39 protein-coding genes and 2 pseudogenes are annotated in these 43,075 nt (G+C 66.1%); 16 read left to right on the top strand and 25 right to left on the bottom strand.

The features are described 5' to 3' along the window. Positions 1–67: 67 nt before the first annotated feature. Positions 68–1,084 carry an acetylxylan esterase gene (locus NQJ30_RS17130; RefSeq protein ID WP_255771325.1) on the bottom strand — a complete coding sequence of 339 codons (1,017 nt, stop codon included), beginning with the start codon at positions 1,082–1,084 and terminating at the stop codon, positions 68–70. A 241-nt stretch (positions 1,085–1,325) separates the two neighbouring features. Between NQJ30_RS17130 and NQJ30_RS17125 the strand changes: the two genes are divergently transcribed. Next, positions 1,326–2,720, top strand: coding sequence for an FAD-binding oxidoreductase (locus tag NQJ30_RS17125; protein WP_255771323.1), 1,395 nt, complete (start codon positions 1,326–1,328; stop codon positions 2,718–2,720). A 76-nt stretch (positions 2,721–2,796) separates the two neighbouring features. On the opposite strand, the gene NQJ30_RS17120 is transcribed toward NQJ30_RS17125, so the two are convergent. Continuing rightward, positions 2,797–3,171 carry a DUF3846 domain-containing protein gene (locus tag NQJ30_RS17120; RefSeq protein ID WP_308215279.1) on the bottom strand — a complete coding sequence of 125 codons (375 nt, stop codon included), beginning with the start codon at positions 3,169–3,171 and terminating at the stop codon, positions 2,797–2,799. Between the two features lie 168 nt (positions 3,172–3,339). Beyond that, positions 3,340–4,047 carry a FadR/GntR family transcriptional regulator gene (locus NQJ30_RS17115; protein ID WP_255771322.1) on the bottom strand — a complete coding sequence of 236 codons (708 nt, stop codon included), beginning with the start codon at positions 4,045–4,047 and terminating at the stop codon, positions 3,340–3,342. Positions 4,048–4,153: 106 nt separating this feature from the next. Between NQJ30_RS17115 and NQJ30_RS17110 the strand changes: the two are divergent. Then, a pseudogene (locus tag NQJ30_RS17110) lies at positions 4,154–5,501 on the top strand (alpha-hydroxy acid oxidase). A 14-nt stretch (positions 5,502–5,515) separates the two neighbouring features. Here NQJ30_RS17110 and NQJ30_RS17105 read toward each other — a convergent pair. After that, positions 5,516–6,061, bottom strand: coding sequence for an ArsR/SmtB family transcription factor (locus NQJ30_RS17105; RefSeq protein ID WP_255771321.1), 546 nt, complete (start codon positions 6,059–6,061; stop codon positions 5,516–5,518). Between the two features lie 92 nt (positions 6,062–6,153). Between NQJ30_RS17105 and NQJ30_RS17100 the strand changes: the two genes are divergently transcribed. Then, positions 6,154–7,395, top strand: a complete 1,242-nt coding sequence (locus NQJ30_RS17100; protein WP_255771319.1) for an NAD(P)/FAD-dependent oxidoreductase — start codon at positions 6,154–6,156, stop codon at positions 7,393–7,395. Positions 7,396–7,438: 43 nt separating this feature from the next. On the opposite strand, the gene NQJ30_RS17095 is transcribed toward NQJ30_RS17100, so the two are convergent. Further along, entirely contained in the window at positions 7,439–8,650 is a 1,212-nt protein-coding gene (locus tag NQJ30_RS17095) for an acetoin utilization protein AcuC (RefSeq protein ID WP_255771318.1), read from the bottom strand. A 103-nt stretch (positions 8,651–8,753) separates the two neighbouring features. On the opposite strand from NQJ30_RS17095, the gene NQJ30_RS17090 reads away from it, so the two are divergent. Then, positions 8,754–10,187, top strand: coding sequence for a TrkH family potassium uptake protein (locus NQJ30_RS17090; protein ID WP_255771317.1), 1,434 nt, complete (start codon positions 8,754–8,756; stop codon positions 10,185–10,187). Between the two features lie 40 nt (positions 10,188–10,227). Further along, positions 10,228–10,866 carry a potassium channel family protein gene (locus tag NQJ30_RS17085; RefSeq protein ID WP_190990742.1) on the top strand — a complete coding sequence of 213 codons (639 nt, stop codon included), beginning with the start codon at positions 10,228–10,230 and terminating at the stop codon, positions 10,864–10,866. 90 nt (positions 10,867–10,956) lie between these two features. On the opposite strand, the gene proC is transcribed toward NQJ30_RS17085, so the two are convergent. From proC to NQJ30_RS17050, 7 genes are all read right to left on the bottom strand, one after another. Continuing rightward, positions 10,957–11,790: a pyrroline-5-carboxylate reductase gene (gene proC, locus NQJ30_RS17080; protein WP_255771316.1), complete on the bottom strand. Its 834-nt coding sequence runs from the start codon at positions 11,788–11,790 to the stop codon at positions 10,957–10,959. A 263-nt stretch (positions 11,791–12,053) separates the two neighbouring features. Beyond that, positions 12,054–13,109 carry a sodium:calcium antiporter gene (locus NQJ30_RS17075; RefSeq protein ID WP_255771330.1) on the bottom strand — a complete coding sequence of 352 codons (1,056 nt, stop codon included), beginning with the start codon at positions 13,107–13,109 and terminating at the stop codon, positions 12,054–12,056. A 31-nt stretch (positions 13,110–13,140) separates the two neighbouring features. Beyond that, positions 13,141–14,145 (bottom strand): Ppx/GppA phosphatase family protein, encoded by a 1,005-nt coding sequence (locus tag NQJ30_RS17070; RefSeq protein ID WP_255771314.1) that lies wholly within the window; start codon positions 14,143–14,145, stop codon positions 13,141–13,143. A 51-nt stretch (positions 14,146–14,196) separates the two neighbouring features. Next, positions 14,197–14,649 carry an SseB family protein gene (locus NQJ30_RS17065; RefSeq protein ID WP_255771313.1) on the bottom strand — a complete coding sequence of 151 codons (453 nt, stop codon included), beginning with the start codon at positions 14,647–14,649 and terminating at the stop codon, positions 14,197–14,199. A 52-nt stretch (positions 14,650–14,701) separates the two neighbouring features. Next, the gene (topA, locus tag NQJ30_RS17060; protein WP_255771312.1) at positions 14,702–17,431 is read right to left on the bottom strand and encodes a type I DNA topoisomerase; all 2,730 of its coding nucleotides are present in this window, start codon (positions 17,429–17,431) and stop codon (positions 14,702–14,704) included. 159 nt (positions 17,432–17,590) lie between these two features. After that, positions 17,591–19,288 (bottom strand): DUF7059 domain-containing protein, encoded by a 1,698-nt coding sequence (locus tag NQJ30_RS17055; protein ID WP_255771311.1) that lies wholly within the window; start codon positions 19,286–19,288, stop codon positions 17,591–17,593. Positions 19,289–19,336: 48 nt separating this feature from the next. Beyond that, entirely contained in the window at positions 19,337–20,125 is a 789-nt protein-coding gene (locus NQJ30_RS17050) for a MerR family transcriptional regulator (protein ID WP_255771310.1), read from the bottom strand. 127 nt (positions 20,126–20,252) lie between these two features. Here NQJ30_RS17050 and NQJ30_RS17045 point away from each other — a divergent pair, with 127 nt between their 5' ends. Next, positions 20,253–20,690 carry a hypothetical protein gene (locus NQJ30_RS17045; RefSeq protein ID WP_255771308.1) on the top strand — a complete coding sequence of 146 codons (438 nt, stop codon included), beginning with the start codon at positions 20,253–20,255 and terminating at the stop codon, positions 20,688–20,690. A 72-nt stretch (positions 20,691–20,762) separates the two neighbouring features. Here NQJ30_RS17045 and trhO read toward each other — a convergent pair whose 3' ends face one another. Further along, the gene (gene trhO, locus NQJ30_RS17040; protein ID WP_255771307.1) at positions 20,763–21,656 is read right to left on the bottom strand and encodes an oxygen-dependent tRNA uridine(34) hydroxylase TrhO; all 894 of its coding nucleotides are present in this window, start codon (positions 21,654–21,656) and stop codon (positions 20,763–20,765) included. 163 nt (positions 21,657–21,819) lie between these two features. Between trhO and NQJ30_RS17035 the strand changes: the two genes are divergently transcribed. Both NQJ30_RS17035 and NQJ30_RS17030 read left to right on the top strand, forming a co-directional pair. Then, a complete protein-coding gene (locus NQJ30_RS17035) occupies positions 21,820–22,512 on the top strand; it encodes a GNAT family N-acetyltransferase (protein WP_255771305.1) in 693 nt (230 codons plus the stop codon). Positions 22,513–22,539: 27 nt separating this feature from the next. Continuing rightward, a complete protein-coding gene (locus NQJ30_RS17030) occupies positions 22,540–24,948 on the top strand; it encodes a DEAD/DEAH box helicase (RefSeq protein WP_255771304.1) in 2,409 nt (802 codons plus the stop codon). Between the two features lie 23 nt (positions 24,949–24,971). Here NQJ30_RS17030 and NQJ30_RS17025 read toward each other — a convergent pair whose 3' ends face one another. From NQJ30_RS17025 to NQJ30_RS16990, 8 genes are all read right to left on the bottom strand, one after another. Next, positions 24,972–25,331 (bottom strand): Rv3654c family TadE-like protein, encoded by a 360-nt coding sequence (locus NQJ30_RS17025; protein ID WP_255771303.1) that lies wholly within the window; start codon positions 25,329–25,331, stop codon positions 24,972–24,974. Next, positions 25,328–25,744, bottom strand: coding sequence for a TadE family type IV pilus minor pilin (locus NQJ30_RS17020; protein ID WP_255771302.1), 417 nt, complete (start codon positions 25,742–25,744; stop codon positions 25,328–25,330). The genes NQJ30_RS17025 and NQJ30_RS17020 overlap by 4 nt, the downstream gene beginning before the upstream one ends. A gap of 137 nt (positions 25,745–25,881) precedes the next feature. Further along, positions 25,882–26,277 carry a DUF4244 domain-containing protein gene (locus NQJ30_RS17015; RefSeq protein ID WP_255771299.1) on the bottom strand — a complete coding sequence of 132 codons (396 nt, stop codon included), beginning with the start codon at positions 26,275–26,277 and terminating at the stop codon, positions 25,882–25,884. A gap of 266 nt (positions 26,278–26,543) precedes the next feature. Then, complete coding sequence (locus tag NQJ30_RS17010; protein ID WP_255771298.1) at positions 26,544–27,167, bottom strand: type II secretion system F family protein; 624 nt, start codon at positions 27,165–27,167, stop codon at positions 26,544–26,546. Beyond that, a complete protein-coding gene (locus NQJ30_RS17005; protein WP_255771297.1) occupies positions 27,164–28,048 on the bottom strand; it encodes a hypothetical protein in 885 nt (294 codons plus the stop codon). Before NQJ30_RS17005 ends, NQJ30_RS17010 begins: the two co-directional genes overlap by 4 nt. Continuing rightward, on the bottom strand, positions 28,045–29,274 hold the full coding sequence (locus NQJ30_RS17000) for a TadA family conjugal transfer-associated ATPase (RefSeq protein ID WP_374113281.1): 1,230 nt from the start codon (positions 29,272–29,274) through the stop codon (positions 28,045–28,047). The genes NQJ30_RS17005 and NQJ30_RS17000 overlap by 4 nt, the downstream gene beginning before the upstream one ends. Positions 29,275–29,363: 89 nt before the next feature. Next, the gene (gene ssd, locus NQJ30_RS16995; protein ID WP_255771296.1) at positions 29,364–30,566 is read right to left on the bottom strand and encodes a septum site-determining protein Ssd; all 1,203 of its coding nucleotides are present in this window, start codon (positions 30,564–30,566) and stop codon (positions 29,364–29,366) included. Positions 30,567–30,668: 102 nt separating this feature from the next. Beyond that, the gene (locus NQJ30_RS16990; protein WP_255771295.1) at positions 30,669–30,884 is read right to left on the bottom strand and encodes an AsnC family protein; all 216 of its coding nucleotides are present in this window, start codon (positions 30,882–30,884) and stop codon (positions 30,669–30,671) included. A 201-nt stretch (positions 30,885–31,085) separates the two neighbouring features. Between NQJ30_RS16990 and NQJ30_RS16985 the strand changes: the two genes are divergently transcribed. Together NQJ30_RS16985 and NQJ30_RS16980 are read left to right on the top strand one after the other, a co-directional pair. Beyond that, positions 31,086–32,798, top strand: a complete 1,713-nt coding sequence (locus NQJ30_RS16985; RefSeq protein ID WP_255771294.1) for a bifunctional 3'-5' exonuclease/DNA polymerase — start codon at positions 31,086–31,088, stop codon at positions 32,796–32,798. A 122-nt stretch (positions 32,799–32,920) separates the two neighbouring features. Beyond that, complete coding sequence (locus tag NQJ30_RS16980) at positions 32,921–33,118, top strand: YegP family protein (RefSeq protein WP_255771293.1); 198 nt, start codon at positions 32,921–32,923, stop codon at positions 33,116–33,118. Between the two features lie 115 nt (positions 33,119–33,233). Here NQJ30_RS16980 and NQJ30_RS16975 read toward each other — a convergent pair whose 3' ends face one another. The 3 genes from NQJ30_RS16975 to NQJ30_RS16965 are packed head-to-tail and all read right to left on the bottom strand — an operon-like array spanning position 33,234 to position 36,096. Next, positions 33,234–33,911 carry an NUDIX hydrolase gene (locus tag NQJ30_RS16975; protein ID WP_255771292.1) on the bottom strand — a complete coding sequence of 226 codons (678 nt, stop codon included), beginning with the start codon at positions 33,909–33,911 and terminating at the stop codon, positions 33,234–33,236. Next, positions 33,908–34,744 (bottom strand): endonuclease III, encoded by an 837-nt coding sequence (nth, locus tag NQJ30_RS16970; protein ID WP_374113279.1) that lies wholly within the window; start codon positions 34,742–34,744, stop codon positions 33,908–33,910. Before nth ends, NQJ30_RS16975 begins: the two co-directional genes overlap by 4 nt. Before the next feature lie 8 nt (positions 34,745–34,752). Continuing rightward, a complete protein-coding gene (locus NQJ30_RS16965) occupies positions 34,753–36,096 on the bottom strand; it encodes a hypothetical protein (RefSeq protein WP_255771290.1) in 1,344 nt (447 codons plus the stop codon). Positions 36,097–36,503: 407 nt separating this feature from the next. Between NQJ30_RS16965 and acs the strand changes: the two genes are divergently transcribed. The 5 genes and pseudogenes from acs to aroQ all read left to right on the top strand — a co-directional run bounded on the left by acs (position 36,504) and on the right by aroQ (position 40,762). After that, on the top strand, positions 36,504–38,525 hold the full coding sequence (acs, locus tag NQJ30_RS16960) for an acetate--CoA ligase (protein ID WP_255771288.1): 2,022 nt from the start codon (positions 36,504–36,506) through the stop codon (positions 38,523–38,525). Between the two features lie 190 nt (positions 38,526–38,715). Then, entirely contained in the window at positions 38,716–39,498 is a 783-nt protein-coding gene (locus NQJ30_RS16955; RefSeq protein WP_255771287.1) for a DeoR/GlpR family DNA-binding transcription regulator, read from the top strand. 217 nt (positions 39,499–39,715) lie between these two features. After that, positions 39,716–39,940, top strand: a pseudogene (locus NQJ30_RS16950) (sugar ABC transporter substrate-binding protein); the annotation flags it as partial. Between the two features lie 40 nt (positions 39,941–39,980). Beyond that, positions 39,981–40,214 (top strand): hypothetical protein, encoded by a 234-nt coding sequence (locus NQJ30_RS16945; RefSeq protein ID WP_255771286.1) that lies wholly within the window; start codon positions 39,981–39,983, stop codon positions 40,212–40,214. A gap of 32 nt (positions 40,215–40,246) precedes the next feature. Further along, a complete protein-coding gene (aroQ, locus tag NQJ30_RS16940; RefSeq protein WP_374113280.1) occupies positions 40,247–40,762 on the top strand; it encodes a type II 3-dehydroquinate dehydratase in 516 nt (171 codons plus the stop codon). A gap of 62 nt (positions 40,763–40,824) precedes the next feature. Here the strand turns inward: aroQ and NQJ30_RS16935 are convergent, their stop codons facing one another. Beyond that, a complete protein-coding gene (locus tag NQJ30_RS16935) occupies positions 40,825–42,009 on the bottom strand; it encodes a MarP family serine protease (RefSeq protein ID WP_255771284.1) in 1,185 nt (394 codons plus the stop codon). A 253-nt stretch (positions 42,010–42,262) separates the two neighbouring features. Between NQJ30_RS16935 and NQJ30_RS16930 the strand changes: the two genes are divergently transcribed. Next, the gene (locus NQJ30_RS16930) at positions 42,263–42,940 is read left to right on the top strand and encodes a Crp/Fnr family transcriptional regulator (RefSeq protein WP_123254700.1); all 678 of its coding nucleotides are present in this window, start codon (positions 42,263–42,265) and stop codon (positions 42,938–42,940) included. The last annotated feature ends 135 nt before the right edge of the window (positions 42,941–43,075 follow it).

Below are 43,075 nucleotides of genomic sequence, written 5' to 3'. Positions count from 1 at the left end.
GGTGTCGGTTTGAAGCCTCATTACGACATCTGCTGTTACCTAGTTGGGCTGGGAGGGGAGTTTCGGGTCAGCCGAGGAGCTTGCGGAGGTACTGAAGCTGGCGGATCCAGTGGTGTTCCTGACCGCCTTCGTGGTTGTTGAACCGGTAGACCTCGATCTCCTTTGCGGCCCCGGCGCCGGCCGGACCGGCAGCCGTGCCGTAGGCGTTAAAGCTGCCGAAAACCGTGGACGGCGGGCAGACGTCGTCCATCAGCGCCACCGAGTAGAGGGCCGGAGCGGTGGCTGCCCGGGCGAGATTGACGCCGTCGAAATAATTCAGCACCGCGAGCATCGGCTCATAGCGGTCCCGGTGCCGGCCCAGGAACGCCGCGATTTCCGGGTATGGACCGCGTTGGGCGATGTCGATGGACCGCGGAAAATCCTGGAGGAACGGAACGTCCGGCAGGGTGGCGATAACGCCGTCGAGCCTTCCGGCCACCAGCCCGGCAACCGCTACGGCAATGCCGCCGCCCTGGCTGATGCCGTTCAGTACCACTCGCGAAGGATCCACTTCGGGATGGGACTGAGCCGCCTCCACGGCACGGAATGCGTCGACGTAGACGCGCCGGTAATAGTAGTCTTCGCGGCTGGCGGCGCCACGGGTCATGAGCCCTGCATAGGCTACGTCGCCGGCGGACGGATGCGGGTCCGGCGTGTCGCCCACAATCCCGCCGAAACCCTGGCCCCTGGTATCCATGATGAAGTGGGCATAGCCGGCCTGCGCCCACTTTGTATCCTGGTTGACCAGGCCGCGGCCGCCCGAATATCCGATGTACTGCACGACGACGGGTAGCCGGCTACCAGCGGCACGGTTCGCCGGGAGGTGCAGCCAGCCTTTGATCGGCGCACCGCCAAAGCCAGCGAAGGTGACGTCGAAGGTGTCGATCACGGTCAGGTGGTTTTGCACCTGCTCAAACGTGGCCCCGAGCGCATATGTTCGCGCCTCTTCGATAGTTGCGTCCCAGAAGTCCTGCAGGTCCGCGGGCGCTGCGACGCTCGAGGTGAAGGCGCGGAGCTGCTCAAGGGGCAGGTCGAAGAGGGGCATGGTTTGCCGTCCTGTCTCGTCTGGAATACCTCAGGAGATCCTATGTCATACAACCGCGTTGCGGCAGGGACGGCCGGGACACGCCGCCGTCGTTGCTGATGGGTGGCCACCTCTGTGCCCGGCGCAGTCAGCCCCGGATTTTCCAGCCATCCCGGCGTCCGGCCGCGCGGCTGCAGATTTCCCTTGTCAGGCCCTTGAACCTGTGGGACTCTGCTGGAAAAGCTAGAGGTCGGTGAGTCCAGTGACACAAGGCACGGAGATCGACAGGAGCGCTGTCGACGAACTGCAGGCTACCTTCCGGGGCGACATCGTCCGCCCTGATGATGCCGGCTACGACGATCACCGCAAGGTCTGGAACGGTTCGATAGACCGCCGGCCCGCTATCATCGCCCGCTGCACCGGTGTCGCAGACGTTCGCGCCGCTATCAAGCTGGCCAGGTCGCAGGGCCTACTCACCGCCGTCCGCGGCGGGGGCCATAGCTTTCCAGGGTTATCGGTGTGCGATGACGGCATGCTCATCGACCTCGGCCTGATGAAGGATATCCGGGTTGATCCGGAGGCGCGGACGGTGCGTGTCCAGGCCGGTGTCCTGCTTGGAGAACTGGATCGCGAGACGCAGGAGTTCGGGCTTGCTGTTCCTTCGGGAATCGTTACCCACACCGGCGTCGCGGGCCTTACGCTCGGCGGCGGCATCGGCTGGGTCATGCGCAAATATGGGCTCTCGATCGATCAACTGCTGTCAGCCGACGTAATCACCGCCGACGGCGAACTTGTCCGGGCGAGCGAGCGGGAGAACTCCGATCTTTTCTGGGGCCTGCGGGGCGGCGGCGGAAACTTCGGCATTGTCACGGACTTCGAGTTCCGGCTTAATCCCGTGGGTCCATACGCTGTTGCGGGGCCGGTCTTCTGGAAGATGGAGGATGCCCGGGACTTGCTGAAGTTCTATCGCGACTGGACCTCGGACTGCCCCGACGAGCTCATGACAATTGCGGTGCAGCGCAGGGCTCCGGCGCTCCCGTTCGTCCCGCCGGACCTGGTGGGCAAGCACGTCATCGGCGTCACCGCCTGCTACGCCGGACCGGTCGAGGATGGGGAGCGGGTATTGCGGCCGCTCAAGGAATTTGGATCGCCGGTACTCGATTTCTGCCAGCCGAAGCCATACCTGGAGCACCAGAAGATGTTCGACCCGTCCTTCCCGCACGGCTGGCACTACTACTTCCGCGCGTGCGACGTCGCAGGCCTCAGCGACGAGGTGATCGATGTTGTTGCCGAGTATGGCATGCGGATCGTCTCGCCAGTAACCAGCATCGCCCTGTGGCAGATGGGCGGGGCCGTGGGGCGGATCGACGACGACGCAACTGCTTTTAATGGGCGGAAGGCAGGTTTCACGTTCAACATCAATGGCAATAGCACCACCGCCGAGGGCTTCGATGCCGAGCGGGAGTGGGCCCGTGATTATTGGGCCGCCTTGGCACCCCACCACACCGGCGTGTACGTGAACTTCCTTATGGAAGAGGGCCAGGAGCGCGTCAGGCAGGCATACGGAGCCGCCAAGTACGAAAGACTAAAGGCCCTCAAACGCCAGTACGACCCCACGAATTTCTTCCGGCTCAACCAGAACATCAGGCCCGACTGATAACTGGCCAACGGACGCTGACCTCGGGTTCCGGAAGCAAAATCAAAGCTGAAGCGGTCGCATTCCGGACGCCGCTCTAGGCGGCCAGGGGCATCCCGAAAAGTTCCTCGGCCCGCCGGACAAGATGCTCCGGCACGTCCGTTTCACCGCGGTCTTCATCATTTCCCAGGAAGACGGCACATCCACGTCCGGCTCCCGCCAAGTCCAGCCCGCCATCATAGGTCAGCTGGGCTGCGCGCAAATTCAACGGCAGGTTTTGGATCAAGCTTTCCGCGTTGAGGTAGACATGCCAGTCACCGCGTGCAATTGATTCGATGTCGCCGCCAACCAGCTCCTGCAGGTTGCGCAGGGTCGCCTCGATCGGCTCGACGCGGACCGGTTCGCCGGTACAGGCCGGAATTATTAGTGCTTTAAAGAGGGTGTTCATTTTTCGTCCTGTGGTGTTAACCACGCCCGGCTTTCGGATGTTCCCGCCCGTTGCCTGGGGACACCAATTCGCCAAGCGGCGGGCTACTCGACGGCAGCCAGGACGGGGGGTCAGACCGCCGCACGCGCGAGGTGACACTTCGCGGCAGTGTTTTCCACCCACACTGCCGCGAAGTGTCATCTCGACGCCGGGTCAGGGCTTCGGAGCGTGCTGCACCCCGGCTTCGCGGTAGTAGCCCTCTATGTGCGCGGCGACAAGCTTCGCCGCGAGGCCGCCGTCGTCGTTTCTGATCGCGGCCAGGATCCCGCGATGCTCGGCCTGCAGGCGTGACGCGGTGACGCCCCAATCGGGGAGGTTGGCCGTCAGAGTTGCGGCGTACCCTTGGATGGATTCGCGCAGGGAGCCCATCATCGCGCTGACCACGGCGTTGCCGGCGGCGTCGGCCAGGGCGAGATGGAAACGGACGTCCAGGGCAAGGAAGTCACCCGTCGCCTCACTGCCGCGTCCGACGGCGTCCATTCCGTCCAGCAGCGTTTCGGCAAGTTCCAGCTCGGGCGCGTCAGCCCTGGCATGGGCGGCTGCCCAGGATTCCAGCAGCACCCGAGTCTCAACGATGTCCGCGACGGGGAGGTGCTGTGTAGCGACGTGGAGCCGCAGCGCCGAGCCGAGCGCCGCCGTCGGGTCGGAAATCACCACGGTGCCCGCCTCCGGTCCGGACCCGACGCCGGCCCGGACCACGCCCATCGCCTCCAGTATCCGGATGGCTTCCCGCACCGAAGTCCGGGAAACGCCGAGCTGCTCGGCCAGGGTTCGCTCCGCAGGCAGGCGCCCGCCCACCGTCAGTTCGCCGCCGGAGAGTTGCTTTTCGATCCATGTCAGGACAAGTTGGTGCGTACGCATAAGGCCATGGTAGTTGATGTGGTTGGACCACATGCCCTACAGTGTGGTTAGACCACAGCGGCACCCGCTCGTGTCCGCCCGGGCCGGCCCATCGACGGAGGAAGACATGACCCACACCATCCAGCCGAACAATCCCGAGACCACCCCGGCTCCGGACGCCACGGATATTCCGGCCACCGGCGCACCTGCCGCAACGCCGTCGTCGTCCGTCCCTCGCGCAACTCCTCCGGCCCTGAAGCGCCGCATCCCCAAGTATTCGGACCTCGCCCCGCTAATGCAGTTCAAAAAACCCGAGTTCAGCCGCGCCGCCAAGCTCAAGCGCGCCAGCACCATCTGGGAGCTTCGCGACCTGGCCAAGCGCCGCACCCCGCAGGCCCCGTTCGACTACACCGATGGCGCGGCGGAGGAGGAGATCACCCTCCGCCGTGCCCGCCAGGCGTTCTTGGACATCGAGTTCCGGCCCGGCATCCTCCGGAACGTATCCAGTATCGATTTGACCACCGACATCCTGGGTAAGCCCTCCCGGCTGCCCGTGGGCATCGCCCCCACCGGCTTCACCCGGATGATGCAGTCCGAGGGTGAATACGCCGGCTCGCAGGCAGCCGAGGCCGCCGGCATCCCGTACACCCTTTCCACCATGGGGACCGCCTCCAATCGAAGATGTGGCCGCCGCCGCGCCCAACGGCCGCAACTGGTTCCAGCTTTACCTGTGGACGGACCGCGACCGCTCGCTTGAACTGATCGAGCGCGCAGCTAAAGCCGGCAACGACACCCTCATGGTCACCGTGGACACCGCCGTCGCCGGTGCCCGACTCCGCGACGTCCGCAACGGCATGACCATCCCGCCGGCGCTGACCCTCAAGACCGTCCTGGACGCCTCCTACCGCCCGGCCTGGTGGTTCAACTTCCTCACGCACGAGCCCCTGACCTTCGCCTCGCTCTCGCGCTACACCGGAACCGTGGCCGACCTCATCAACTCGATGTTCGACCCCACCCTCACCTTCGAGGACCTCGACTGGCTGCGCGAAACGTGGAAGGGCAAGCTGGTGGTCAAGGGCATCCAGACCGTGGAGGACGCCCGCAAGGTGGTGGATCACGGCGCCGACGGCATTGTGCTGTCCAACCACGGCGGCCGCCAGCTTGACCGCGCGCCCATCCCGTTCCACCTGCTGCCGGAGGTTGCCGCGGCCCTGAAGGCGGACAACTCGGAGGCGGCCATCATCCTGGACACCGGCATCATGAGCGGCGCGGACATCGTGGCGGCACTGGCACTGGGCGCCGACTTCACCCTGATTGGGCGCGCGTATCTCTATGGGCTGATGGCAGGCGGACGCGCGGGCGTGGACCGGACGCTGCAGATCCTGGAAAAGGACATGGCCCGCACCATGGCGCTGCTCGGCGTCAGCAAAATCTCGGAGCTGACCCCGGACCACGTACGCCTGCTCGCGAGGTAAGAGTCCCCCGCAGGCTACTTCTTGCGGCCGAACTTCGGGAGGTTCGGCAGGTTGGCCAGCAGGTCCGCGGCCTTGGTGGCCGCGCGGCCAACCGTCCGGCCGATCTGCTGGGGAACCGTATCGTCGCTGAGCGGGACTGCGGTGCCGCCAGGGATGACGACGGCGGGGCTCAGTTCTGCGTCCTCGCGTGCCAGGACGGCGGCCACATCTGCGTTGTCGGGAACGTGGATGCCAGCGGCACCCTCGCTGCCGGCTTCCTCCGCGGGCACCTCAGGTGCCCGGGTTGCGGAGGCTGCGGGGCCGACGTCGAACGTTTCGAGCCAGCTGACGATGCCCTCCAGCGGTTTGGGGTTCAGGGCGTAATAGCGTTTTTGGCCCTGCGCCCGCATGCTGACCAGCTGCGCCTCGCGGAGGACTTTCAGGTGCTTGGAGATGGTGGGCTGGCTCGCAGAGAGCTCCTCCACGAGTTCCCCCACTGCTTTGTCCCCCGAGCGCAGGGAAACCAAAATGTCGCGCCGGGTTGCTTCCGCAATGACGGCAAATACGTCGTCTGTCACCATGCCTCCCACCCTAGCGACATATACGCCGCAAGGCATCAACTATTTCCTCCCCGGCACTGTCGCACCGACCTGAGGTGGAGTAGGTTGCACGGATGGAAGATACATATCAGGTGGTCGTGGTGGGTGCCGGGTTCGCGGGGCTGACAGCCGCCAGGGAACTGGGCCGCAAGGGCATTCGTGTTTTGCTGATCGATTCCAACAACTATCACCAGTTCCAACCGCTGCTTTACCAAGTGGCGACCTCACAAATCGGGGTATCGGCCATCGCCCGTCCGTTGCGGTCCGTTTTCCGCCGCATCAGGCCGGTGAGGGTGCTCACGGCGCATGTGGCGTCGGTCGATCCAGCCAACCGCACGGTCACCACCACCGACGGCGAGACCTTCCGGGCGCAGGTGCTGGTCATCGCGGTGGGGGCCACGCCGAACTATTTCAACACCCCCGGCGCCGAGGAACATGCCTTCCCCCTGTACTCGGTGGCCGACGCCACCCGTCTAAGCTCGCGCTTAACCAGCCTGCTTGATCAGACCGACCGGGAACCCACCGGTTCCGTGGACGTGGTGGTGGTGGGCGGCGGCCCCACGGGCGTTGAAACGGCCGGCGCCATGGCGGAAAACATCAAGTTCGTGGTCCCGAAATACTTTTCGCCGGAACTCGCGGCCCGCTGCCGTGTTCATCTGGTGGATATGGTGCCGACAGTGTTGAACGCCTTCTCGGAAAAGTCCCAGGACTACACGAGGAAGCGCCTGACGAAGATTGGCGTCCAGCTGCACCTGGGCGTGGGTGTGGCTGATGTCCGGGAGGACGGGGTGACGCTCGCGGACGGAACCACCATCCCCAGCCGGGTGGTGGTGTGGGCCGGCGGCCTGAAAGGGGGCGACATCATCACCAACTCCGGACTGGCGCAGGGCCGGGGAGGCCGGATTGATGTCCGTCCGGACCTGACGGCGCAGGATGCCGAGGGCGTTTACGTCCTGGGCGATGCGGCCAACATCACCGACTCCACGGGCGCTAAACTCCCGCAACTGGGTTCAGTTGCGCAGCAGGCAGGGAAATGGGCGGCCCGGAACATCCATGCCGACCTGACCGGAGGCACGCGGCAACCCTTCAAATACGTGGACAAGGGCTACATGGCGATGATCGGCCGGGGCGCGGCGGTGGCCGAGATCGGCCGGCAGCGCATCCAGCTGCAGGGGTCACTGGCGTTCGTGTCCTGGCTCCTGGTGCACCTTGCCCTGCTCTCGGGGTTCCAGCAGAAAGTGCGGGCACTGTTCTCCTGGCTCAACGGCTACATCGTCCACAGCCCCGCACAGGTGGTGATCGGCCGGCCGGACTGACGCAGGGCCGCTCCGCAAAAACCACGTCTCGTCGAAACCAGGCCTAGTCGAACCAGGGATCCAGTCCGTGGAACGGGAAGACGGCTTTGCGCGTGGCCATCACGGTCCGGTCCACGGCGTCGTTGGGGTCGAAGCCCACTTCCCAGGACCGCCACCAGAGTTCAACGTCATCGCCCATGAACTCGGGGGCGTTCCGCCCGAACTTGGCGAGCACATAGGCGCGCCAGTCATTCGGGACCTCGGTGCGCAGCGGGACGGGACGCCCGGCGGCGATGGCGATCAGGTGGCTCCAGGAGCGCGGCACAACGTCCGTGACGCTGTACCCGCCACCGCCCGTGGCGATCCAGCGTCCGCCGCAGTACCGGGCGGCAAGATTCCCGACGGCGGTGGCAGCCTCGCGCTGGCCGTCCACACTGATATTCAAATGTGCCAGGGGGTCGTGGCGGTGCGAATCGCAGCCGTGCTGGCTGACGATGACTTCGGGCTGGAAGGCGCCCATGAGCTGCGGCACCACGGCGTAAAAAGCACGCAGCCAGCCGGCGTCCCCCGTGCCGGAGGGCAGCGCGACGTTCACGGCGCTCCCCTCCGCGTGCGGACCGCCGGTCTCATTCGCAAAGCCTGTCCCCGGGAAGAGTGTCAGGCCGCTTTCGTGCAGCGAGATGGTGAGGACACGGGGGTCATCCCAGAAGATGCTCTCGGTTCCGTCCCCGTGGTGCGCGTCGACGTCGATGTACGCCACGCGGCCGATGCCGGCGTCGAGCAGCCTCTGGATGGCAACCGCGGCATCATTGTAGATGCAGAAGCCGCTGGCACGTTCGCGGGCCGCGTGGTGCATCCCGCCGCCGAAGTTCACGGCGTGGAGGGCGGACCCGTCCAGGATGGCGTTCGCTGCCAGAAGTGTTCCGCCCGCCAGCCTCGCGGCGGCCTCGTGCATTCCGGCGAAGGCCGGGTCGTCCTCGGTGCCAAGGCCGCGGGCTTCGTCGGGCTGCGCCGGGTCTTGGCTGACCCGGCGCACCGCCGCCACGAACTCGGGCGAATGGACGGTCTCCAGTTCAGCGTCCGTGGCCACGTCCGGGGCGGCGACGGAAACATGCGCCAGGTCGAGCAGGCCGAGACTCCCGGCGAGGCGGGCCGTCAGGTCCATCCGTTCAGGAGCCATCGGGTGGCCGGGGCCAAAGTCATAGGCAGTCATGGCAGAACTCCACACCACCATCGTCGGCGGTGCGGGCTGGCTGAGACCGGGCAGATATGTCATCAATCACAGGCTACCGGAGGTCGCAGCCCCGCCCACCCGGTCATTACGCAGTCATTAGTGGTTTACTACTGAGGGAAACAGTTTCTACCGAGGAATGCCACCCATGACCGAACGCCAGTCGAGGCCCAGGAACCCGCCCAGCTGGCACCCAGCGGACCCGGAGCGCGATGGCCTCTGGATTTTCACCCGCCTGCGCGACTTCGTTGACGACATCGCCAATACCTCGCCGGCACGGCTTGCGCTGACCGTGTTCGCCTCGGTCTGCCTCGTATTCACTTTCCTGCTTTCGCTGCCCGTCGCGTCCGCGACCGGGACGGGTACGCCCATCCACCAGGCATTGTTCACCGCGGTTTCGGCCGTGTGCGTCACTGGCCTGACAGTCGTTTCGACGGCGACGCACTGGTCCTTCTTTGGGCAACTGGTCATCATGGTGGGCATCTTCGTGGGCGGCTTGGGAACGTTGACGCTCGCTTCGCTGCTGGCTCTGATGGTCAGCAAGAAACTCGGGGTGCGCGGCAAACTGATCGCCCAGGAAGCCATGAACAACGCTGGGCGCCTCGGCGAGGTGGGTACCCTCCTGCGGATCGTCATTGCCACCTCGGTGGTCATTGAAGGCGCCTTGGCTCTGGCGATGATCCCGCGTTTTATCATCCTTGGGGAGCCTTTCTGGGAGTCGGTCTGGCACGGGGTCTTTTACTCGATTTCGTCCTTCAACAACGCCGGTTTCACCCCGCATTCGGACGGGATCGTGCCTTACGAGACCGATCTCTGGATCCTGATACCGCTGATGCTTGGCGTGTTCCTGGGCAGCCTGGGCTTCCCGGTGGTGATGGTGCTCCAGCAGAACGGGCTGAACTGGAAAAAGTGGAACCTGCACACCAAGCTGACCATCCAGGTGTCCTTCATCCTGCTGGCGGCCGGAGCCGTGCTGTGGGGCCTGATGGAGTGGGACAACGTGCGCACCATCGGGAACATGAACCTCGGCGACAAGATCACCCATTCGCTGTTCGCGTCAGTCATGACAAGGTCCGGCGGCTTTAACCTGGTGGAACAAAACCACATGGAATCCACCACCATGCTGCTCTCGGATGCCCTCATGTTTGCCGGTGGCGGCTCGGCCTCCACCGCCGGCGGCATCAAGGTGACCACCATCGCCGTCATGTTCCTCGCCATCGTGGCCGAGGCCCGCGGCGACGCCGACGTCAAGGTCTACGGCCGTACCATCCCCCAGGGCGCCATGCGCGTGGCCATCTCCGTGATCGTGGCCGGCGCGACCCTGGTTTCCGTTTCCGCGTTCCTGCTTCTGCAGATCAGCGGCGCATCCCTGGACCGGGTGCTGTTTGAAACGATCTCAGCCTTTGCCACCGTGGGACTGAGCACGAACCTCAGTGCCGAGCTGCCGCCGTCGGGCGTTTACGTCCTGACCGCGCTGATGTTCGCAGGCCGCGTTGGCACTGTTACCCTTGCGGCCGGACTGGCGCTGCGCCAGCGCAGCCAGCTTTACCACTACCCGGAAGAGAGGCCCATCATTGGCTAATTCCTCAGGCGTCCCCAACCGCCCCGCCCACAACGCACCGGTGCTGGTGATCGGGTTGGGCCGTTTCGGCTCGTCCACGGCCGAGCAACTCGTGAAGCAGGGCAGGGAAGTCCTCGCAATCGAACGCGACCGGACGCTGGTGCAGAAATGGGCGCCGCTCCTCACCCATGTGGTGGAAGCGGACGCCACGAACATCGAAGCCCTGCGCCAGCTCGGTGCACAGGAGTTCAGCTCAGCCGTGGTGGGAGTGGGAACGTCCATCGAGTCCTCGGTGCTGATCACGGTCAACCTGGTGGACCTGGGCATCGAACACCTCTGGGTCAAGGCCATCACGCCCTCGCACGGCAAGATCCTGACGCGCATCGGGGCGAACCACGTGATCTACCCCGAGGCCGATGCCGGCGTCCGGGCAGCGCACCTGGTCTCCGGCCGCATGCTGGACTTCATCGAGTTCGACGACGACTTTGCGATCGTGAAAATGTACCCGCCCCGCGAGACGGTGGGGTTCACCCTCGATGAGTCCCAGGTCCGGTCCAAGTACGGTGTAACGATCGTGGGCGTGAAGTCACCCGGCGAGGACTTCACCTACGCCCGTCCCGAAACCAAGGTATCGGCCCGCGACATGCTGATTGTCTCCGGACACGTGGACCTGCTGGAACGGTTCGCGGCGCGGCCATAGGGCCCTCAAGAAAACCTCCGCCGATTTTTTGTCCAGGTAGTCGCCTCGAGGACTCCCCCAGGCCGCATTATCTGGACAAAAACTCCGGGGTTAGGCCAGTTGCCGGGAAATCTCTGCTGCGCGATCGGCTGCGGCACGGGCTCCGGCCGCGATGATGGCCGGCATTCCACGTTCGTCGAAGGTGGCGATGGCGCGTTCCGTGGTGCCCTTGGGGCTGGTTACGCTGATGCGCAGGGCTGAAGGGTCCGCGCCCGGCTCCGCGAGCATGAAGCCCGCCCCCGCTACGGTCTCCCTGGCCAGGAGGGTCGCCAGGTCGTGTTCCAGGCCCAGCTCGACGCCGGCGGCCGCCATGGCCTCGGCCAGGTAGAACGCGTAGGCCGGGCCGGAGCCGCTGATGGCAGAGACGGCGTCCACCTGCTCCTCCGGCACCTCCACGACCGTGCCCGCCGCCTTGAAGATGTCCTTCGCCAGCTGCAGCTGCTCGGGCGAGCAATGGGTACCGGCCGATACCGAGACGACGCCGCGTCCCAGCTTGGCGGGTGTGTTTGGCATGGTCCGGATCACCGGCTGGCCGGCCGGCAGCGCAGCCTCAAGCTGGGCCAGTGACACGGCGGCGGCCACACTGACAACGATGGTTTTCGGTGACAGCGAACCGCTGATTTCATGCGCCAGACCGGCGATGCCGGCGGGCTTTACGCCAAGAATCACAACGCCGGCTCCCTTGGCCGCTTGCTTGTTGTTGTCCGGCTCCTCGTCACCGGCGATGGCCGTAATACCGTGATGGCGCTCAGCGAGTTCCGCAGCGCGTTCCGTGCGCCTGACAGTGGCCACGACGTCGGCGGGGTCGGTTCCGGCGGCAAGGAGACCGGCAAGGATGGCTTCGTTCATGGATCCACAGCCCAGAAAGGCGATTCGGTTGCTCATGGTCCCATCATTGCAGTTCGGCTGGATGGCCGCAGAACTAAACTAATCCGCTGTGACGGGAACCCGCCTTTTTCGACTCCCAGCGGACTCCCATGTTGGCCGCAGCTTGTTCACAAGTTGCCGCCCTATCGTAGTTATTACCTCATTGAGGGTGCGAGTGATGCGGCAAGCATGGGGATGTTTGCCCGAGGCGCCGGTGGTTTGCAGCAGGTTTCCCCCCATTTTCCTGCTGCGGACCCCGGCGCTTTCGCGTTTAACAGCCTTTAGCCCGCGGAGGCGACGGCGAAAAGGCCCCCGACGCCCAGCAGGTACAGGATCAGAACGATCAGGGAGTCGACCCCCATGCCCAGCACTTTCCGCCGGGGCCTGAAGATCAGTCCCAGCATGTATACCAGCGTCAGCAGGATGGCCAGTGCTGTGAGATAGATGTCGGTTGACTGGGCCTGCGGAAGAACCGGTTTTCCGGAGATCAGTACGGCAACCAGGAAGAGGACGGGCAGAAACGCGTTGCCGCCGAAGATGTCGCTGAAAGCGAGTTTGTAGTCCCCCTGCTTCACTGATGCCAAGCCGGTGGAGATCTCCGGCAAGGACGTTGCCAGCGCCAGGAACGTGGCGCCAAATAGGACCCCGGAGAGACCCATCTGGCCCGCGATCGCGTCGCCGCTGCGTTCAAGCGCCACGCCGGCAGCGAGGGTGACGGCGGCGGCAATAGTGAAGATCGTGACCGAGCGCGCGGTACTCGGCGGCTTTGCGTTCTTCGGGGACGTCCCCTTGCTGTGTCCGCGCGGTTTAGCCTGGCTACCCGGAGCATGTCCCTGCTCATGCCATGGCAAGGACTTCTGGGAGCGTTGGACCAGGAACAGGCCCAACACCCAGACCAGGACGATCAGCACTGCGGCTGGCGTTAGCCGGAATGCCACCAGCGACGCCGGCATTTGGCTGCCTGCGATCACGACGCCGAGTATCCCGATGACCGTAACCGCCTCGATGACCAGCGACAAAGATGCGGCCCGGTAGCTCAAGGGTTCGGGGCCCCTGGTACCGAACAGGTCCAGGACAACAAGCACCACCGTCTGGATCGCTATGCCACCCAGGATGTTACCCACAGCAACGCCAATATTTCCGGTGGCAGCCGCACTCACCGTAATGGCAATCTCCGGCAGGTTTGTGGCCACCGCCAAGAGAATCAGGCCACCAAGTGCCGATCCGAGGTGGAGCCTGTCGTCAAGGATGTCGGTTTGCCGCGACAGCTGAACTCCGGCCAGCCAGATGGCGGCCGCGGCAGCAGCAAAAATCAGCACCAACATCAGCAGCGGCATCGACTCCACTTTGGCTCCTCGTCCTAAAACCTTAGGCGGGTGTTGCCTCGACGGCATTTCGGCTTGCGCCGAGTTCAACTACGTGCGGTGCCGGATCCAATGGACCCGCGAAGACCAGCTGGTCCAGGCGCCGCAGGATCAGTCCCTCGCGCAGGGCCCACGGGCAGATCCTCAGTTTCTTGAACTTGAACATCTCCAGCGCGGCTTCAGCCACCAGGGCGCCGGCGAGCAATTGATGGGCGCGGGCCTCGGACACGCCCGGCAGGAAGAGGCGGTCCTCCACCTTCATGGCGGAAATCCGCTGGGCCCAGACGCCCAGGTCGGTGGCGTTGAGCTCGCGCTTCACATACGGGCCGGCGGCGCTTGGGGCTGCCCCGGCGATCCTGGCCAGCGACCGGAAAGTCTTTGAGGTGCCGGCCACAAGGTTCGCGCGCCCCAGCCCTTCAAACTGTTTCACCGCGGGCGCCAGTGTTGAGCGGATGTAGCGGCGCAGTTCCTTGACGCTCTTGGCCGACGGCGGATCCTCCGCCAGCCAGTCACGGGTCAGGCGGCTGGCACCTAGCGGAACGGAGGTGGCCATCTCCGGCAGCTCGTCCTGGCCAAAGGCCATTTCGAAGGATCCGCCACCAATATCCAGGTTCAGGACAGGCCCGGCGCCCCAGCCGTACCAGCGGCGGACCGCAAAAAAGGTCATGGACGCTTCTTCGCTGCCCGTCAGCTCCTGCAGGGTCACCGTGGTCTCGTACTTGACGCGCGCCAGCACGGCAGGGCCGTTGGTGGCTTCACGGATAGCCGAGGTACAAAACGCCAGCAGGTCATCGGCTTTGTGCCGGGCAGCGAATTCCCAGGCTTCCAGGACGAATTCGGTCAGCTCGTGCTGGCCCTCATCGGTGATGTTGCCGTCGGCGTCCAGGTATTGGACCAGGGACAGCGGGCGCTTGTGTGAGGCGAAAGCCACCGGCCGCGCGCCGGGGTGGGCATCCACCAGGAGGAGATGGACAGTATTGGACCCGATATCAAGGACGCCTAGCCGCATCCTGCCATTATTCCCCCGGGCGGCCCCGCACTCACAACCGGCCCAAAAATCTCAGTTGGTCGAAGGGTCCTCAGGTGAGCCCTCGGGCAGTTCATCGGCGCGCTTGAAATCGCGCTTGATGTTCGCCACGCCCTCCGGGTTGATCTCGAAACCGTAAGCGGCTCCGGGGTTGATCACCATGCCCAGTTCCTCGCCGATGTTGGCGATGATGGCCGCGCCCTGCGTCCCCAGCACGTTCGGGGCCGCCTCAAGGTACTGCTCGTCCACCCGGCTCGGGTGCGAAAATACCGCGAGGACAGGGTCGCCGTCGGCGTTTGCAAGAACCAGCGGCTCCACTTGGGAATCTTCGCCCTCGATGCCGTCGGTGCTGATGACGTACACCTCGCTGTTGAGGAACGACAGGATGACGTCCACCGGGCTGCCCTCAGGCTGGCCGCCCAGGGCGAGCTTCTCTTCGAGGTCGTTCAGCGGCGTAGGGTCGGCTGTGCCGGGCTGTTCAGTCATGTATCTACTCGACCACGTTGAGCCCGGCACCGCAATTCCACCAACCCGGCACCTATTTTTTGGCCGGGGCCTTCTTCTTGGCAGGTGCCTTGCGGGCCGTGGTGGTGCGCTTGACCGGCCCCTTGGCCCGCTTCTCGGCGAGGAGTTCCACGGCCTGTTCCCGGGTGAGTTCTTCCAGGGAGGTGGCGCGGGGAACGGTGATGTTGGTGATGCCGTCCGTGATGTACGGCCCGAAGCGGCCTTCCTTCACCACGATGTTCTTCTCCGAGACGGGGTCCGGACCGAATTCGGCCAGCGGCGGCACGGCGGCGCGGGCGCCACGCTGTTTCGGCTGGGAGTAGATCTCCAGCGCCTGCTCGAGCGTGATGGTAAAGATTTCCTCTTCGGTGCCGATCGAGCGGGAGTCCGTGCCCTTCTTCAGGTACGGTCCAAAGCGGCCGTTCTGAACCGTGATGAGGTTGCCTTCGGCGTCCTCCCCGAGCGCGCGGGGCAGGCTCATCAGCTGGAGTGCTTCGTCCAAGGTGACCGAGTCCACTGTCATGGACTTGAACAGCGAACCGGTGCGCGGTTTGGCCTTGACAGGCTTCTTCGGCGGCTTGGGTTTGCCGTTTTTGTAGTACTCCACCGGCTGGTTGGCGATCTGTTCCTCGGTCATCTCCGGGATGACTTCGGTGACGTAGGCGCCGTAGCGGCCGTTTTTGGCAACCACGGTGTGTCCGGTGTGCGGATCCGCACCCAGCACGCGTTCCTCCGGCGCGGCCGTCTCCATCAGTTCCACTGCCTTGGCGGCGGTCAGTTCGTCCGGAGCCAGCTCCTCGGGAACGTTCGCCCGGGAGTTCTCGACGATTTCGCCGGTCTTGGGGTCCACCGTGGCGGCGGAGCTTTCGAGATACGGGCCAAACTTGCCCACCCGCAGTGTGATCTCGTCCGTGATGGGAATCGAATTGATTTCCCGGGCGTCGATGTCGCCGAGGTTGTTCACGATGCTCAGCAGGCCCGGTTCGGTGTCCTCGCCGAAGTAGAAGTGCTTGAGCCAGGCCGGTCCCCGGGCTTGGCCGTTGGCGATCTTGTCGAGGTCCGCTTCCATGTCGGCCGTAAATTCGTAGTCAACATAGTCGGTGAAGTGCTGCTCCAGGAGGCGGATCACGGAGAAGGCGATCCAGCTGGGCACCAGCGCGGAGCCCTGTTTCCGGACGTAGCCGCGGTCCTGGATGGTGGAGATGGTGGAGGCATAGGTTGACGGACGGCCGATGCCCTTCTTCTCCAGCTCGGCGGTCAGCGACGCTTCGGTGAAGCGCGGCGGCGGGGAGGTCTCGTGGCCCACAGCCACAATCTCCGACGCCGTCAGGGCGTCGTCCTTCGCCACGTTCGGGAGCCTGCGGGCCTCGTCGGAGTCGTCGTCGCCGCGGCTCTCGTCCTTGCCTTCTTCGTACGCGGCCAGGAAGCCCGGGAAGGTGATAACGGTGCCGGAGGCGGAGAACTCAGCGTCCCGGCCGTCTGCGGCAACGGCACCCAGGCGGATGGTGGCCGTGGAGCCCTTGGCGTCGCCCATCTGTGAGGCGACGGTGCGCTTCCAGATCAGCTCGTACAGGCGGAACTCGTCGCCGGAGAGCTGGCTGGCCACCTGCGCCGGCGTGCGGAAAGAGTCACCGGCGGGACGGACAGCCTCGTGGGCCTCCTGCGCGTTGGCGGCCTTGTTGGAGTAGACGCGCGGTGAGGCGGGAACGTATTCCGGACCGTACAGCTCGGAAGCCTGGCGGCGGGCAGCCGTGACGGCCTCGTCGCTCAGGGCCGAGGAGTCGGTACGCATATAGGTGATGTAGCCGTTTTCATACAGGCGCTGTGCGATCTGCATGGTGCTCTTGGAGGAGAAGCGCAGCTTGCGGCCGGCCTCCTGCTGCAGCGTCGAGGTGGTGAACGGCGCGGCGGGACGGCGGGTATACGGCTTGGTGTCCACGGACCGGACACGGAAGTCCGCATCCTGGAGCCCGGTGGCCAACGACGTGGCGAGTTCCTCATTCAGGTGCACCGCATTGCGGGCGGTGAGGACGCCGTCGTCGTTAAAATCGCGGCCGCTGGCCACCTTGGCACCGTCAACCGCGGCGAGCTTTGCCTTGAAGGAGGCCGAACCGGCGGCGAACTGGCCGGTCAGGTCCCAGTACGAGGCGGCTTTGAAGGCCATGCGTTCGCGTTCGCGGTCCACCACCATGCGGGTGACCACGGACTGCACGCGGCCGGCGGACAGGCCGCGTGCCACCTTGCGCCACAGCACGGGGGAAATTTCGTAGCCGTAGAGGCGGTCCAGCACGCGGCGGGTTTCCTGCGCGTCCACCAGGGCCGTATCAACATCGCGCAGGTTGTCCATGGCACGGTGGATGGCTTCCTTGGTGATTTCGCCGAACGTCATCCGGTACACCGGAACCTTGGGCTTGAGCACTTCCAGCAGGTGCCACGCGATGGCCTCGCCCTCGCGGTCCCCATCGGTTGCGAGATAGAGGGCGTCGGCATCTTTCAGCGCGGCCTTCAGTTCGGTGACCTTTTTCCGCTTATCCGCGGACACGACGTAGTAGGGCTTGAAGTCGTTGTCGATGTCGACGGCGAACTTGCCCACCGAGGTTTTCTTCAGTTCCGCGGGAAGCTCGGACGGCTGCGGCAGGTCCCGGATGTGCCCGATGGAGGCCTCGACAATGAAGCCCTCGCCGAGGTACTTGGCGATGGTCTTGCTCTTGGCCGGAGACTCTACGATCACGAGTTTCTTGCCGGTTTTGGCCTTGCTTGGCACGGTGCTCCTACAGAAAAAGGTTGCTCGGGCAGATGAGCCCATATTCGCCTAGTTCACCATATTTTGGCCAAGGATGCGCATTTATGTGGAAAACGTCAGGGTCTGCGGGACGCTTTCCGGGCCCCGGATTCCCGTTTTCCACAGCCGCCGGGGCAGCGTTTATTCGGCCGGAATCAGGAACCCGTCACGGAGCAGATTTCCCACTTCGGCGAGTAGCCCCGCGCGGAATGCGCCGCCGTCGAACCCGTCATCCCCGGCCAGGCTGCCGCCCAGCAGCGCGGCCAAAGCACCGATGATCTGCCCAACGGAGAGGTCGCCGTCGCACGCGGAAACGAAGCCGGCCAGTTCGGTGCTGAGCAGGTTGGTGCGCCGCAGTCCGGCCCCTTGGCGGAGCAGGATCACACCCGGGTGTTCGGCGCCGGGGCGCTGATGGCGTTCCTCGGTGACGTCGTCCGCCACGAGCAGGTGCGTGTCCGCCAGATTGTGCGTGGCGAGCCAGTCGGAACGCTCGACGGCGGCGCCCAGGTGCGGGCCGACGGGCTGTTCGATGGGGTAGGTGATTTCCTCGAACCGGCGGATGGCGGCAGCAACCGGCGCCCCGTCGCCCGACCCGACGGCGGGCCGTCGGAGCCAGATCATGCCAAAGCCGATCCCCGCCACGTTCCGGGAGGCGAAGTCCGCGAGGTAGGCCGCGTAGGCGTCGCGGTAGTGCTGCCGGTCGCGGGATTCGGAGGCGTCCTGCAACCAGGTCTCGGCGTACTGTTCCGGGCTGACCTGTTCGCGCTGGATGAACCAGGCGTCCACGTCCGGGCTGACCCAGCTTTCCGGCCGATCCGCCCACGCCGCTCCGGCGGGGATCTCCCAGTTGCCCAATAACTGGGCTGTTCCGCCAGGAGCCAGGACGGATGGCAGGTCCCGGATCAGCGAGGACACGATCTCGTCCCCGGGCAGGCCGCCGTCGCGGTATGTGAACTGGCCGGAGGCCTCCTCGCCAAGCGTCCGCGGCGTAATCACAAACGGCGGGTTGGACACCACCAGATCGAATTCCTCCCCAGCCACGGGCTCCAGGAGCGAACCCAGCCGCAGGCTCACGCGGTCTTCCAGATGCTCCGGATCCAGATGCAGCGCCTCGGCGTTCAGGAGCAGGTTGAACCGGGTAAAGGCCAGGGCACGCTCGGAAATGTCCGTGGCGGTGACGTGCTCGGCATGGTGCAGCAGGTGGAACGACTGGATTCCGCAGCCCGTCCCGAGGTCCAGCGCCCTGGCAACATGCCGGCGGATGGTGGTTTGGACCAGCGTGGTGGATGCCTGCCCAATCCCCAGCACATGGTCGTGCCGCAGCATCCCCGCCTGCTGGTGCGCCGCGAGGTCGCTGGCCACCCAGAGCTCGGCGCCGCCGCTGCTGACAGATTCCTCCGTTTCGGCACCCTCCCAGCCGTACGGCCGCAGATCCGCCCTGGCCTGCATCAGGCCGTCTTCGGCAGTGCCGGGTACGGGCTCAAGCAGCCCCAGCTCGACGAGTCCGGCTGCCCGGATCCCCGGCAGGGCGGCGTCGAGCGTTGCCTGAGTCTGGGGTTCCGCCAGGAGCCAGAGACGTACGACGGCGGCGAGCGCCGCCGTCGTGCGTTCACCGTTCGGAGACTCACCGCGTGTGGCGCTCTCGGTGGCCAGCAGGGCGGGGATGATCTGGTCGCGGTTGAGCGCGTTGTAGGCTGATTCGCCGAGCAGCCCGGCCACGCCGTCGAGCGTGTAGTCGATTCCCCGGAGGTCCGTGGCGAGCGCTGCCAACAGGTCGGGGAGGTCGCTGCGGGGCGCGTCGGGGGTGTTGCCGGCCAGGAAGAGCGTGGAATCAGTCACTGCCCAAGTCTATTGGCGCAGAAACCATGGCCCGGATGGGCCCTGCCGCTACAGGTTCTCCTCGGCGTAGATCTTCAGGGCGTCCCGGACGAAGGCGGCTCCGTTCGCACCGCCGTAGTTCTTGGCGAACCTGGGATCGGCAACGTACATCTCGCCGAGGCCGGTGACGTATCCCGCGATGTCGGCCTTGCCTGATCCCGCTTCGGCTCCCCCGCGCCGTGCCTCCGACGCGGGTGTACCCGGGATCCCCGTCAGCCAGTCGACGTGCCGCTTGGCCAGGGCTTGGGCTTCGGCGCTGTCCGGGGCGAGGCCCGCTGTGGCGGCTGCAATCCAGTCCTGTCCGAGTTGCTGCGAGTGCCGCTTCCAGGCGGCCTTCTCGTCGGCGCTCATCCCGCGCCACCACGAGTCTCCCGTCGCGTAGGCGTCCTGGCCCCAGCGTTCCTCCACCTCGTCCTTGTACTGCGTGTGGTCGAAACCGTTGAACATGTCGTCCGCCATGATTTCGCCGCCTCCTTTCACTGCGTTGATGGTTTGTGTGACTGAGGCGATCTGCCGCGCCAGCCTGTCCTGTTCCTGCTTCAGCCATGCGAGATGACCGGTGAGTGCCTTCGCGGCGTCCGTTTCGTCGTCGAGCACCTGGCTGATGACCGGCAGGCCCAGCCCGAGTCCGCGCAGGAGCAGGATGCGCTGGAGCTGTACCAGCGCGGCCTGGTTGTAGTAGCGGTAGCCGTTGTGGCCGGTGCGGCTGGGTTTGAGCAGGCCGATGCTGTCATAGTGCCGCAGCGTCCTGCTGGTGGTGCCCGCGATCCGGGCGATGTCCTGGATCGACCAGTCCATGTGTCCCTCCTGCCCAGGGCTTTTCCGCCGATATCTCAACCGATGTTTTAACGATAGATGTTGACGTAACGTCAAGGTCAAGGGCCTCGGCGCAGGGAAGGCCAGCGGCGCCGGGTAAGTTTGGAGCATGGCTCTCTTTCCCACCTCCATGCCGCGCGCCCTGGCAACTGTGGCCGCCGCCGTCGTCGTTCTGGCCGCCTCAGGCTGCGCCCAGCAGCTCTCGGTGGAGAACGCTGATGTGCCGGGTTGGAAAGCCACGGCGCTGCCGTCCATCAGTGGCATCGTGGCCGAGGACTCAGGCAGACTCCTCAAGGCCGGCCCGGTGGAGCATACGGAGAACGTGCCGGCCGGCACCTATACCTTGACGTTGGTCTGCGACGGCGGCGGCAAGGCCTTTCTCGCCGTCCGGTCTGCGGGCCAGGAACTCGTGGACCTTGGCGCTGCGTGCTACGGGACCCGGGAAAGCACAAAAATCACCCTGGCCAAGGCCGCAGCCCTGGAGCTCAGCGTCTCCAGCGTGGACGCCCCGACACTGTATGCGTATCAGCTCGTGCAGGCCGGCTGAAGTCGGGGTCCGGGGCCGGCTACGCGATCCGGGCGATCCGGGCGATCCGGGCGAGCCGGGCCTCAGTATTGCTTAGGCGGCGCAGCCTTGCGGGCAGCGCAGTGTCTCGGGGCTGGCAGCGCACTCGGCGCAGTACAGCGTGAGGTTACGGCAGCTGAGGTTGGAACAGTTCTCAAACTTGCTGGTGGGCGCGGAACAGCGGACGCATTCGCCGATGGTTTTCGCGTCCTCGCTGAATTCCAGGTGCATGCGCTTGTCGAAGACGTACAGCGAACCTTCCCACAGGCCCTGGTCCTTGAACGTTTCGCCGTAGCGGACAATGCCGCCGTCGAGCTGGTAGACCTGCTTGAAGCCGCGGTTCACCATCAGGCTCGAGAGCACCTCGCAGCGGATGCCGCCGGTGCAGTATGTGACCACGGGCTTGTCCTTGAGGGCGTCGTATTTGCCGGACTCGAGTTCCTTGATGAAGTCGTGCGTGGTGGCGACGTCCGGGACGATCGCGTCCTTGAATTTGCCGATCTGGGCTTCGAAGGCGTTGCGGCCGTCGAAGAACACCACGTCCTCGCCGGCTTCCTTCCTGGCGTCCACGAGTTCGTGCAGCTCCTCGGGTTTGAGGTGGATGCCGCCGCCCATAACACCGTTGGCATCGACCTTGAGTTCACCGGGAGCGCCGAAAGAGACGATCTCGTCCCGCACCTTAACGCTCAGTCGCGGGAAGTCCGCCGCGCCGCCGTCGGACCATTTCACGTCAATGCCGTGGAAACCCCTGTATTCGCGCGTGGTCTTGACGTACTGCTTGACCGCGTGGATTTCGCCGCCCACCGTCGCGTTGATGCCGTCCTTGGAGATGAGGATGCGTCCGGTCAGCCCCAGCTTCTCGCACAGGGCACGCTGCCAGAGCCGCACCGCTTCCGGATCAGGGAGGGGGGTAAAGCCGTAAAAGAGCACAATTCGGTTCAAAGCCACGTATTTAAGGGTACTGGCTTTGTCCGTGTCGGGTCCGCGGCGGCCTTTGCGTCTGGCCTCGACGGTCTGTGCCGCCGATTCCGCCTATCACGATTGCATAAGCAAGTCAGTTCCGGGAGCCGTACCCCTGTTGCTTGTGACGGGGCTGGAATACCCTCATCACATGAGTCCGGACGCCTTGGTTGAAGACATTACAAACCTTCTTGAAGTCTGGGTAACCGGTTGGGCCGGTTGCCGCGGATATCAGACATCAACAGAGGGCCGCTTCCCCGCTGCACTGCGGGCCGACACCACCGGGGACTGGGAGTATTTCTCCCACGACCCCTCCGATACCGAGTTCGCGGCTTTGGTAGCGAAGACCGTTGAAGCTCCGACGCGGATTATGACCATCCTGACCAACGACGTCCTTCGCTATACGCAGCTGGCTGAGAAACACGGGTTGAACATCACGTCCGCGTCGCAGGCCATGATGATCGTGGACATGGAAACCCAGGACACCGAGGATCCATGGCTCTCGGATGACGATTTGAAACTGGTCACGTCGAAACTCGACGGCGTCCACCACGCCGTTGTCCGTTCCGGCGATGAGGTCGCGGCCAGCGGCCGGGTGTTTGTGGTCGACGGGACGGCAGTGTTCGACAAGATTGTGGTCCAGCCCGCGTTCCAGCGCCGGGGCCTGGGCAGTTTCATCATGAAGGCCCTCGCAGCGCAGGCCATCGGCCCGGATGTGGAAAACGGCCTGCTGCTGGCCTCGCTGGACGGCCAGAAACTGTATTCCCACCTGGGCTGGACCGTTGTGTGCCGTGTGCTGATGCTGTCCACCTCCAACGAGGGTGCGGATCTGTCCGGGGGCTGATTTTTCTGCGGGTGAAAGAATGTTGGGGTGAACCCCCATGACTCGCTGATCCCGTTGCTGGGCCGCGGCCCGGACCCGGAGCAGCTCCGTCATGTCCACACCATCCCTGCACGCCGGGCGGTCCACGAACCGTGGCCTGACTGGGCGCATCCCGACCTGGTGTCGGCCTACGGCTCCCTGGGCATCCACGAGCCGTACCGGCACCAGATCCAGGCCGCCGACCTCGCCCACGGCGGCGAGCATGTGGTGATTGCCACCGGCACCGCCTCTGGAAAATCGCTCGCCTATCAGCTGCCCGCCCTGGACGCCATCCACCGCTCCGAACTGCGCGTGGTGTCCGAGCCGGGGAAGATCCACGACGACGGCGCCGTCACGCTCTACCTCTCCCCCACCAAGGCGCTCGCCGCCGACCAACTTGCCGCCATCCGGTCCTTGAGGCTGCCCACCGTGCGGGCCGAAACGTACGACGGCGACACCGACCCCGCGTCCCGCCGGTGGATCCGGGACCACGCCAACTTCATTCTCGCGAATCCAGACATGCTGCACTTCGGAATTCTCCCGAATCACGCCTGGTGGGCCAGTTTCTTCCGTCGTCTCCGCTACGTGATTGTGGATGAGGCACACAGCTACCGCGGTGTGTTCGGTTCGCATGTGGCGAACCTGATGCGCCGGCTTCGCCGCATCTGCACTTACTACGGTGCCGGGACCGCCCATCCCGGACCGGTCTTCATCGCCGCGTCGGCCACCGCGTCGGAGCCGGGCACCTCCTTCGGGCGGCTGATCGGGGCTCCGGTCCGGGCCGTTGCCGAGGACTGCTCGCCTCATGGTTCCACCACCGTTGCCTTCTGGGAGCCCGCACTGACGGAGCTGAAGGGCGAAAACGGGGCCAAGGAGCGCCGTACCGCCGTTGCCGAAACAGCTGATCTCCTGGCCAACCTGGTCTCCGCCAGGATCCGGACCATCGCTTTCATCAAGTCCCGGCGTGGCGCGGAGGCCATCTCTACGATCACCAAGCGGCTCCTCGACGAAGTGGACCCCAGCCTCCCGCAACGTGTGGCGGCTTACCGATCCGGCTACCTGCCGGAGGAGCGGCGGGCCTTGGAGAAGGCCCTCCGGTCCGGTGAGCTCCTTGGTGTTTCCAGCACCTCTGCCCTGGAACTGGGGATTGATATTTCCGGGCTGGACGCCGTGCTGGTGGCAGGGTGGCCCGGAACCCGCGCGTCCCTCTTCCAGCAGATCGGGCGGGCCGGCCGTGCAGGCCAGGATGCCATAGCGGCGTTTGTTGCCAGCGATGATCCCCTGGATACGTACCTGGTAAACCATCCGGAGGCGATCTTCGACGTCTCCGTCGAAGCAACAGTTTTTGACCCCTCCAACCCCTACGTCCTGGGGCCGCATCTTTGCGCCGCCGCCGCGGAACTCCCGCTCGGCGTCGCCGAACTGGATCTCTTCGGCAGCACATCCGAAAAGCTGCTGGACCAGCTTGTTGCGCAGGGCTACCTGCGCCGCCGGCCGGCGGGCTGGTTCTGGACGCACTCCCAGAGCGCCGCCGCCATGGTGAACCTGAGGGCCGACGGCGGCGGCCCCGTGAGCATCGTGGACGCCGACACCGGTTCCCTGCTGGGGACCATGGACTCGCCCCAGACGCACTACCAGGCCCACACCGGCGCGGTATACGTGCATCAGGGTGATACCTACGTGGTGGAGGACCTGAACGAAGACGACCATTGCGTAATGGTCCGCCGCGCCAATCCCGACTACTACACCACAGCCCGGGACGTCACCCAGATCGAGGTCCTCGAAACCCAGCGGACCGCGCAGTGGGGGGACGTTTCCGTGCATTTTGGCGACGTCAAGGTAACGACCCAAGTTGTGTCCTTCCAGCGGAAAGCCCTGATTTCCAACGAAATACTCGGGGAGGAACCCTTGGAACTGGGCGCCCGTGACCTGTTCACCAAGGCTGTCTGGTTTGTGGTGGAGAACCGGTCACTGACCGGCGCCGGTCTGATCGAAGCCCAGTTCCCGGGGGCACTGCATGCTGCCGAGCACGCGGCGATCGGCCTGCTGCCGCTGGTTGCCTCCAGTGACCGTTGGGACATTGGAGGCGTGTCCACGGCTATCCATGCCGACACCGGGGTGCCCACCATCTTTGTGTACGACGGGCACCCCGGCGGTGCAGGCTTCGCCGAGCGCGGCTTCGACAAGGCGAAGGTATGGCTCTCGGCGACACGCGACGCCATCAAGGCCTGTGAGTGTGAGTCCGGCTGCCCGTCCTGCGTGCAGTCCCCCAAATGCGGGAACAAAAACAATCCCCTGGACAAGGCGGCAGCCATCACGCTGATCGATGTTCTCCTCAAGGATGCGAGCGAAATGGATGCGGGCGAAGCCCCCGCCCGCGACCTTTCCCCACGCACGTCACACACAGCACACTCGTAACGCGACCTCAACCCGGCTTCGGCTCAGGGCGGCGGCCCGGCCCGCGCGTGACCGCTGGCGGCACCGAGCATGTTGCGGGCGTTCAGGATGGTGCTGACCTCCATGGTCTGGCCTTCCCCTTCAGCACAGCTCGTGAGAACTGCGTCGTGTTGTGCCGCAACCTCCGCTGCCACGGCACAGGGATCCCCCGAGGTGAGGCCGCGCAACGCGTCGGCGCCGGCAAGGGCACCAAGGTCGGCGGCTGCCGCCGCCCTGCTCGCCATCACCGCTGACTGCGCGAGGAGCAGCATCAAGGCCATAGCCATGATGATTACCAAGGCCAGGCCTGCCGCCAATACTGTCCCGGAGCCGCGTTCGGCGTGGTCTCCCGCCTGGCCGCTCATGCCGCAACCGTTCCCGGGTTCGATAGCGGTAGCGGCACCAACTCCTGCAACAGCATGCGGTGGCGGAGAGGGCCGGCGATCGTTGGCATCTCACTCCGGGCACTGGCTTTCGCTGTAAGGGTCCACGGCAGGGCAGCCCCCAGCGGGCCGTCCACCCGGTCAGCCACCGTGACGTGCAGCCACCCGTCGTCGGCAGCCACGGACGCTGTGGCCGACGTGCCCGCCAGTGTCCTGACGATGCCCTCCACCGCGGCCGGGTCCTCGCCCCGGGCAAGCGCCCTGGCGCCGGCGAGCGCCGCCTCCTCGAGCCTGAGCTGGGTTACGCCGGCAGCGGCCCCGGACAGAAGCAGCGCGAGCAGCAGCAGGACGGCGGGCAACGCCACGGCGAATTCGGCCGTCACGGCACCCGTCATGGCGCCCCGGGCCTTCCCCGGCCCGCGATTTCCGCGACCGCCACAACCGCCACGACCGCCACGACCGAATGACTCAGCTGCGGGCGTCCTGATGCTGCCCCCGTCAGTGTCCGGGTGCGGCGCTGCCGACGCATGACTCATGGCAAGGCCAGCGCCGTACGGATGAGGTTCAACAGGAACCCCCGTACTTCGTCACTGCGGAGGATAAAGACCAGTAGCCCGGCAAAGCCCACGGCTGCCAGCGTTGCGATGGCATATTCGGCAGTGGCCATTCCGGCCTCCGACGCTGTGAGCCGTGGCCGCCGTACCGTCGCCTCGCGAACAGCGGGGTAAAGCTCCACAACGTTGCCTGCGGATTCCCGGTTCTCATCCCGTTGGCAGGTGCACCCGCCCTGTCCGTCCTTGACGGCCCGGCCTGCATTGACGTCCCCTCCTAGATTCACCGGTTCCGCGGAGCCCCGTGACGCACCTGCAAATCCGGTGCTGAGATCGGGTGCAGGGACTGGGAAAAGGCTGCTTTGGGTGATGGTCATGTTCATGATTCCCTTCTGTGCTCCGGCCCTGTTGCCGGCTGCTGTCGACTCTTCCGAGGTTCCGGGAGGCCGGTAAGGGCAAATCTCCCCCAAGTGGAAAAGGTGGCCTATTCCAAGCCTGTGGAGGAAGAGACCGGGCGGTGCGGAAGTCATTCCCCGTTTGTCGAGCCCTTCCCGCACTGGGACTAAAGGCGGGGTTTCAGAGCAGACGGGGCGCTGAGGGCCGGTTGGACTTATGGTCCGGAAGGCACCACGGCGGCCCGGATTTAGGACCCCGAGGGCACCAGGGCCAGGAGCACAGGGACAACGCCCAGGCAGATGAAGGCCGGGAGGGAACACAGGCCCAGCGGGATGACCAGCTTGACGCCCAGGGCGGCAGCCCGCTTCTCGGCGGCGCGGAATCGTTCCCTCCGTAGCCGGGCGGCCTGGGCATAAAGGATGGCCGACGACGGCGCGCCAGTCAGCGCCGCGAACCCCAGAGCGTCGCGCAGCTCCAGGATTTCAGGAAGCCGGACCTCGGAACTTCGCCAGGCCGTTTCCCAGTCAGCTCCGATGGCCAGCGCAGAGACCACGGGCCGCAACGCCTTGCTGTAGTCCCTGGACGCCGAAGCCGCCACGAGCTCCAGGGAACGGCCAATCCCTGACCCGGCGTCCAGCATGGCACCCACAAGCTCAAGCATCATGGCTGTGTCCCGGAGTCCGTCAGGGCAGTTCTTTCCGCCAGCCGAGCCCAGGGCGTCAGCCCTGGCTGCCCCTTCCTGGTGGTTGACCGGCGCCGTGCTTATCCTTAGCAGCCTCCGCCGGGCCCTGCCTGGCGGCGAGAGGGTCAGCCACGCGACGACGATCAGGACAACCCCGAGTGCCACCCCGGGGATAAGTGTCTCCGTCATGGCGCCAGGCCGGCCGCAGCGTGCACCAGGCGGGCGGACCAAATTCTGCCCGCAATCGTGAGGGCAACTCCCGCTGCGAGCGCCGCCACTCCAAGCGGCGTCCCGAACAGCATCGCCAGCGGGTCCACGCCCAGCGCCATTCCCAGGCCCAATCCCATCATCGGAAGCCATGTCAGGAGACTCACTGTTGCCTTTGGCCCCGCCAGAGCTGTCTGCCTGGCGGCTTCGGCATCATCCTCGACTTCCAGCTGAGCGGCAAACCGCGCCAGGACGTCTGCCAGCGGACAGCCGCTGGCTTCGGCGATGTCAAAGCACGCGGCGAGTTCCAGCCAGGTCCGGGGCTCCCTGCCGACAGCGTGCGGAAATGCCGCCGGGACGGCCCGCCTGATGGCTTCGGACACCGGCAGGCCCCTGAACGCGGCCGCCCGGACGGCGCCCAGCATCGACAGGGAACCACCGCTCAGCCTCGGAGCATCCCGACCGGCCGAAGAGATTTCCGATGGGTCCGCGCGCCCTACGAGGTCCTCCGACCGATGCGGTGCTGCTCCCGCGCGGCCGTGGTGGACCAGCCATAATTCGTCCCAGAGCCGCGCCGGAGTCCGCCCGCCCGTCAGCAACGCTGCCAGCTGCTGGACCACGAGCGTCAAGGAGAGCTGCCCTTGGTCGTTTCCCGCGCGCCGTGCCTGGCGCCAAGGGACCTGAAAGCTGAATCGAGGCCCGGAAGCGTAGATCCCCACATCACCGGGGGCAACGCCGCGAAGGCCCGCCCGGCCCTGCCTACCCGGTCCAGCGGCCCGACGAAAGCGTCCCACCGGGCTGTCCGGCGGCCTCAACAGCAGGATGGTGGCGACCGCCAGGATCCCGGCCAGCAGCAGCGTCATGCCGCAATACCCGGCTCAGAGGACAGCCCCAGCCGCGCAGTCAGTGATTCCCAGCCGGGACCGGTAGACGTTTGGCCTCCTTGGTCGACCAGCGCCGGCACCACGGAGAGTCCGCCGGGACCGTCCTGCACCACTCCCACGCAGGCCACCCGGCGCCGCTGGCGGAACCGCTCCACATGGACCACCACGTCAAGAGCACTGGCCGCCTGCAGCCTCACCGCGTCTTGGCCCAGACCTGCCAGAGCGCCCAGAGCGGTCAATCGGGCGGGGACAGCGGTGGCGGCGTTGGCGTGGATGGTGCCTCCGCCGCCGGTGTGGCCGGTATTCATCGCGGTGAGGAGTTCCCGCACCTCAGCGCCCCGGCATTCACCCACCACCAGCCGGTCCGGGCGCATCCGCAGAGCTTGCCGAACGAGTTCGCTCAGGTCCACTTCGCCGCCGCCTTCCAGGTTCCCGTGCCGGGACTCGAGCGAAACAATGTGTGGATGGACGGGGTTCAGTTCTGAGGCGTCCTCGATCAGCACCAGCCGCTCCGCCGGCGAACAGAGCCCCAGCAGGGTGGACAGGAGTGTCGTCTTCCCGGATCCGGTGGCTCCGCTGATGAGGAAACTCTGCCGGTGCTGGACCATGCGTTCGAGAACCTCCTGCACCAGGCTGCCGAACATGCCGCCGGACCGGAGTTCGTCCATGGTGAAGACCTGCTCGCGCCGGATCCTTACACTCAGTAGGGTGCCTGCCGTCGAAATCGGTGGCAGGACGGCATGCACCCGGTAGCCGCCGTCGAGCCTGACATCAACACATGGCGAACCGTCGTCGAGCCGTCTTCCGCCGGCCGCCACGAGCCGGGAGGCCAGGGCCCTGACCTGGGCCTCTCCGGCAAACGAAACACCCGCGGGCTCAATCCCCCTCCCGCGATCTACCCAGACAGAGTCCGGGGCATTCACGAAGATGTCTGTGACCTGAACATCGCGGGTCAGCTCCTGGAGCGGCCCAAGGCCGTTGAGTTCCGCACTGATCCGTTCGACGGCGGCGAGCGAGCCTGCAGTGCCCAGCAGCCGGCCCGTGGCCTGCACTGCCGCAGCAACGCGGGAGGCGGTAACGGGCCCTGAGTCGGCCATGACTGATTCGCGGACCGTCTCCAGCAATGCCGAGTCAAGGCCCCGCTGGTCCAGCACACGCGCTTGACGGCGCCGCGTTGCGGCCAGCTTTCCCGGCTGCGGCGGGATGGTTTGCTGCGGGACGGCCCGCTGCGGGACGGCTGGCGGCGGAAAACCCTGCGACGGTGTGGGATGCGTGGGGACCGGCGGTCCCGCGCTCACAGTTCGTCTCCGACGGGAATTTCGCCGTCCATCAAGTCAAGCACCGACGCAGCGAAGTGCCGGACACTGCGGCGTTTACCAAGGTCAAGGAGCCGCCCGTTTTCTCCGGCAGCGGTGACGCCGCGCAGCTCCGGAACCCGGCCCTGAACTGGCAGTCCGACGGCATCGGCAATCAGGCCGCCGTCCAGCGCCGCTCCGGTTTTGCCCCGGACAAGGAGCGCCGCCTCCACCGGCGGAAGCTCATGAAGCAGCCGGGCGGTAGCCACGGCGGCCTTCAGTTGTGCCGGCACCACTACGAGGAGCCGGTCGCAGTCCCATGCAAAAAGTTGCACCGGCTCCGTACCCCGGCCAATGTCCACCACCACCAGTTCATAGCCCCGCCGGGCAGCATCCAGGACGCCGCCAGCGGTGGTCGCATCCACCGGCGCTGGCCGGTCCCGGTTGCCAGGCCAGGACAGGAAGCAAAACCCGCCGACCATCGGCAGCGAATCAGCGAGCTGCTCGGGATCTATGCTGCCGCTCGCACCGGACAGATCAGGCCACCGCAGGCCCGGGACCTCCTCGGCCGCCAGTGCGAGTTCCAGGCCCCCGCCCCAGGGATCCCCGTCAACCAGCAACACACGCACGCCCAGCCCTGCTGCGGCCTGGGCGATCCAAATGGCCGAGGTGGTGGCGCCCGCGCCGCCACAGCCCCCGGTAATCCCCAGGACGAGGCCACCGGCCTCCGGCGAACGCGATCTGCTCAAGTACTCGGCCAGCCATGCCGCGGCGTCCGGCAGCACGGCCACGCGCTCCGCCCCGAGAGCCGCGGCGAGATGCCAGAGACTGTCCCCCTCACCGTTCAAGCCCACCAGCACGGCGGGTGCTCGGCGTCGCGGCGGCAACTCCCGGACATCGCTTCCCACCAGCACAGCGGCCGCGGAATCCCAGTACCTCGCCGCATCAGCGACGTCTGCCACCACCCGCAGGTGGCCGCCGGCCGCGGCCACAATCTGTTCCACTTCGCCCTGCAAAAAGTCGTAGCCCGTCACCAGCAGCACCTCGGCCGCAGCAGAATCCGGCACCCACGCTTCCGCGGCCTGCCTTGGACCTGGCACACCGGAGGCAGCGCTGCCGGAAGCGGCAGGGGAAGGCCGGGCCCGGCCCAGATGGGATGTGGGCGGCTCGGAAGGGGACGGCGATAGCTGGTGCCTGCTCATGGAGCAACTCTCCGTCGCCGCCCATCAAAACGACAGTGGCATGCCTCGCTATGTGGACAACTTCAGAACCGCGGGAGGACGCCGGCGTCTTGCGTGCAGCGGCTATTGTTTACCGTATTTGCGGTGGACAGCCTGTTTACTGACCCCTAGGCACAGGGCGATCGCCTCCCAGGAGAGGCCGGCCTGCCGTGCCTTACGGACCAGAGAGTCTTCGGCGCGTCCCACTTCCTTCTGCAGTTCAGCCACAGCGTAGAGCGCTTCCGCGGGGCCTTTCCCGTCCATCGATGCCACCAGTGTTTTCATCCGGTCCACCTCCATGCGTCAACATTAGTTGACGCATGGAGCGCCGTCAACATAGGTTGACGACGCTTACTCAGCAATCCGTGCGGCCGTCCCGCAGACGGCTGGGAGCACCGACCGCGCGTCCCTGCCAACCGTCCCCTCCGGCCACACCAACGCCCCGGCCGCCCCGCCGACCGCCGTCCGCCCGGACCCCGGATACAAGGCAGAATTGAACCCATGTACCTGCTGCTCGCCGCCCACTCCCATGGCGCAGCCCTCCAGCAGGTCACCCAGGCAGGCGATCCGCACCCCGACCGCCCCGAACCGCGGCTGCTCAGCGCAAGCGAGCTGCCCGGCGTCGTACGCTATTTCGAAACCCGGCCACGCGAGGCCGCGCCCCGCTGGATCTGGCACCGCACGCAGGACTGGTATCCCGCGCTGCTGGCAGCCGGGGTGGAAGTGGAGCGCTGTTACGACCTCAGCCTGTGCGGCACCATCCTGGCGTATTCTCAGTTCACCGCCCACACCGACTACGCCCGGCAGGCCGAGAAGGCCCCCTTGGACGACCCCCAGGAACCTCCCCGCGCTCTCCAGCCGCCGCCCCCGCCCGCCGATCACGGCGCTTTGTTTGAGGACGTCCGACACCGGCCACCCCGCCACACCCTCGCGGAACTGCGGGCGGAGTACGCCGCCCAGCAGGCGGCACTGGCCGACGCAGATCCGCAGGAGAACAAACGGAAACGGCTGCAATTGCTGCTCGCGGCCGAATCCGCCGGTGCCATGATCGCCGCGGAGATGCAGCACGCCGGTGTTCCGTGGCGGGAGGACCTGCATGAGCGGATCCTGGCCGACTATCTGGGACCCCGGCCCCAGCCGGGCCACCGGCCTGCGAAACTTGAAGCCCTGAACAGTGAACTGCGCGCCCTCCTCAACGCGCCCGCGCTGAATCCGGATTCGCCGCAGGAACTCATGCGCGCCCTGCACCGCAATGGCATCGAGGTCAAAAGCACGCGGCAGTGGGAGCTGATGGAGTCCAGCCATCCCGCCATTGAACCGCTCCTGGCCTATAAGAAGCTTTCCCGCCTGCACAGCGCCAACGGCTGGACGTGGCTGGACGCATGGGTGACCGACGGACGTTTCCGGCCCGAATACGTGGTGGGCGGCGTGGTGTCGGGGCGCTGGGCCTCCCGGGGCGGGGGCGCCCTGCAGATTCCGCGCCAGATCCGGGGGGCTGTCCATGCCGGGCCGGGCCACAAACTCATCGTCGCCGACGCGTCCCAGCTGGAGCCACGGGTCCTGGTGGCTCTCGCGCAGGACTCGAAAATGGCCGCAGCCGCGCGCGACAAGGACCTCTACGCGGGCATCGCCGCCCAGGGTTTCGGCGGCGACCGCGCCAAGGCGAAAATGGCCCTCCTGGGTGCCATCTACGGCGCCACAACGGGAGAATCGGGGCGCCTGATGCCGCAGCTGGCCCGAACCTACCCCCATGCGGTGGGTTTTGTGGAGCAGGCTGCCCGTGAGGGTGAAGCCGGCGGCACGGTGACCACGCGGCTGGGCCGCAGCAGCCCGCCGCCGTCGGAACGCTGGTTCCGGAGCCAGCAGTCGGCCACGGCGGAGGAACAGCGCCGCGCCGAATCGATCGCCCGTTCCCGCGGCCGTTTCACGCGCAACTTTGTGGTGCAGGGATCCGCCGCCGACTGGGCAGCATGCTGGCTGGCGGAATTACGACGGCGGCTGCGTGCCCTGCGTGCCGAGAGTGGCGTTCAGGCGGAACTCGTCTTCTTCCTGCATGACGAGGTGATGGTCCACGCCCCCGAGGCGGGGGTTACTGCCTGCATCCGGGCGATCGAGGAGGCGGCCGCAGCGGCCAAGGAGCTGTTGTTCGGCCCTGTACCGGTGGAATTCCCGGTTAGCGTGGCTGTGGTGGATTCATACGACAACGCGAAGTAGCCCTAAGTAACCTACCCGGCAGTAGCTAGTTCTGTGCAGTGACGATGGTTACAGTCAGGAAAGCCCCGCTTATGCAATTGGTGGGGCTCAACGTGCAATGACGCATAGGGGAGGTCCGGATAATGCCCGGCAATTTTGAAATACACCGAATCGGCGACGAGGCATACCGCTTCAAGCTCACAGACAAAAACGGCAAAATCGTGGCCGTTTCGCCCGACTTCAAGCACCTGGGTGCACTGAAAGACGGCATCAATGCTTTGCGGGAAAACGCGGCGACAGGGGTGGTCGTGGATCTCCGCCACAAACCGCATCCCAGTTAGGTGTATTTACCCAGTCGGCTAGGGCCCGGCCCTCAGGCCGGGCCCTAGCCCGTTAAACCGGCCCCGCCGGTTAGACGGAACGCCCTGACTCAGTACAGCTACCCGGCCCGTGCGCCTAGAAGGCAACCTCGTGCACGCGGCTCCGGTCCCACGGAACCGCCCACCCCAACTGTTCAAAAAGGCCATCGAGGATGATTCCGGTGAAACCCCACACCAGCACGCCGTTCACGGCAAACGCGGGGCTGCTGAAGGTCCTGCCGTCCCGCCCCACCGTGGCAGTGACCCGGTTGGCGGGGTCCAGCAGGTCGCGGACCGGGATCCGGAATACCTGGGCGGATTCGCCGTAATCCACCACACGAACGGGCGACGGCGACGCCCACCATCCGAGCACGGGAGTCACCAGGAAATTGCTGCGGGCCAGCCCGAGTTCCTGCAGGCTCCCCAGGACTTCGACGCCGGCCGAGTCCAGCCCGGTTTCCTCCTCGGCTTCCCTGAGTGCCGCGGCCACCGCAGTCTCGCCGTCGTCCAGGCCGCCGCCGGGGAACGCGACCTGACCCGGGTGCGAGCCCAGGGTGTGCGCGCGTTCGAGCAGCAGCACATCGAGGTCGACCGCCGCCAAAGGCTTGCTGGACACGGCCGGAATATCATCGAGCACGCCGAACAACATCAGGACGGCTGCCTTGCGGGCAATGGCTTCGTCCACGGTCAGTGCAGCCCATGCGGTGTTGGGCGCGGTGACGTCCCCATTGTTCGACCTCCGCACGAGGTCGATCAGGTCTTGGCGTGCACTCATGGGAGCCGCCTTTGTGATTCCATCCGGATTTCCGCAGCCCGGTGGGTTTCCGCCAGCAGCTGTTCCAGGAGAGCTTCGCTGCCGGGCGCCAGTTCGTATTTGAGGAGCTTGGCTGCCTTGACGGGATCGGTCTCACCGAGCCCGTAGCTGGGGCACCAGTTGGCCACCGGGCATGCGCCGCAGGCCGGCCGCCGGGAGTGGCACACCCGGCGGCCGTGGAATACCACCCGGTGCGAGAGCATGGTCCAGTCCCGTGGCTCAAACAGCTCGGCGACATCGAACTCGACCTGCACCGGGTCCTCGGACTGGGTCCAGCCGAAACGCCGCGCCAGCCGGCCGAAGTGCGTGTCGACGGTGATGCCGGGAACACCGAAGGCGTTGCCCAGCACCACGTTCGCGGTTTTTCGTCCGACGCCGGGAAGGGTCACCAGGTCTTCCAGCCTGCCGGGCACCTCGCCGTTGAACTCGTCCACCAGGCGATGGCTCAGCGCCAGCACGTTCCTGGTTTTGGCCCGGAAGAACCCGGTGGGCTGCAGGATCGCTTCCAGCTCGGCGGGCTCGGCTTCGGACATGGCGCGGGCGTCCGGGTACCGGGCAAACAGGATCTTGGTGACCTGGTTGACCAGCACGTCGGTGGTCTGCGCGGACAGGACGGTGGCCACCACCAGCTCGAACGGGTTGCGGAAGTCGAGCTCGGCATGGGCGTACGGGTATTTCTCCGCCAGGACCCTGTTGATCCGCCGGGCCCGGCGCTTCAATGCCAGCAACGACTCCGCGGCGGGCTGGCGCGGTACGGCAACCCCGGGGGCACGGGGCGTACGGGAGGTGGCCACGTGCCCGGCTAGCCGCGCTCGATGTTGCTGAGGTCGCGCAGCACGCCAACGCGTCCGTCGGTGTGCTGGACCAGGAATTCGTGGCCCCGGTCCTCGAGGGCCAGCACCCAGCCGCCGGGTTCGATCACGAATGCGGGGGCACCGGTCTGGGGGTCCACGGCGGTGCGGTGTTGCGCCACGGCGAACCAGAAGGCCTCGTGCGCCGGCTCGTCCGCTTCTTCCGGCCGGCTGGCCGGGTCCACGGTCGCGCCGATGGGTTCCGCGCTGCGCACCTGCTGGTGGACTGCAGTGGCGACGGGTTCAGCGGCAGACTGGCGGGCCGGGGCAGGCGCCTGAGCGCCGCCGTCGTGCGTTCCTGCCTCGGGAACGGGCGCCCCTGCCGAAGCGGTTGCCGCCGCTGCGGTGCGGTCAGCCGGAGGGCCGGCGGCGGCCGGGACGTCAGCCACCATCGTCTCCTCGGCGGCTGACGCGGCGGGGCCGCTAACCGGCGGCGCTGAAGGAACGACGTCGGCCGCTTGCGTTGCCGGGGTGGGGTCACCGGTGGCGGTCCATTCCCTGACCTCAGGGGCCGAGGAAACCGGTGCGGCCGCCGGAGCTGCGGCGCCTGCAGCCGGCGACGTCATTTCCGGCGCCGCTGCCGCATCCGCAGGGGACGTGGAAGCGGGAGCATGGTGCTTGGACGGCCAGATCCCGGCAGGGATTCCGAAGCTCCGCTTCGAACCGGAGTCAGCCCCGGCAGCGGGCTTAGGTTCTTTCGGGGTGTGCGGTTTGGGCAGCGGGACGGCCGACTCGCGGGCCATAACGTGGGCGGGCGTTTCCTCGCGTCCCTGGAAGTCACCGGCGAAAAACGGGATGAAGCGGCTAAGCACGGTCGCAGCGAACAGGACCACGGAGCCCACCAGGCCTACCAGGAGGCTCGGGACGTAGGCAGCGGCGGCGGCCAAAAAGAAGAACGCCAAGGCGAAGGACGCCACCACGGAGGCGAACTGGTCAACGGACAGCGACCCGACGCGGACCTTCGTCTTGGGCGCCAGCCGGCGGGAGGCGAAGAGGGCACTGGCAATCAGCGGAAGGACAATGCCGAGGCCAAGGAAAAACAAGCTGCCGGCATTCCAGAGATTGAACCGGCCCAGGAAGATCGGAAGGAGCGAGGCGACCAGGAGAATCAGCGTGGCAGCGAAAACCGTCACGTCACGGATGGTGAAGGGTCCCAGCACGGCCTGGTTGGTGGTGCCGGGTTTGGTGCCGGATTTGGTGCCGGCCGGTCGCTGCGGATCGTTTGCCGCGCCTTCCCCTTCGGGTCCTGCCTCCGTTGCCCGGCCAGGATTCCGGCCGACGATTTGCTGGTTCATACTGTTCTCCTAAGCGTGGCGGCACGGGACGGTTCCGCCCCAATAGCTGTGCCGTCCGGAACGGCGGCAGCCGCCGGCCCCGGGCAGTGATGCACGGGATCGGGCAGCTCCGTAGAAAGTCACAATCCAATCTCAGCCTAGTCATCCGCATGGCCGATCACTAGCTGATCAGCCGCGACGAGGGCGCTTCCGGCGCCGTTCCGTAACCATTCACCGCGAAATAAATGCCGTTCGCGGGCCGCATTGTGACAGGTGACACATGCGGTCAACCGCAAGCATTAGGCTAGTTTCCGGAACAGCTGTTTGCGGACCATCCGTGATCTGCCCTGCCCCGTACCGCGAGCAGCGGAGGAGCACGGCAGGTGAGGGCATGCCGCAGAAAAGACCGATGAATGATGAGGTTCACCATGTCCCAGGACACTCCCGGCTCCACCACCACCGCCCCCGCGACGGGCGTACCGAGCGACCAGCAGGGCGACGCCATTTCAAACCTGCTGCACGAGAACCGCACTTTTGCCCCGAGCCCGGAGTTCGCTGCCGACGCCGTTGTCACCGCAGCCGACTACGCCGAGGCCGACGCCGACCGTCCGGCTTTCTGGGCCCGGCAGGCCCGGGAGCTGCTCACCTGGTCCAAGGACTTCGATCAGGCGCTGGACTGGTCCAACCCGCCGTTCGCGAAGTGGTTCGTGGGCGGTGAGGTCAACGCGGCCTACAACGCCCTGGACCGCCACGTGGAAAACGGGCTAGGCGACCGGGTGGCCATCTACTTCGAAGGCGAACCCGGCGATACCCGCACCTACACCTACGCCCAGCTCACGGACGAGGTCAAAAAGGCGGCCAACGCGTTCGAATCCCTCGGCGTGGAAAAAGGCGACCGGGTGGCCGTGTACCTGCCCATGATCCCCGAAGCCGTGATCACGCTGCTGGCCTGCGCGCGCATCGGCGCCGTGCACTCGGTGGTGTTCGGCGGGTTCTCCGCCGAAGCCCTCCGCTCCCGCATCGACGACGCCGAAGCCAAACTCGTGGTCACCGCCGACGGCACCTACCGCCGCGGCAAGCCCAGCCCCCTCAAGACCGCCGTCGATGACGCCCTGTCCCACGAGGGAGACGGCAGCGGCCACACCGTCCAGAACGTCGTCGTCGTCAAGCGCAACGGCCAGGACGTCGACTGGCACGAAGACCGGGACCACTGGTGGGACGACACCGTCGGGACCGCCTCCACCGAGCACACCCCCGTCGGGCACGACTCCGAACACCCGCTCTTCATCCTCTACACCTCCGGAACCACCGGGAAACCCAAGGGCATCCTGCACACCACCGGCGGCTACCTCACCCAGGGCGCCTACACACACAAGGCCGTGTTCGACCTGCACCCCGAAACCGACGTGTACTGGTGCACGGCCGACGTCGGCTGGGTCACCGGCCACTCCTACGTCGCCTATGCCCCGCTCATCAACGGCGCCACCCAGGTCATGTACGAAGGCACCCCGGACTCCCCGCACCAGGGCCGCTGGTGGGAAATCATCCAAAAGTACAAGGTCTCCATCCTCTACACCGCCCCCACCGCCATCCGCACGTTCATGAAGTGGGGCCGGGACATCCCGGACAAGTACGACCTGACCTCCCTCCGCGTCCTCGGCTCCGTGGGCGAATCCATCAACCCCGAAGCCTGGATGTGGTACCGGGACGTCATCGGCGCCAACAAAACACCCATCGTGGACACCTGGTGGCAGACCGAAACCGGCGCCCAGATGATCGCCCCGCTGCCCGGCGTGACCGCCACCAAACCCGGCTCCGCCCAGGTCCCGCTGCCCGGCATCGCCGTGGACGTCGTGGATGAGCTCGGCGAGTCCGTGCCCAACGGCCACGGCGGCTTCCTCGTCATCCGCGAACCCTGGCCGGCCATGCTCCGCGGCATCTGGGGCGACCCCGAACGGTTCAAGGACACCTACTGGTCCCGGTTCGAGGACATGTACTTCGCCGGTGACGGCGCCAAAAAGGACGAAGACGGCGACATCTGGCTCCTCGGCCGCGTAGACGACGTCATGAACGTCTCCGGCCACCGCCTCTCCACCACCGAGATCGAATCCGCCTTGGTATCCCACCCCGCCGTGGCCGAAGCCGCCGTGGTGGGCGCAGCGGACGAAACCACCGGCCAGGCCGTCGTCGCGTTCGTCATCCTGCGCGGCGACGCCGTGGACTCCGGCGACGCCATCGTCCAGGAACTCCGCAACCACGTCGGCAAGGAAATCGGCCCCATCGCCAAACCCAAAACCATCCTCGTGGTCCCGGAACTGCCCAAAACCCGGTCCGGAAAAATCATGCGCCGCCTCCTCAAGGACGTCGCCGAAGGACGCGACCCCGGCGATGCCACCACCCTCGCCGACAACACCGTGATGCAACAGATCGCGGCGTCGCTGCGTAAGTAAGTGCGTGCCGGAGTGAGGGGCGGCAGTCATCCTCTGCGCGCTGCTCGTTCCTCGCTTTGACGCGCTGCCGGATAAGTCCCTCCCCTCTAAGGCGGCGCCGCTCACCTTTCGTGGGCGGCGCCGCTCACCGAGACCGGTGCGACCTAGACTGGTTGCAGCCCCGTCCACCTTTGCTCTAAGGATGTTCCAGATGCTCGCTGCTGCACGTCAACAGGCGATTTTGGCTGCTGTTCAGCGGGAGCGGGTTGTCCGGGTTTCGGACCTGGCTCAGCAACTGGGGGTCTCGCTGATGACTGTGCGGCGGGATATCGAACTGCTCGAGGAAGGCGGCCGGCTGGAGCGTATCCACGGCGGCGCCAAGATTCCGGGCGAGGTCAGCACGCACGAGCCTGGGTTTGAGCTCAAGTCCACCCAGCTGACTGCGGAAAAGAAGGCCATCGCGCTGGAAGCTGCCAGCCTGGTGCACGAGGGCATGGCCGTTGGATTCAGCGCCGGGACCACCACGTGGGCCCTGGCCAAGGAGCTGGTCAACGGTCCACGGATCACCGTAGTCACCAACTCCGTGCGCATTGCCGACCTTTTCCACCATGCCTCCCCCGGACCGGCCCGATTCGCCTCGACCGTGATCCTCATCGGCGGCGAACGCACGCCGTCGGACGCTCTAGTGGGACCGATCGCTACGGCGGCGCTGAAGCAACTGCACCTCGACGTCCTGTTCCTCGGCGTGCACGGCATGGACGAAGACGCCGGCTTCACCACACCCAACCTCCTCGAGGCCGAGACGGACCGCGCCTTTGTGGCCGCTGCCCGGAAGGTAGTGGTGCTGGCCGATCACACCAAGTGGGGTCTGCAGGGCATCAGCACCATTGCCGGCCTGGACGACGCCGACGAAATCATCAGCGACACCGGCCTCGGGGCCGAAGCCCACCGGATCCTGGCCGAGCGCGTCGGCAGGGTCCGGATCGCCTCCTAGGTCCGGAGTGCTTCCTAGGTCCGGAGCGCCTCCTGGGACCGGAGTGCCGGCCGGACAGCTACGGACAGCCGCATGACTGGCGGAGATGGAGCTTCGTGGGGAACATCCGCTGCTGCGGACCTGCCGTCCGGCCTACCCCGAGGATGCCATCCACGGCCGCCGCGGCCATCTCGCCGCCGCCGTTGCTGCAGCCATCGCGCTCTCCCTGTCCGCCTGTGGCGGCTCGTACGAGAAGGTCATCGCGCACCTGACCGTGGACAAAGCCGGCAAGCGAGGGGACGAGGCTCGCTTCGACAAGGACAACGTGGACGTCTACGGGCTCGGCCTGAACGGCGGCGGCGATTCCTCCGGCCAGACCGAGTGGAGCTACCTGACCAACACCACCGGCTGGTCCCACACGGACAAGAACCCCTGGGGCACGCACTACAACTACGACGATCCACTCCGGCCGCATGGTCCGCGCAGACGATTCCGACGGTTCAATGCTGCTGCACGGTGTGGTGGCGCCGGTTGCTGAACAAGGCACCACGGCGGCCCTGTTCGCGCTGGTCAGTACCGGCACGTCCTTCGCCGAGAAACGTGGCCGGATCACTGTTCCCGGCCTGGAACCGGAGCAGGGCTACCGGGTGGAAGTCATCTTCCCGGATTCTGCACCATCATTAGCCTCGCGGCGGTCCCCCCGAGCCGGGTTTCCGGCCCGGGCGGGCTTGCCGTAACGGAATGAAAGGTGCAGAATCCCGGCGGGTAGATTGGAACCATGACTGACGCCACACTTTCTTCGCACCAGCCGGCCCCCCAGAACGCCTCCGCCGGCACCGGCACCACGGGCGGCCGCGGCACCATCCTGGTGATCAACGGCCCCAACCTCAACCTGCTAGGGACCCGCGAGCCGGAAAAGTACGGCACCTCCACGCTCGCCGACGTGGAGCAGTTGGCTGCCAAAGCGGCCGGTGCGCACGGCTTCACGGTGGAATGCGTCCAGTCCAACCACGAGGGTGTCCTGCTCGACGCCATCCACGCCGCCCGCACCAACGCCGTGGGCATCGTGCTGAATGCCGGCGCCTTCACCCACACGTCCGTCGCCCTGCGCGACGCCCTTGCCGCGGTCCAGCTGCCCGCCGTCGAGGTCCACATCACCAACGTGCACCAGCGCGAGGAGTTCCGGCACCACTCCTACCTCTCGCCGGTGTGCGCCGCGGTCATTGTGGGGGCCGGCGTGTTCGGCTACAAGCTCGCCATCGATTACCTGGCCGAAGCGCTCTAGCCCAGGCTGGCGGCCGGCCAGGGTGCGCCGGCCCAGGCTGGCGGCCGGCCCGGGGTGCACTGCTACTTCTGGATGCACTGCCCGGAGGAAACCGGCACGCTGAGGCCGGCCGCCTGGGACGCCACCGGGTAGAGGTCGTCCATGGTGATGGCGAAGCCCAGCTCGGCGTCGGAGGTTGCCTTTGCGAAGATGACGCCGGCCACCTGGCCGTCCGTGGTCAGCAATGGCCCGCCGGAGTTCCCCGGCTGGACGTCCCCGGCCAGCCGGTAGATATCCTCGGGAGCCGGGTTCTGGCCGTAAATGTCCGGAACCAGGACCGAGGCAATGTCCTGGACGGTGGCGGGATTCGATTTGAACGGACCGCCGTGGGGGTAGCCGGCGAACGCAGCCTGGCTGCCGCTGGGCAGGTCGGACGCGAGTGCCAGCGGGTCGGACGGCAACCCGTCGACGGCCAGTACGGCGAGATCGTGCCGGGTGTCGAAATAGACCACTTTGCCGGGCATGGCTCCGCCGTTGGGTATCTCCACCACAGGCTGCGACACGCCCGCCACCACATGGGCGTTGGTCACAACCCGCCCCGGGGACACCACGAAGCCGCTGCCGGTCTGGTTCTGGCCGCACTGATAAGCCGTTCCGGCGATTTTCAGGACCGACTCGGCCGCCCGGTTCAAGGCCGGCGTATTGGTGCTGGCATTAGGCACGGACACCTGGGGCCCCTGGCCAAGGCCCTCGATCAACGTGGGGATGCCGTTGCCTATCACCGCTGAACGCAACTGGGCGAGGCTGGCCTTCACCGGGACGGGCGTCAGTCCGTCGATGTAGCGGATCACCTTGGACTCGGCCAGCTGCTGGGAAACAAAGGGAACGCCGAGGGAGCTGACGCTGAACGCCAGCATGGACATCACCAGTGCTGACACCACCACGTTGACGGCGCCGCCCACCAGCCGGTCCACCGCCCGCAGCGGCTTGATCCGCACCACTCCGCGGATTTGGCGGCCGATCATGGTCCCGAGGCCGTGGCCCAGTGCCATCAGCACGACGGCGGCCGCCACGATGGCAGTCAGCCTCCACCCGGCGTCGGGCACCATCTCGCTGACGAACGGCACGGCAAAGAAGGCGGCCACAGCGCCCGCGGCGAAACCCGCGATCCCGCCGAGCGTGACCAGGAACCCGTTGCGCAGGCCATAGATCAGGTAAGACAGCAGGCCCAGGATCAGCGCCAGGTCCAGAACGGTCAAGCCAAACACTGACGCTCCTTTAATACGGTTGAGACCCAATTCTAGTGGCGCAAGCTGACTTTCTTCTGTGGGCTGCCTGCCGTTGACGGATCCCGACGCTCCAGGGTGTGAAAGTTGCTCCTCGACGGCCAGCCCATCGGCCGACGGGCCCGCCTGAACGCGTTCTGCGGCGTTTCCGCTGCCAAGTACGTCACAGAAGCTTGAAAATTCTGAAACAATGGCAAAAGCGCTACAGCCGACACTTTTTTATTTGGGAGATTTCATGGACATCGAGGTACTGCGCCGGGCACCACTATTTGCAACGCTTGACGACGAAGCATTCCGGCTCTTGACGGACGAGCTGACCGAGGTGGATCTTTCCCGCGGCGCCTCGGTATTCCGCGAGGGCGATCAGGGCGACCAGCTCTACTTCATCGTCTCCGGCAAGGTGAAGCTGGGCCGCACGTCCCCCGACGGCCGCGAATCCCTGCTCGCTATCCTGGGCCCGGGCGAACTGTTCGGCGAGATGGCACTGTTTGACCCCAGCCCACGCACCGCCACCGCCACCGCAGTTTCTGAAACCCGCCTGGCCGGGCTGAAGAACGAGAGCCTCAACGGCCTGCTGCGGACGCGCCCCGAGGTTTCCGCCCAGCTGCTGCAGGCACTTGCCCGCCGGCTGCGCCGCACCAACGATTCATTGTCCGACCTGGTCTTCTCCGATGTTCCCGGCCGTGTTGCCAAGGCGCTCCTGGACCTGGCGGACCGCTTCGGCCGCCCGGCGACCGACGGCGTCCTGGTTGCCCACGAACTCACCCAGGAAGAGCTGGCCCAGCTGGTTGGCGCGTCCCGCGAGACGGTCAACAAGGCCTTGGCCGAATTCGTCCAGCGCGGCTGGCTCCGCCTGGAAGCCCGCGCCGTGGTGATCCTGGACATGCAGCGCCTCCGCCAGCGCTCCCGCTAAATTCACCAGCACGCAACAAGGCCGGCCCCGAGAAATCGGAGCCGGCCTTCTTGCGTCCCACCCCAAAAACGCTCTCTCACTAAATGGGGGTTTTCCGCCGACGCTCTCTCACTTTCCTAAAGAAAGTGAGAGAGC

Source organism: Pseudarthrobacter sulfonivorans (genome assembly GCF_024391045.1).
In the GTDB taxonomy this organism is placed as follows: domain Bacteria; phylum Actinomycetota; class Actinomycetes; order Actinomycetales; family Micrococcaceae; genus Arthrobacter; species Arthrobacter sulfonivorans_B.
Note: the sequence above shows the minus strand (reverse complement) of the source record. Positions and strands in the feature narration are given on the sequence as shown.

What these genes read in the sequence shown, in the direction of transcription:
- NQJ30_RS17130 (WP_255771325.1), bottom strand. Translation starts at nt 1,084, where the DNA reads ATGCCCCTCTTCGACCTGCCCCTTGAGCAGCTCCGCGCCTTCACCTCG.
- NQJ30_RS17115 (WP_255771322.1), bottom strand. Translation starts at nt 4,047, where the DNA reads ATGCGTACGCACCAACTTGTCCTGACATGGATCGAAAAGCAACTCTCC.
- NQJ30_RS17105 (WP_255771321.1), bottom strand. Translation starts at nt 6,061, where the DNA reads ATGGTGACAGACGACGTATTTGCCGTCATTGCGGAAGCAACCCGGCGC.
- NQJ30_RS17100 (WP_255771319.1), top strand. Translation starts at nt 6,154, where the DNA reads ATGGAAGATACATATCAGGTGGTCGTGGTGGGTGCCGGGTTCGCGGGG.
- NQJ30_RS17095 (WP_255771318.1), bottom strand. Translation starts at nt 8,650, where the DNA reads ATGACATATCTGCCCGGTCTCAGCCAGCCCGCACCGCCGACGATGGTG.
- NQJ30_RS17090 (WP_255771317.1), top strand. Translation starts at nt 8,754, where the DNA reads ATGACCGAACGCCAGTCGAGGCCCAGGAACCCGCCCAGCTGGCACCCA.
- proC (WP_255771316.1), bottom strand. Translation starts at nt 11,790, where the DNA reads ATGAGCAACCGAATCGCCTTTCTGGGCTGTGGATCCATGAACGAAGCC.
- NQJ30_RS17075 (WP_255771330.1), bottom strand. Translation starts at nt 13,109, where the DNA reads ATGCCGCTGCTGATGTTGGTGCTGATTTTTGCTGCTGCCGCGGCCGCC.
- NQJ30_RS17070 (WP_255771314.1), bottom strand. Translation starts at nt 14,145, where the DNA reads ATGCGGCTAGGCGTCCTTGATATCGGGTCCAATACTGTCCATCTCCTC.
- NQJ30_RS17065 (WP_255771313.1), bottom strand. Translation starts at nt 14,649, where the DNA reads ATGACTGAACAGCCCGGCACAGCCGACCCTACGCCGCTGAACGACCTC.
- NQJ30_RS17050 (WP_255771310.1), bottom strand. Translation starts at nt 20,125, where the DNA reads ATGGACTGGTCGATCCAGGACATCGCCCGGATCGCGGGCACCACCAGC.
- NQJ30_RS17045 (WP_255771308.1), top strand. Translation starts at nt 20,253, where the DNA reads ATGGCTCTCTTTCCCACCTCCATGCCGCGCGCCCTGGCAACTGTGGCC.
- NQJ30_RS17035 (WP_255771305.1), top strand. Translation starts at nt 21,820, where the DNA reads ATGAGTCCGGACGCCTTGGTTGAAGACATTACAAACCTTCTTGAAGTC.
- NQJ30_RS17025 (WP_255771303.1), bottom strand. Translation starts at nt 25,331, where the DNA reads ATGAGCGGCCAGGCGGGAGACCACGCCGAACGCGGCTCCGGGACAGTA.
- NQJ30_RS17020 (WP_255771302.1), bottom strand. Translation starts at nt 25,744, where the DNA reads ATGACGGGTGCCGTGACGGCCGAATTCGCCGTGGCGTTGCCCGCCGTC.
- NQJ30_RS17015 (WP_255771299.1), bottom strand. Translation starts at nt 26,277, where the DNA reads ATGACCATCACCCAAAGCAGCCTTTTCCCAGTCCCTGCACCCGATCTC.
- NQJ30_RS17010 (WP_255771298.1), bottom strand. Translation starts at nt 27,167, where the DNA reads ATGACGGAGACACTTATCCCCGGGGTGGCACTCGGGGTTGTCCTGATC.
- NQJ30_RS17005 (WP_255771297.1), bottom strand. Translation starts at nt 28,048, where the DNA reads ATGACGCTGCTGCTGGCCGGGATCCTGGCGGTCGCCACCATCCTGCTG.
- ssd (WP_255771296.1), bottom strand. Translation starts at nt 30,566, where the DNA reads ATGAGCAGGCACCAGCTATCGCCGTCCCCTTCCGAGCCGCCCACATCC.
- NQJ30_RS16990 (WP_255771295.1), bottom strand. Translation starts at nt 30,884, where the DNA reads ATGGAGGTGGACCGGATGAAAACACTGGTGGCATCGATGGACGGGAAA.
- NQJ30_RS16985 (WP_255771294.1), top strand. Translation starts at nt 31,086, where the DNA reads ATGTACCTGCTGCTCGCCGCCCACTCCCATGGCGCAGCCCTCCAGCAG.
- NQJ30_RS16980 (WP_255771293.1), top strand. Translation starts at nt 32,921, where the DNA reads ATGCCCGGCAATTTTGAAATACACCGAATCGGCGACGAGGCATACCGC.
- NQJ30_RS16975 (WP_255771292.1), bottom strand. Translation starts at nt 33,911, where the DNA reads ATGAGTGCACGCCAAGACCTGATCGACCTCGTGCGGAGGTCGAACAAT.
- NQJ30_RS16965 (WP_255771290.1), bottom strand. Translation starts at nt 36,096, where the DNA reads ATGAACCAGCAAATCGTCGGCCGGAATCCTGGCCGGGCAACGGAGGCA.
- acs (WP_255771288.1), top strand. Translation starts at nt 36,504, where the DNA reads ATGTCCCAGGACACTCCCGGCTCCACCACCACCGCCCCCGCGACGGGC.
- NQJ30_RS16955 (WP_255771287.1), top strand. Translation starts at nt 38,716, where the DNA reads ATGCTCGCTGCTGCACGTCAACAGGCGATTTTGGCTGCTGTTCAGCGG.
- NQJ30_RS16945 (WP_255771286.1), top strand. Translation starts at nt 39,981, where the DNA reads ATGCTGCTGCACGGTGTGGTGGCGCCGGTTGCTGAACAAGGCACCACG.
- NQJ30_RS16930 (WP_123254700.1), top strand. Translation starts at nt 42,263, where the DNA reads ATGGACATCGAGGTACTGCGCCGGGCACCACTATTTGCAACGCTTGAC.